The organism is Exiguobacterium sp. SL-10, from assembly GCF_004337025.1.
GTDB lineage: Bacteria > Bacillota > Bacilli > Exiguobacteriales > Exiguobacteriaceae > Exiguobacterium.
This window is the reverse complement of the sequence record NZ_SJUP01000011.1, coordinates 57672-99246: the sequence shown is the minus strand read 5'-3', so window position 1 is coordinate 99246 and position 41575 is coordinate 57672. Positions and strand designations below refer to the sequence as shown.

The 41575-nt window shown below is 52.3% G+C and carries 40 protein-coding genes (1 of these 40 running past the window's edge); 3 read left to right on the top strand and 37 right to left on the bottom strand.

What is annotated here, in order from left to right:
* Positions 1 to 206: 206 nt before the first annotated feature.
* The 5 genes from EVJ33_RS12195 to EVJ33_RS12175 form a co-directional block, all read right to left on the bottom strand.
* Entirely contained in the window at positions 207 to 800 is a 594-nt protein-coding gene (locus tag EVJ33_RS12195) for a hypothetical protein (protein ID WP_236634614.1), read from the bottom strand.
* On the bottom strand, positions 772 to 1674 hold the full coding sequence (locus EVJ33_RS12190) for a deoxyribonuclease IV (RefSeq protein ID WP_131437489.1): 903 nt from the start codon (positions 1672 to 1674) through the stop codon (positions 772 to 774). Before EVJ33_RS12190 ends, EVJ33_RS12195 begins: the two co-directional genes overlap by 29 nt.
* Positions 1675 to 1755: 81 nt before the next feature.
* The gene (locus EVJ33_RS12185; protein ID WP_330857571.1) at positions 1756 to 3108 is read right to left on the bottom strand and encodes a DEAD/DEAH box helicase; all 1353 of its coding nucleotides are present in this window, start codon (positions 3106 to 3108) and stop codon (positions 1756 to 1758) included.
* Between the two features lie 52 nt (positions 3109 to 3160).
* Positions 3161 to 4099 (bottom strand): sugar ABC transporter substrate-binding protein, encoded by a 939-nt coding sequence (locus EVJ33_RS12180; protein ID WP_131437485.1) that lies wholly within the window; start codon positions 4097 to 4099, stop codon positions 3161 to 3163.
* Positions 4096 to 5859: a sensor histidine kinase gene (locus EVJ33_RS12175; RefSeq protein ID WP_131437483.1), complete on the bottom strand. Its 1764-nt coding sequence runs from the start codon at positions 5857 to 5859 to the stop codon at positions 4096 to 4098. The genes EVJ33_RS12180 and EVJ33_RS12175 overlap by 4 nt, the downstream gene beginning before the upstream one ends.
* A gap of 120 nt (positions 5860 to 5979) precedes the next feature.
* Between EVJ33_RS12175 and EVJ33_RS12170 the strand changes: the two genes are divergently transcribed.
* The gene (locus EVJ33_RS12170) at positions 5980 to 6933 is read left to right on the top strand and encodes a 4-hydroxy-3-methylbut-2-enyl diphosphate reductase (RefSeq protein WP_131437481.1); all 954 of its coding nucleotides are present in this window, start codon (positions 5980 to 5982) and stop codon (positions 6931 to 6933) included.
* A gap of 45 nt (positions 6934 to 6978) precedes the next feature.
* Here the strand turns inward: EVJ33_RS12170 and EVJ33_RS12165 are convergent, their stop codons facing one another.
* The 26 genes from EVJ33_RS12165 to EVJ33_RS12040 form a co-directional block, all read right to left on the bottom strand.
* Positions 6979 to 8091, bottom strand: a complete 1113-nt coding sequence (locus EVJ33_RS12165; protein ID WP_131437479.1) for a Nif3-like dinuclear metal center hexameric protein — start codon at positions 8089 to 8091, stop codon at positions 6979 to 6981.
* A complete protein-coding gene (locus EVJ33_RS12160) occupies positions 8091 to 8807 on the bottom strand; it encodes a tRNA (adenine(22)-N(1))-methyltransferase (RefSeq protein WP_131437477.1) in 717 nt (238 codons plus the stop codon). The genes EVJ33_RS12165 and EVJ33_RS12160 overlap by 1 nt, the downstream gene beginning before the upstream one ends.
* A 96-nt stretch (positions 8808 to 8903) precedes the next feature.
* Complete coding sequence (gene cccA / locus EVJ33_RS12155; protein WP_131437476.1) at positions 8904 to 9242, bottom strand: cytochrome c550; 339 nt, start codon at positions 9240 to 9242, stop codon at positions 8904 to 8906.
* A 132-nt stretch (positions 9243 to 9374) separates the two neighbouring features.
* Entirely contained in the window at positions 9375 to 10469 is a 1095-nt protein-coding gene (rpoD, locus tag EVJ33_RS12150; RefSeq protein ID WP_114166127.1) for an RNA polymerase sigma factor RpoD, read from the bottom strand.
* 35 nt (positions 10470 to 10504) lie between these two features.
* Positions 10505 to 12325 carry a DNA primase gene (gene dnaG / locus EVJ33_RS12145; protein ID WP_236634613.1) on the bottom strand — a complete coding sequence of 607 codons (1821 nt, stop codon included), beginning with the start codon at positions 12323 to 12325 and terminating at the stop codon, positions 10505 to 10507.
* Between the two features lie 107 nt (positions 12326 to 12432).
* A complete protein-coding gene (locus EVJ33_RS12140) occupies positions 12433 to 13281 on the bottom strand; it encodes a pyruvate, water dikinase regulatory protein (RefSeq protein WP_131437473.1) in 849 nt (282 codons plus the stop codon).
* Positions 13268 to 13897, bottom strand: coding sequence for a transcriptional regulator CcpN (gene ccpN, locus EVJ33_RS12135; RefSeq protein ID WP_034778102.1), 630 nt, complete (start codon positions 13895 to 13897; stop codon positions 13268 to 13270). The genes EVJ33_RS12140 and ccpN overlap by 14 nt, the downstream gene beginning before the upstream one ends.
* A gap of 21 nt (positions 13898 to 13918) precedes the next feature.
* Positions 13919 to 15973 carry a glycine--tRNA ligase subunit beta gene (gene glyS, locus EVJ33_RS12130; RefSeq protein ID WP_131437471.1) on the bottom strand — a complete coding sequence of 685 codons (2055 nt, stop codon included), beginning with the start codon at positions 15971 to 15973 and terminating at the stop codon, positions 13919 to 13921.
* Positions 15966 to 16859, bottom strand: a complete 894-nt coding sequence (gene glyQ / locus EVJ33_RS12125) for a glycine--tRNA ligase subunit alpha (protein ID WP_370447070.1) — start codon at positions 16857 to 16859, stop codon at positions 15966 to 15968. Before glyQ ends, glyS begins: the two co-directional genes overlap by 8 nt.
* 287 nt (positions 16860 to 17146) lie before the next feature.
* Positions 17147 to 17896 (bottom strand): DNA repair protein RecO, encoded by a 750-nt coding sequence (gene recO / locus EVJ33_RS12120; protein WP_131437469.1) that lies wholly within the window; start codon positions 17894 to 17896, stop codon positions 17147 to 17149.
* 3 nt (positions 17897 to 17899) lie between these two features.
* The gene (gene era / locus EVJ33_RS12115) at positions 17900 to 18808 is read right to left on the bottom strand and encodes a GTPase Era (protein ID WP_131437467.1); all 909 of its coding nucleotides are present in this window, start codon (positions 18806 to 18808) and stop codon (positions 17900 to 17902) included.
* Between the two features lie 35 nt (positions 18809 to 18843).
* Positions 18844 to 19194 (bottom strand): diacylglycerol kinase family protein, encoded by a 351-nt coding sequence (locus EVJ33_RS12110; RefSeq protein WP_131437465.1) that lies wholly within the window; start codon positions 19192 to 19194, stop codon positions 18844 to 18846.
* Positions 19191 to 19667 (bottom strand): rRNA maturation RNase YbeY, encoded by a 477-nt coding sequence (ybeY, locus tag EVJ33_RS12105; RefSeq protein WP_131437463.1) that lies wholly within the window; start codon positions 19665 to 19667, stop codon positions 19191 to 19193. The genes EVJ33_RS12110 and ybeY overlap by 4 nt, the downstream gene beginning before the upstream one ends.
* Entirely contained in the window at positions 19645 to 21726 is a 2082-nt protein-coding gene (locus tag EVJ33_RS12100; protein WP_131437461.1) for an HD family phosphohydrolase, read from the bottom strand. Before EVJ33_RS12100 ends, ybeY begins: the two co-directional genes overlap by 23 nt.
* Before the next feature lie 18 nt (positions 21727 to 21744).
* A complete protein-coding gene (locus tag EVJ33_RS12095) occupies positions 21745 to 22701 on the bottom strand; it encodes a PhoH family protein (protein WP_131437498.1) in 957 nt (318 codons plus the stop codon).
* Between the two features lie 134 nt (positions 22702 to 22835).
* Positions 22836 to 23276 (bottom strand): hypothetical protein, encoded by a 441-nt coding sequence (locus EVJ33_RS12090; protein ID WP_131437459.1) that lies wholly within the window; start codon positions 23274 to 23276, stop codon positions 22836 to 22838.
* A 5-nt stretch (positions 23277 to 23281) separates the two neighbouring features.
* Positions 23282 to 24262, bottom strand: coding sequence for a flotillin-like protein FloA (gene floA, locus EVJ33_RS12085; RefSeq protein ID WP_131437457.1), 981 nt, complete (start codon positions 24260 to 24262; stop codon positions 23282 to 23284).
* Positions 24259 to 24771, bottom strand: coding sequence for an NfeD family protein (locus EVJ33_RS12080; RefSeq protein WP_131437454.1), 513 nt, complete (start codon positions 24769 to 24771; stop codon positions 24259 to 24261). Before EVJ33_RS12080 ends, floA begins: the two co-directional genes overlap by 4 nt.
* A 136-nt stretch (positions 24772 to 24907) precedes the next feature.
* Positions 24908 to 25357, bottom strand: coding sequence for a GatB/YqeY domain-containing protein (locus tag EVJ33_RS12075; protein WP_021065683.1), 450 nt, complete (start codon positions 25355 to 25357; stop codon positions 24908 to 24910).
* A 33-nt stretch (positions 25358 to 25390) separates the two neighbouring features.
* Positions 25391 to 25585 (bottom strand): 30S ribosomal protein S21, encoded by a 195-nt coding sequence (gene rpsU / locus EVJ33_RS12070; RefSeq protein ID WP_029334745.1) that lies wholly within the window; start codon positions 25583 to 25585, stop codon positions 25391 to 25393.
* Positions 25586 to 25662: 77 nt separating this feature from the next.
* Complete coding sequence (gene deoC, locus EVJ33_RS12065; RefSeq protein ID WP_021065682.1) at positions 25663 to 26328, bottom strand: deoxyribose-phosphate aldolase; 666 nt, start codon at positions 26326 to 26328, stop codon at positions 25663 to 25665.
* 91 nt (positions 26329 to 26419) lie between these two features.
* Entirely contained in the window at positions 26420 to 27298 is an 879-nt protein-coding gene (gene rarD, locus EVJ33_RS12060; RefSeq protein WP_131437452.1) for an EamA family transporter RarD, read from the bottom strand.
* Between the two features lie 133 nt (positions 27299 to 27431).
* Positions 27432 to 28589: a bifunctional cystathionine gamma-lyase/homocysteine desulfhydrase gene (locus tag EVJ33_RS12055; protein ID WP_131437450.1), complete on the bottom strand. Its 1158-nt coding sequence runs from the start codon at positions 28587 to 28589 to the stop codon at positions 27432 to 27434.
* Positions 28555 to 29493 carry a PLP-dependent cysteine synthase family protein gene (locus EVJ33_RS12050; protein ID WP_131437448.1) on the bottom strand — a complete coding sequence of 313 codons (939 nt, stop codon included), beginning with the start codon at positions 29491 to 29493 and terminating at the stop codon, positions 28555 to 28557. Before EVJ33_RS12050 ends, EVJ33_RS12055 begins: the two co-directional genes overlap by 35 nt.
* Positions 29494 to 29961: an S-ribosylhomocysteine lyase gene (locus tag EVJ33_RS12045; RefSeq protein ID WP_021065678.1), complete on the bottom strand. Its 468-nt coding sequence runs from the start codon at positions 29959 to 29961 to the stop codon at positions 29494 to 29496. It abuts the gene before it with no gap.
* Positions 29958 to 30602: a class I SAM-dependent methyltransferase gene (locus tag EVJ33_RS12040; protein WP_131437446.1), complete on the bottom strand. Its 645-nt coding sequence runs from the start codon at positions 30600 to 30602 to the stop codon at positions 29958 to 29960. Before EVJ33_RS12040 ends, EVJ33_RS12045 begins: the two co-directional genes overlap by 4 nt.
* 328 nt (positions 30603 to 30930) lie before the next feature.
* Here EVJ33_RS12040 and EVJ33_RS12035 point away from each other — a divergent pair, with 328 nt between their 5' ends.
* Entirely contained in the window at positions 30931 to 34590 is a 3660-nt protein-coding gene (locus EVJ33_RS12035; protein ID WP_131437444.1) for a S8 family serine peptidase, read from the top strand.
* Between the two features lie 88 nt (positions 34591 to 34678).
* On the opposite strand, the gene EVJ33_RS12030 is transcribed toward EVJ33_RS12035, so the two are convergent.
* From EVJ33_RS12030 to hrcA, 6 genes are all read right to left on the bottom strand, one after another.
* On the bottom strand, positions 34679 to 35425 hold the full coding sequence (locus EVJ33_RS12030) for a 16S rRNA (uracil(1498)-N(3))-methyltransferase (RefSeq protein ID WP_131437442.1): 747 nt from the start codon (positions 35423 to 35425) through the stop codon (positions 34679 to 34681).
* A 3-nt stretch (positions 35426 to 35428) separates the two neighbouring features.
* Entirely contained in the window at positions 35429 to 36367 is a 939-nt protein-coding gene (gene prmA / locus EVJ33_RS12025) for a 50S ribosomal protein L11 methyltransferase (RefSeq protein ID WP_131437440.1), read from the bottom strand.
* Positions 36368 to 36385: 18 nt separating this feature from the next.
* A complete protein-coding gene (gene dnaJ / locus EVJ33_RS12020; RefSeq protein ID WP_131437438.1) occupies positions 36386 to 37492 on the bottom strand; it encodes a molecular chaperone DnaJ in 1107 nt (368 codons plus the stop codon).
* A gap of 109 nt (positions 37493 to 37601) precedes the next feature.
* Entirely contained in the window at positions 37602 to 39425 is a 1824-nt protein-coding gene (gene dnaK / locus EVJ33_RS12015; RefSeq protein WP_131437436.1) for a molecular chaperone DnaK, read from the bottom strand.
* Positions 39426 to 39454: 29 nt separating this feature from the next.
* The gene (grpE, locus tag EVJ33_RS12010; protein WP_131437434.1) at positions 39455 to 40027 is read right to left on the bottom strand and encodes a nucleotide exchange factor GrpE; all 573 of its coding nucleotides are present in this window, start codon (positions 40025 to 40027) and stop codon (positions 39455 to 39457) included.
* A gap of 17 nt (positions 40028 to 40044) precedes the next feature.
* Positions 40045 to 41067, bottom strand: coding sequence for a heat-inducible transcriptional repressor HrcA (gene hrcA, locus EVJ33_RS12005; protein ID WP_131437432.1), 1023 nt, complete (start codon positions 41065 to 41067; stop codon positions 40045 to 40047).
* Positions 41068 to 41258: 191 nt separating this feature from the next.
* On the opposite strand from hrcA, the gene EVJ33_RS12000 reads away from it, so the two are divergent.
* Positions 41259 to 41575, top strand: partial view of a DUF1054 domain-containing protein gene (locus EVJ33_RS12000; protein WP_131437430.1) — the 5' portion only. It continues 289 nt past the right edge of the window; only the first 317 of its 606 coding nucleotides appear in the window; it begins with the start codon at positions 41259 to 41261; its stop codon lies off the right edge, out of view.

Genomic DNA, 41575 nt, shown 5'->3' with positions numbered 1-41575 from the left:
CGAGAGGCCACCCAGGGGCGGCCTCTCACGGCGCTCATCCGACGGCGCCGGAGACTCCTGAGGGATCAGCGAGCGGAGGGAGACCCAGCAGCGACAACGTCGCGATGCGGCTCCCTGCTCGCCCCTAGGAAAGCGGAGGCGCCAAGAGGATGAGCGAAAACATTCTGTTAGTCAACAATCTGAGAAGCCCTCGGGCTTCTTTTTTTCTATAGATTGTAATGTCTCGCTTTATGACACGTCGGGCAGAGCCACGTACCGCTCCCTGCCTCGAGATGATACTCCATCAGACGAACCCCGATTTGACCGTAGCGGCTTAAATCATCTCGACAATCCATACAGACGGTCGTCGGGGCAAGCCGATTCGTCGCTTGCTCTTCGGCGAGATGGGTCGCAAACGTTTCTCTCGTCCATTTACGCGAGGGCACCCGGTAACCTTGCTCCCATTTGGTACGGATGACGGCGTCCGTATCTTCCTCATACATACCTGATTGAAGCAACGGATGATGGAAATCAAGGCCGATCACATCGACGAGGCTATACGCCTTCACCACTGGTCCCGCTTCCGTTCGCCAATAACGGTCAGCCGGGCGCTCGGTCATCTCAACGAGCATCACTTCGACTTCGGCCACGATCCCGTATCCAGTGATTTCTATCCAAGCTGTCCCCTCATCGTGCCGACCTTCCACGTAAAAAGGGCTCATTTCTTGATAATATGTCGGAAGCGCGGACCAGACGTCGTAGTCGTTCGGATTGATTCGGATGATGCTCATGTCACTGGTGCGCGAGCATGAACTGTTCACGCCATTCGGCATCGAATCGGTTCGCCCGGAACATCTCGATCTCTTGCTTGTACGGTGCGACTTTCGTCTTCTCACTGATCGGGATATATGGCGTCTCTAAAATCTTCGGCAAGTGGGTGAACGCCTCATGGTGGATGATCCGGTTCAACGTGTCGAAGCCGATTTCCCCGTAGCCGATATTCTCGTGACGGTCTTTCTTCGCACCGCGCACGTTCTTCGAGTCGTTGACGTGGATGACACCGAGACGGTCCAGTCCGACGATTTGGTCGAACTGCTCGATGACACCATCCAAATCGCCGACGAGGTCGTAGCCTGCGTCATGGACGTGACACGTGTCGAAGCAGACCGACAACCTGTCATTATGTGTCACCCCGTCGATAATGGTTGCGAGTTCTTCGAACGTCTTTCCGAGCTCGCTGCCTTTTCCGGCCATCGTCTCGAGTGCGATTTTGACGGTTTCGTCACCCGTGAGCACTTCATTTAAGCCTTCGATGATGCGAGCGAGTCCAACGTCTTCACCTGCTCCGACATGCGCGCCGGGATGAAGGACGACGTGACGTGCGACTTGCAGCGCCTCGGCCCGTTTAATCTCGGCAGCCAAAAACGAGACGGCGAGTTCGAACGTCTCCAGTTTCGTCGTGTTTCCTAAGTTGATGATATACGGGGCATGGACGACGATCTCGTCGATGTCGTGCGCTGCCATGTGGACAAGCGCCGCCTCAATGTTCAAATCCTCGATCGGTTTGCGCCGCGTGTTTTGAGGCGCACCCGTATACACCATCATCGTGTTGGCGCCGTATGAGACAGCTTCTTCACTGCCTGCGAGCAACATCTTCTTACCGGATACAGAAACGTGGGAACCAATTTTTAACATAGTCATTTCTCCTTCATTCTCATCTGTCCTTAGTGTACACAAAAAGAAGAATCGACTCCACGAAGTCGATTCTTCTTTTATTTAGCGTCGGTTCTTTTTACGAACTTCGCGACGTTCCTTACGTTGGCTCTGCATATGCTCACGTGAGGCCGTCTCTTTCAATTTATACTTGAACTTCTTCTTGTAACCAGGTTTGACCTTTTTCTTCGCCTTCTTGATTTCGCCCGCCATCCGGCTGTGCGCCGTTTGCGAAACTTTCATCTTCCGGTCGGTTGTGCGGCGTTTGCGTGTCTTGATCTCTTGAAGCGATCCGTTTTTCAAATCGACATGTTTGAACGTGAAGCCACGCTCTTCGAGTCGATTGATTGGACCGTTCTCGTGATCTTCATACAACGTGTACGCTTCACCAGTCTCCCCAGCGCGGCCAGTACGGCCGACACGGTGCGTATAGAAGTCGAGGTCTTTCGGAATCCCGAAGTTGATGATGTGCGACACACCTTTAATATCGATGCCGCGCGCCGCCAAGTCGGTGGCAATCACGAACTGATATTTCGCGTCGTTGATGTCTTTAATCGCTTGCTTCCGACGACGGGCCTGCATGTCGCCATGAAGCGTGCCGACGTTAAGTCCAGCCTCGCGGAACGACGTCTCCAACTCATCCGCATCTTGTTTCGTGTTCGTGAACACGAGACAGACGAACGGGTTGATCGCTTTTGCGATGTCGACCGTCAATGCTTTACGGTCACGGTGACGGACCGGGATGACGTGGTGTTTGATTTTTGGTACGACACGGTGCTCTTCACTCGCTTCCGCGTAGCGCGGGTCATGCAAATATTTCTTCAAGAACGGCTGTAACTTCTCAGGGATTGTCGCTGAAAAGACCATTGTTTGAAGTTTCTCTGGCAATGCCTGTGCGATGCGGTCGACTTCAGGCAAGAAACCCATGTCGAGCATTTGGTCGGCTTCGTCGACGACGAAGTGTGTGACTTTGTGCGGGAATAACGCTTGGACTTTCATCAAGTCGAGTAGACGACCCGGTGTCCCGATGATCAGTTGTGGTGGGTTTTTCATCTTGTCGATTTGTCGTTCCCGGTCAGTTCCTCCGACAATCAGACTTGTTTTAATGTAGTCCGGCTGTTTGACGAGGAGTGTTTTCAACTCTTCGTGAATCTGCCAAGCGAGTTCGCGCGTCGGTGCGACGACGATGGCTTGGACCGATTCTTCTTTCGGATCGATCGCTTCTAAAATAGGTAAGAGGAACGCAAGCGTCTTCCCCGTCCCGGTTTGTGATTTCCCAATGATATCGCGGCCATTCATCGCAGCCGGAATAATCCGGGCCTGAATGTCCGTCGGTACTGTGATGCGCTTTTCTGTCAAGGCATCGACGATAAACGGTAACAATTTGAACTGTTGGAAGCTGTTCAATCGATACACCTCCTGTTTCTTTCCACTTTTCCTAGCATAGCGGAATCTAATCATTTGTCAATTAATCTTTTGTGAGCCCTTCGTACAAATAGCTCGAAGAATAGTAGTGTGACGCAATTTTCTTGCCGTTCAAATGATGTTCGAGCGCCTTGAATCCGACCTCGATCATCTCGTTTGGTGATTGGACAACGGTCGCATCCACTTTCCCACTATCGATGAGCGGATAAATGCCTGTCACACCATCGACCGATACGAGCGTTTTGTCGCTAAGACCATGGCTTTCAAGGGCGCGTACGACACCGAACGTATTGTCATCATTGTGGGAAAAGACGGCATCGAACGGAATCTCCGCATCGAGCCAACGTGACATCTCGATTTCGGCTTGGAACGTATCGTAATTACCGGTAATCGAAGCGACGACTTGCAGGTTGTCATGGGCTTTATCATATTCCGTCAACCCGAGACTCCGGTCAATCGTCGAGCGAACTTTGGCGGTCCCTCTCACTTCGACGACACGAATCGGCCGTTCGAGGCCGGCGTGTTGGGCTGCGATATGGTTCGCTGCCATCCGACCGATCTCGACGTTATCGGACATGACCGATGTCACGACGCTCTCATGGTCGATCATCCGGTCGATGGCGATGATCGGGATCCCTTCCCGTTCGGCCCGTTCGAGTGATGAGCGGATAAACGATTCATCAAGCGTCGTCACGAAAATTGCTTCGACCCCGCGGTCAATCAACGCATCTAATTTTTCTTTCTCGAGGACACGGGAATCCTCACTCGACGTCGGGACAGGGATGAACCCTTTTTGATTCGCTGTCCGAACGAACGCGGCCAACAGTTTATTGGCATGCTCATGTTTTTCACTGACGAACACGAAACCGACCTCATTGTTATCTCTCGTCCGTTCCGGTAATTGAATGGATGTGATCAATAGAATCGACAGCGCCCAGACGATTGGCAGCCAAAGCCAGTAATGTTTGAACCCTTTCGTCATGGATGCGACCGCCTTGGGATTTTAATCATCATGGCCGTACCTTCTCCTTCAACACTTTCAATTTCCATGTGGCCGTTCACGGCTTTCAAATATTCCCGAATCATATAGAGCCCTAAGCCATTGCCGTTCTCTTTCGTTGTATAAAACGCGGATCCGACCGACTTGACTTGGGCGTCTGTCATTCCAACCCCATTGTCTTCAATCAAGAAGCGATAGTCTCGCTCCGTAAATTGAATCGTGACGGTTACACTCCCGTCGACACCTTTCGCATCGACGGCCTCGACCGCGTTTTTAAACAAGTTATAGATGATTTGGACGAGCATGTCGTTCGAACAATAAAACGGCGGCATGTCGTTCGGTACATTCAATTCCCAGTTCGTGACCCGCTTATAACATTCGGCATCGAGCAGGAATTCGAGGCGTTTCGCAAACTCGGACATGTCGAGCCACTCTTCTTGTAACTTCGCCTGGTCGGGCTTCGCGAGCGTGAGCATCGTCGTGATCAAATGATTGGCCCGGTCGAGCTCTGAGAGCGCGAGATCGAGCATGTCACTGCTGCTATGGCCTTCTTTCACCATCTGCAGCGTGATTTGAACCGGGGTGAGCGGATTTCGAATCTCATGGGCAATCCCGGCAGCGAGCTGTCCGAGCGAAGCGAGTTTCTCGTGTTGGAGCAACAGTTGCTGCTGACTGAGCTGTTCGCGTCGGACCGTCTCCATACGGCGCGAGTAATCGTTGTACGTATCGAGCAACGTCTCGACTTCTTTTGAACCGGTCCGTTCGAGTTGAATCGGTTCAAGCGACTGTTGTTGCTTAATGCTATGAACGAGTTCAAGTAGCGGGCTCGTCAGCGTCTTCGACAACAGCAGGCCGACTAGTATACTCAAAAAGAATGTGACGAGCGTGATCATCAAATATTGCCAACGCGTCGCATACACGGCTTCGTAGACGGAATCGGTACTATGCTTCGCGAGGACGCTCCATCCGTTGACACGAGCATCCGGCTCATACATGAGGACATCGTCTTTCGTACTGAACACTGTACGTACATCGTAGTTGTCCGTCGCTTCGATAATAGACCGTGACAAGCGTCGTTCTGCGTCCGTGACGAGATTGAACGATGTCGACAATACATCGCCCCGTTCATTCAACAAGTAAAGAATCATATCATCATTCGCCGATTCGAGCATTCGACGATATACATCTGAGTTGAGCACGCTGATACTGCCGCCGAACATCCCGATCATCCGGTTTTCTTCTAGCACCGGCACGTATAAATACGTCCCGATATCACCTGAGATTGAGATTGGATGACTCATAAACAAGTCGCTCCTGCCACCGGTTAGCACTTCTTTAAATTTTGGATCGCTCTTGAGTGTCGCTGCTGGTACTTGGCGCTGTGAGTACCATGTGAATCCATCATCTTCTAAATCATAGTAAAAAATCGATGTGAAGCTCGTCCGCTGGTTCAAATACCCGCTGCGAATCCGCTCTTCGATATATGGCTCATTCCCGACGTAAGCACCGAGGTAGACCAAGTCTTCGTATAATTTACCGAGCCGCGTCTCCAGGTTTTCAATACTCCCGTCAATCGCGTAGTCGAATTGTTCTTTCGCCAAATCTTCCGCACGGGACACCGTCACGCGGTCGGCAGAAAAGGCTAATGAAGAGATGACAAGTCCTAATATAATGAAGATAATGAAAGTAATCTGAAAGAAGTACGATTTACGAACTTCAAGCAATGTTCTGAGGCGATCCACGATGTCCCTCCTTTCTAACCTTAAAATTATAGCATGAATACACGCAATTCTTTTCGTATTTTCGAAACAATGTTAGACTAATACGTATGAAAGCATCGCGAAAGGGGCGTTTCTTACAAAATGAAAGTTAAAAAAATTAGTCCGCGCGGATATTGCTACGGCGTCGTCGATGCCATGAAGCTCGCCAATGAAGCCGTGGCCAACCCAGATTTACCGCGTCCTATCCATATACTCGGCATGATCGTTCATAACCGTCATGTCACGCAAGCGTTTGAAGATCTCGGCGTCAAGACAGTCGACGGCGAGGATCGAATGAAAGCTCTTGAGACAATCGATCGTGGAACGGTCGTCTTTACCGCCCACGGCATCTCACCGCTCGTGCGTAAACGCGCCATCGAGAAAGGCTTGACGATTGTCGACGCCTCGTGCCCAGATGTTTTGGTCACACACGACTTGATTCGCGAAAAGACGGCTGACGGTTATGAAGTCATTTATATCGGGAAACACGGTCACCCAGAACCGGAAGGTGCGATGGGTGTCTCTCCTGGAAAAGTCCATCTCGTCCAATATGAGCGTGATTTTGAAGCGCTCCCAGCCCATCTGTATGAGACAAAAATTCTCGTCACGAACCAGACGACGATGAGCCAATGGGACGTCTCTGCCTTGATTGAAATGATTCAAGAGCGTTATCCTCACGTCGAAGTGCATAATGAAATCTGTAACGCGACCCAAGTTCGGCAAGAAGCTGTCGCTGAACAAGCTGGTGACTGTGAACTATTGATCGTTGTAGGTGACCCAAAGTCAAACAACTCGAACCGTTTGGCCCAAGTCTCTAAAGAGATTGCCGGGACGAACGCCTATCGCATCGGTGACTTGAGTGAGCTCGATCTCGCTTGGCTTAAAGACGTTGAAACGGTCGCCGTCACGTCCGGTGCGTCAACGCCAACGCCAATCACAAAGAAAGTCATCGACTTCTTGACACAATATGACCCGCTCGATTTGAGCACGCACGATAAGACGCCATATCTTGAGCTTCGCAGCATTCTGCCGAAAGTGAAGGCGCTCCGTAAATGACATGAACCCCCGTCCTCTCTCATGAAGGCGGGGGTTTTCGTTTAATCAATAGAAACGGAATGGGTTCGTGTCAGCTTCCGACACGAACAATTCGACATCAAGCTTCGCCCGGTCACACTTCTCACGCATCACATCGACGACGCCTTGCTTCATCACGCTCTCCACGTGGTGACCTGGGTCGATGACAGAAAGTCCGAGCGCCATCGCGTCGTGGGCCACATGGAAATACAAGTCGCCCGTCACATAGACATCGGCGCCCTTGAAGTGGACAGCTGATACATATTTATTCCCGTCCCCGCCGAGGACGGCCACTTTCTCAATCATTTGGTTCGGATCGCCGACGACCCGGACGGCCTCGACGGCAAAGCTTGCCTTGACGTGTTCTGAGAACGCCGCGAGTGTGAGTGGCACCTCGAGACGGCCGATGCGACCGAGACCGAACACTCGTCCCTCGATGTCGTCATGAATCAAATCGTAGGCGACTTCTTCGTATGGATGGGCGTCCGTCATCGCCTTGAGCACGCGTTTCTTTTGGCTCTCCATGACGATCGTCTCGATTTTCACTTCCTCGACCCGTTCCGTCTTACCGTGCTGACCGAGGTATGGGTCAGACCCGGCAAGCGGCGTGAATTGCCCTTCTCCTGAGACGGTGAACTGACAATCCCCATAATCCCCGAGCCGTCCGGCGCCGGCCCGGCCGAGTGCTTCCGAGACGACGGTCCGATGGGTCCTCGGGACGAAGACAGACAGTTTATACACCGGCTCTTCATACGTCGGGATGAGCACTGTCGGGTCGACTAACCCAAGCGCCTGACTCATCCAATCGTTGACCCCGCCCTGACAGACGTCAAGGTTCGTATGGGCGACATAGACGGCGATGTCATGCCGGATACATTTCATGACGATTCGGCCAGCGGCACTGCGGTCGTTCACTTGCGCGAGCGCGTTAAAGATGGGAGGGTGGTGGGCGATGATCAAATCGACGTCCCGCTCGATCGCCTCGTCGACGACCGATTCGAGCACGTCGAGCGTCACCATGACCCGATGTACCGGTTTGTTCAACGTCCCGATCTGAAGACCGATCTTATCGCCTTCGACCGCAAGATGTTTCGGGGCAAACTCTTCAAACAATTGAATGACATGGTTTCCGTTCGCCATTAGTTGCTCACCTCTCTCATTTTGTCGCGCAACGTCTTGAACTCCTCCTGTTTGCGGATGAGCGCCTCGGTTTGGGCACCGGCGGCCATCTGACCGAGCACGTAATCGAGCTTGTCCGCCTCTCGGCCCCATTTCAACTTGAACGCCTCTGGACGCGTCTTGAGCAAATACGGTCCGAACATGAGCTGCCATACTCGTTCTGGCTCATCCATGCTGTAGCAGGTTTCCGTACCACGCTCTCCGACGAGAATCTCATATACTTTATCGTTCTCCTCGACAATCGATTCAGCGACTAGGACGAACCCTGCGTCGAGCAACCATTCGCGGACATGCTGACCATCCACGTTCGGCTGGAGCACGAGTCGCTCGACTGCCCCTAATTTGTTACGTCCGCTCTCTAAGATGGAACGAATCAAACTTCCGCCCATCCCACAGATTGAAATGCACGTCGCCTCATCTTCTTCGAGAACGGCGAGCCCATCACCAAGACGGACGTCGATATTTTCGGTCGCCCCAATCAGCTCGACTTGAGCCTTGGCCGCTTCCATCGGTCCGCGGTTCACTTCGCCGGCGATGGCGCGATCGACGATTCCTTGTTGTACGAGATAGCACGGCACATAAGCGTGATCGGATCCGATGTCTGCCACTACGCTACCTTTCGGGATGAAATCGACGACTTGTTTCAGTCGGCGGTCTAACGTCACTTGTTCTTGCATAGGGACAACTCCTTTTCTACTTCTTCACTATTAGGGTAACGAATATTTATAGCCAGGACAATAAAAAACGTACCCCAGAAGGAGTACGTTTCACCCTTATTGTTCGAGCAACCAAGTCGCGAGTACGTCTGCTTCTTCAGCAGTCGCGAGACCGGCTGGCATTGAACCTTTACCGTTGACGATGATGTTTGTGATTTCTTCCGCTGATAAACGTTCGCCGACGCCTGTCAATGCAGGACCAACACCGCCTTCAAGATTTCCACCGTGGCAACCTGTGCAGCCTTTCGCCGCGTACAAGTCTTCCGGGTTCATCTCGGTGACCGCCGGACCTTCAGCAGCCTGTTGCGCTTGGTTCACGCCAAAATACGATAATGAGACCATGGCAATGATTGCGACGATTGCGATCGCTGCAAACGGTAACAATGGATTACGCATTGTATTTCCCCCTCATGTTCATTCCAAATTTCTACCCATCACTATTTTACTCAAAAAATAATAAAGAAGGAAGGAAAATCACTCATTTTCCTTCCTTTCTTCTAAAACTTCACATTTTATTCAAAAACACAATCAATCAAGGAAGTCTTTCAAGCGTTTCGAACGGCTCGGGTGACGGAGTTTCCGAAGCGCTTTCGCCTCGATTTGACGAATCCGTTCACGGGTAACACCGAATACTTTCCCAACCTCTTCGAGTGTGCGCGTCCGTCCGTCATCGAGACCGAAACGAAGACGGAGCACGTTCTCTTCACGATCAGTGAGTGTGTCGAGTACGTCTTCGAGCTGTTCTTTGAGAAGCTCGTAAGCGGCAGCATCTTGTGGTGCCATCGCATCTTGATCTTCGATGAAATCGCCGAGGTGTGAATCATCCTCTTCCCCGATTGGTGTCTCAAGCGACACCGGTTCTTGGGCGATTTTCAAGATTTCACGTACTTTCTCAGGCGTGAGTTCCATCTCTTTGGCAATCTCTTCGGGCGACGGTTCGCGCCCGAGGTCTTGCAACAATTGACGTTGGACACGAATCAACTTGTTGATGGTCTCGACCATATGGACCGGAATCCGAATCGTCCGGGCTTGGTCGGCGATGGCACGGGTGATTGCTTGACGAATCCACCACGTGGCGTACGTCGAGAACTTGAACCCTTTCATGTAGTCGAACTTCTCGACTGCTTTGATCAGTCCCATGTTTCCTTCCTGAATCAAGTCAAGGAAAAGCATACCACGGCCGACATAACGTTTCGCGATCGAGACGACGAGACGGAGGTTGGCTTCAGCAAGACGTTTTTTCGCCTCTTCGTCCCCTTGCTCAATCCGTTTCGCGAGCTCGGTCTCGTCTTTTGCACTGAGAAGATCGACACGGCCGATCTCTTTCAAGTACATCCGGACCGGGTCGTTGATTTTAATACCTGGTGGGACGGACAAGTCGTTCAAATCGACTTCTTCGTCCTCTTTTTTAGTTGGTGTCTCTTCGGCATCGGCCGCATCCTCTGTGACACGGATATCTTTACCTTCTAAATCCTCAATAAAGTTATCAATAAAGTCTGAGTCTACCTCGAAATGGCTGAGGCGGTCTTGAATCGCTTGCATGGATACGACGCCTTTTTTCTTACCTAATTTCTCAAGTTCGTCTATGGCGTTAAATAAATCCTCTTTTTTCTTCTCTGCCATCTAGCAGTTCAACTCCTTCCAAACTTCCTTCACGTTCATCGTTCACGAAGACGACGACTCCGGGTAATCAATTCTTGTAACTTGGATGCCTGGTCTATTATACTTTCGGCATCTTGTCCGATTTCCCTTTTCGCCCGTTCGATTTGACGCTGTTCCTCATAACTGTTTATGACCTTAATATACTCATCTAAAACCTCTTCGGTCAGTTCGTCCGGTGCGGACATGAGTCGAATCTCGGCATACCGATTCGCATAGTCCGGACGTTGGTCACAGTAACGTTCCATGAACGGTGGGGCGACTTGTTCGAACTCCTCTTGCGTCATGTCCTCGGAGACAATCTCATAGAGCGCCGTCGCTAACATACGATGCACTTCGTCCTGATAGGCCAAACCGAGCCGATCCCGGACGAACCGCACCCGCTCCGGACCGCTCAGCATAGCTCTTAACAATAGTTTTTCGGCCTTGACGTAACGCGGTTCATTGGCCTTCGAAGAACGCCGCCGAACCGGTTCAGCTTCCGGCACTCGTTGAGCTGTGACTACTTTCGGTCCTGTCGAGGGCATCCGTGACAACAACGTCTCGACAGGGATTTCAAATTCATCGGCCAGCTTCTTCACATATAAATCACGGCGAATCGAATTGTCCGTTTTACTGATTTCCACAAGCATAGATTCAATAAATCGAATCCGTTCTCCTTCTCGATTCATGTTTTTCCCGCGCCGTAGCGTCCGGTTCATGAAATCAAGGACGGATAAACGTTCCGATTCGACGAGTTTCTGCCACTGTTCCGCCCCGTTCGTCCGAATATAATCGTCCGGGTCGGTTTTCTCAGGTAACATCAGCACTTGGACATCGAGCGGGTAGCCTTCGAGCAAGCGGACGACTTTCATCGTCGCTTCCTGCCCGGCCGTATCCCCGTCATAACAGATGATGACTTCTTCGACCATGCGTGCCAATGCACGGGCATGTTGCGTCGAAAACGCCGTCCCTAGCGAGGCGACAACTTCCTTCGTCCCGGCCTGGGCGACTTGTAGAACATCGACGTTCCCTTCCACGAGCACGACCCGTTTCTGCTTTCGCATCGTGGCCCGTGCCTGTGAAAAACCGAATAAGAGCTCGCTCTTATTAAACAAGGGTGTATCCGCTGTGTTGACGTACTTTGGCTGTCGCTCATCAATCGCCCGTCCGCTAAATCCGACGATGGTGCCGTCTCGATCCGCAATCGGAAAGACGACTCTGCCTTCAAACCGGTCATAATATTCACCGGCTCTTGACTTAGAAATCAATCCCGCCTCCACCATGACTTCGAGGTCGAACCCTCTTCGTTCCAAGGAATCAACGGTAAACCGACGATGATCGGGCGCATAACCGATCTTATAGTGACCGATTGTCGTCTCCTGTAAACCGCGCGCTTGCAAATACGTCAATCCGACTTCGCCCGCTTCGGTCTTCATCAATACTTCATGGTACAAGTCCGCCACGACACGGTGGGCGTCGCGCATCTGTTTACGAATGACTTGGTCCCGTGACAACTCCTCGTCGCCAGACACACCACCCTCGATGGCGATGTTCGCCCGTGTGGCGAGACGCTCAATCGTCTCAGGGAACGACAAACCTTCCGTCTCCATGACGAACGTAAATACGTTCCCGCCGGCTCCGCATCCAAAACAATGGTACATCCCTTTTTCTGGGGACACGGAGAACGATGGGCTGTTCTCCGAGTGGAACGGACAGAGACCGACGAGGCGATGGCCTTGCTTCTTCAATTCAACTCGTTCACTGATTAAATCAACGATATCTGTGGCTTGTTTCACTTCCGCAATGACTTCATCCGGTATCCGCGGCAACTCGACCACTCCCTATCCAAACTCGCAACGAAACGGAACGCTCACCACGTTCCGTTTCACTGTAATGTCAGTACTCTATTATACCGTTAACGCAAGGCGATTACTAATCCGAGTACTCAGTCGTCTTTTGATTGCTCGAGCATCCGTAAAATGATACCCGCCGTCTCTTCGACAGCCTTGTTCGTGACGTCGATGACCTCGCAACCGATTCGTTCGTAGATCCCACGGGCATATTCGAGTTCGCGGTTGATGCGTTCGAGTTGAGCGTAGTCGGCCTCAGGCTTCAATCCGAGTGACTTTAACCGCTCCATCCGAATCGAAATCAACTTATCCGGCGAGATAATCAATCCGACGCACTTGTCAGGCGGCAAATCGAACAGTTCTTCCGGTGGGCGTGATTCCGGCACGAGCGGGACGTTGGCGACTTTGTAACGCTTCAACGCCAAATATTGAGAGAGTGGTGTCTTCGACGTCCGTGATACACCGACGAGGACGATGTCAGCTTTTTTCAAACCACGCGGGTCACGTCCGTCATCATACTTGACCGCGAACTCCATCGCTTCGATTTTTCGGAAATAATCTTCATCCAGACGATAGATGAGTCCCGGTTTCTCGCGCGGACTTTCTCCGAGTTGACCGGCGAGGACATCGAGTAAATCTCCGAGTAAATCGACCGTCTTCACACCTTGCTCCCGTCCAAGCTGGACGAGGAGGGCCCGATGCTCTTCGTTGACCAACGTAAAGGCGATGACGGCACCTTGAGCACGGGCTTGCGTCACGACATCGTGAATCGTCTGCTCATCTTCCACGAACGGGATTCTAAGCGTATCGATCGCATTTTCGTGGAATTGGATGCTCGCAGCCCGGACGACGAGCTCACACGTCTCACCGACCGAATCGCTCACGACAAATACGAGTTGTTTTTGTGTCAGTGTCAAACCAGATTCCTCCTCAGAACGACTCATCGTTGGCGAGTGCGATCAATACTTTTGTCATGTTCGTCTTCGTCATGCGACCGAGTACAATCAGCTTGCCGTCTTTCTCTTCGACGACCGGCATGGCATCGATTTGTTTCTCAATCAACTTCATACCAGCTCGAATCAACGTCTCACTCTTTTCGCACACCGTGATGTTCGGCATTCGCGTCATGATGACGTTGACCGGCAATTGATCAAGGTCTTGATTGCCGATGGCGGCGCGAAGTAAATCCTTACGGGACAAGACACCGACGAGTTCGTTATCCTTGCCGACGACGAAAAGCGAACCGACATCTTCTAAAAACAAGGTCACGACGGCATCATACACCGTCATCTCATCACTGACGACTTTCGCGGATGACATGAAGTCACCGACCGTCAATGAATCCAGTTTTTCCCGAAGTAAGGATGAGTTTCGTTTGCCGACGAACGTATAGCCGACACGTGGCCGGGCTTCTAGTATTCCAGTCATTGTCAAGATGGCAAGATCCGGGCGGAGCGTGGCACGAGTGAGCGACAGTTCTTGCGCAATCTGCTCACCCGTAATCGGTCCGTTGACCCTGACGATCTCAACGATTTTCTGTTGGCGTTCATTCAGCTGCATAGCCAACCCCCTCAAGTTTGGTCAGAGTACGAGCGCGCTAAAGTCAGCGACGCTCTCGATTGTCGTGGCAAGTCGTTTCATCTCGCGCAGACGGTTCTCGCGAATCGCTTCAACGTCGCTCATGACCATTGTATTTTCAAAATAGGCGCTAATCGGTTGTTCAAGTACACGTAATGACGCGATCGCTTGATGGTAATCCCCTGACTCAACCGCTCGCTCCGTCTCCGGCAACGTCGTTTCGATGGCGGCATGGAGCTCTTTCTCTTCTGTGTTTTCGAACAAAGTCGAATCAACAGCTCCGGCCTCGCCTTTCTTGGCGATATTGACGACACGCGTCAACTGCTCGATGAGTAGTTTCGCATCATTCGTGAGCATCGCTTGAACCGCATCCGCCCGAGCATCGAGCCGATCGATGGCGAGTTCCGTCGTCAACACGGCGTCGATGACGTCATAACGGACTTGTCGCTCTTGAAGACGATACTTCAGGCGAAGCATGAAGAAGTCTTTCAGTTGCGCTTTGACTTGTTCTTTATCGGCATCATAAAGTCCTGCCTGAAGTTGCGAATCGACAACTTGTGACAGTAAGTTGTCGAGCGGGAGCACAATCTTCCAGTCTGCAAGAATTTGGACGACACCTTGGGCTTGACGACGAAGCGCAAACGGGTCTTGTGAACCGCTCGGAATCATGCCGATTCCGAAGAACGCAGCAATCGAATCCAACTTATCAGCGAGTGCGAGCACCGCACCCGTCGGCGTCGCCGGCGAGGCGTCACCAGCAAAGCGCGGCATATAGTGCTCACGGATCGCCGCAGCGACTTCCTTGTCTTCACCTTGTTGGAGCGCATACTTCTCACCCATTACGCCTTGAAGTTCTGTGAACTCGTACACCATTTGACTGACGAGGTCGAACTTATGGATGGCACCGGCACGCGCCACTTTGGCTGCATCCGCATTGAACAATGGCGCAAGCGTACCCGCGAGCTGTTCGACGCGACGGACCTTATCCCCGGTTGTTCCTAACTTCTCGTGGAACACGATGCGATCGAGCCGGACGAGCTGGTCGTCAATCTTCGTCTTTTGATCTTCCTCATAAAAGAAGACAGCGTCTGCCAAGCGGGCCCGGATGACCTTTTCGTTCCCTTTAGCCACGTTTTGAAGGTGTTCGGCATTCCCGTTACGTACCGTCACGAAATAGTTTTTAAGCGTTTCACCGATATAGACCGGGAAATAACGCTGATGCTCTTTCATCGTCGTGATCAACACTTCTTCTGGAAGGTCGAGATAGCTCGCCTCGAATTCCCCGAACAGTGCTGTCGGCCATTCGACGAGGTTCGTCACTTCTTCGAGCAACGAGGCGTCGAGCGGGACCGTCCAGCCTTGTTCCGAAACCAATTCCGCGATTTGATGTTCGATGCGCCCTTTCCGGTCTTCGTACGAGGCGACGACAAATTCGCGTTCGAGCGTCTCGGCGTAGGCGGTTGCTTCTGTGATGACGACGTCACCCTTACTCAAGAAACGGTGACCACGTGTCACATTCCCCGTCTTCACGCCTTCGATCTCGAAGTCGACTTGCTCTGAACCGAACAACGCGACGAGCCAGCGAATCGGACGCATGTAACGCAGGCTGCTCGTGCCCCACTTCATGTTTTTGGGGAATGTCATCCCGCGGACAACATCTTCAAGTGCCGGGAGCAACGTACTCGTCGGTTGACCTGATTCATGACGGTCTGCGAACACGTACTCGACACCTTTTTCTTCCGCGAAGTACAAGTCGTCGACCGAGAGGCCGCGGCCACGGGCAAAGCCGGCGGCTGCTTTCGACCAGTTTCCTTCAGCGTCTTGAGCGATTTTTTTCGCCGGTCCGCGAAGCGTCTCCGTCAAGTCTTGTTGCTTCTCTTCGACATCTTTGACAAGAACGGCGAGACGGCGCGGTGTTGAGTAGACGGTCACTGTCCCGAACTGGACACGGGCGTCCGTCAAGAAGGCGGTCACACGCTCTGCCAATTGTTTCTCTGAACGAAGGACGTATTGCGCTGGTAATTCTTCAAGTCCGATTTCTAGTAAAAGATCACGCATCAAGGGCACCTGCTTTCTGTTGATTCAAAAGTGGGAAACCGAGACGTTCCCGCTCTTCGATAAATTTGGCAGCACACGCACGGGACATGTTGCGAACGCGTTGAATGAAACCAGTCCGTTCCGTCACCGAGATGGCGCCTTTCGCATCGAGAAGGTTGAACGTATGCGAACATTTAAGGATATAGTCATACGCCGGGAAGACGAGGTTTTCGTCGAGGGCACGCTTCGCTTCTTTTTCATACGTATCGAACAACGTGAACAGCATGTCGACGTCCGAGAGCTCGAACGTATATTTAGAATGTTCGAATTCCGGCTGATAGAAGATATCGCCATACTTGAATCCGTCAGTCCAGACGAGGTCGAACACGCTCTCGACTTCTTGGATGTATGAGGCGAGACGTTCGAGACCGTACGTGATCTCGACGGCGATCGGGTCACACTCGATCCCGCCGACTTGTTGGAAATACGTGAACTGGGTGATTTCCATCCCGTTCAACCATACTTCCCAGCCAAGACCGGCCGCACCGAACGTCGGGTTTTCCCAGTTGTCTTCGACGAAACGGATGTCGTGTTCGAGCGGGTTGATCCCGATCAACTCTAAACTTTCTAAGTAAAGCTCTTGGATATTGCTCGGTGATGGCTTCATGATGACTTGGAACTGATGATGCTGATAGAGACGGTTCGGGTTTTCACCGTACCGGCCATCCGCCGGACGACGTGACGGCTCTGTGTAACAGACGTTCCATGGCTCTGGTCCGAGACTCCGTAAGAACGTCATCGGGTTCATCGTACCGGCCCCTTTCTCCACGTCATACGCTTGCATCGTCAAGCAGCCTTTCGACGCCCAAAAGTTTTGCAACGTCAAAATAATTTCTTGCACGGTCATGTGCTTCATATGTGACACCTCCAAAAGTATTGAAACGACAAAAAACGCCCCTATGTGCCATGCACATAGGGACGGGATTACCCGCGGTTCCACCCTACTTGCCTCGAGATGAGGCCACTCTTTGGATTGTGGGCGCTCCGGAATTGCCATTCACTTTCACCTGGCGTTCGGCTTCCACCTTCCCGAACTCGCTGTACCCATGGCGTAAAAGTTACTCGTTTCCTTCATTGCGCACGCTATTTCATTTGTCTAATCGTAGATTATGGTATCGAATCTTGTCGAAAAAGTCAATCCTCGTTCAAGTAAAGTCGCTGCATTTGGTCGAGGACACGTTTCGTCTTCAGCCGCAAGCCGCTGTACGATTCCATATAAGCATCGAACACCTGTCTGAGCAATATGCGCGTCTCTTTCGTGAGCGGGACGTTACTAAATTCGGACAGTTCGTGCCGGCTCATCAAATAGAGCAGTTTCGCCAGACGTTCGCTCATACGGGCCGACCCTTCTTCATGGTGACGCGAGCACAGGAAGCCGCCGGCCGACACCGAAAAGTACATCGGGTCGGTCACGTCGTTGCAACGGATGCACCCCGTCAAGACGGGAGCGACACCGAGCAGGTGTAAAATCCGCAGTTCAAAGTAGTGTGTGATCACATCGGGGTCCATTCCTGCGTTGAGCGCCTGTAAGGCATCATTTAAAATCCGATAGAGCGGCCGGTTCGGCATGCGATCCTCGACGGTGCGGTCAACGAGTTCGAGCCAATACATGGCATACGCCATGCGTTCGACGTCTTTCCGAATTTCAGGATAGGACGTAATCACATCCGACGACTTCAGTTGACCGAGGCCACGGCTCGCCGGGAAAATATAGACCGCCTCGACGAACGGCTGGCTCGAAGCATGTAGGCGGCTGCCCGGCTTTTTCGCCCCACGCGCCATGACGGCGACTTTTCCGAGTTCTTCGGTGAACAACGTGACGACTTTGTTCGACTCCCCGTAATTGACCGTCCGAATGACGATTCCCGTGACCTTCTGCAACATGGCTTAATACTCGTCGTCGCGGAAACCGAGGTCACGAAGTTGACCCATCTTGTTCCGCCAGTCTTTTTGCACTTTCACCCATAGGTTCAAATACACTTTCGTCCCGAGGAGCGCCTCGATATCATGACGTGCCTCGGTCCCAATCTCGCGGAGCATCGCACCTTTCTTGCCGATCACAATCCCTTTTTGTGAATCACGTTCGACCATGATCACAGCCTCGACATCAATCATTTCCGAGTTCTCTCGTTTCTTGATTGACTCGATGGCGACGGCGATCGAGTGTGGCACTTCATCGCGCGTCTTATGGAGCACTTTCTCCCGAATCAATTCAGAGATGATGAAACGTTCCGGGTGATCGGTCACTTGATCGGCCGGATAGTACATCGGTCCTTCCGGAAGCAATTGTTTAATTTCTTTAAGGAGTGGCTCGACATTATTGCCTTGAAGTGCCGAAATCGGGACGTATGCCGCGAAATCGAGTTGTTTCGTGTACTGTTCGATCACAGCCGGAATCTCGTCCGGATGAATCAAGTCGATTTTGTTCATGACGAGAATGATTGGCGTATCGAGCCCTTTCAACTTCTCAATGATGAACTCATCGCCGGCGCCGCGGGGTTCCGTAACGTTAACCATGAAGAGGATCGCGTCAACTTCACGGAGTGCGTTCGTCGCGACTTTCATCATGAAATCGCCGAGACGGTGTTTCGGCTTATGAATCCCCGGCGTGTCGATAAAGATGATTTGTGAATCATCAGTCGTATACACACCTTGGACCTTGTTGCGCGTCGTCTGCGGCTTGTCTGACATGATGGCAATCTTTTGTCCGATGACACGATTCAAGAACGTCGATTTCCCGACGTTCGGACGACCGATGATGGACACAAAACCTGATTTAAAATCTTCTTGATACATAGTGCACCTGCTTTCTAAATTTCCAATACGTTCAATCATATAACGAATTTGTCGATTATATAAGGGCCAAAAATGAATAGTGCCGTGATGGCGGCCCCGATCGCTGCGACAAGGACCGATCCGGCCGCGACGTCTTTCGCTTGCTTCGCGAGCGGGTGAGTGTCTGTCGTGACGAGGTCGACCGTGCGTTCGACAGCCGTGTTCATCAACTCGAGCGCGATGACGAGCACGACCCAGCCGAACAGAATCAAGTTCTCGAGTTTCGTCGTCGGGAGCCACCAAGCAAACACGACGACCAGTAACGTCGACATGAGATGAATCAGCATGTTGCGTTCGGTTCGGACGGCGTGCACGATGCCGTGCACGGCGAACCAGAACGGTTTCACACTTCGCCTCGTTTCAGCTCGAAATGAGCGAGCACTTGCTCTTGGCGTGCCGTCATTTCCGCCTCTTCCTCAGGCGTCATATGGTCGTAGCCGAGGAGGTGCAAAAAGCCATGGATGGCCAAAAAGCCAAGTTCCCGTTCGAACGAGTGACCGTAGTCTGCCGCCTGTTCACGGCAACGTTCGACGGAAATCAGCAAATCGCCGAGGAGACGCGGCTCATCTTCATCGAGCATAAAGTCCATCTCTTCTTCGCCCATCTCATCGAAGGCAAAACTGATCACATCGGTCGGGGCGTCTTTTCCGCGCCATTCTCGGTTGATTTCTTGAATCTCATCGTTTGTCAAAAATGTGACCGATAGCTCGCTCGGTTCTTCAACGTCTTCTTCGAGCGCCGCATGCACTAAAATAGATTCGACGAGTTCGACTTGAGCATCTGTCAACAATCCTTGCTCATCGTTCGAAATGATTTGCATGTAATTCGCCTTCTTTCTTCAATTCTGGGTACTCAATCCGTTCATGGAACAGTCCGGTCAACGTCTCACACGCACTCTCCCCGACGCGCCATACTTCTTTCGTCGTCAAATCACAATCTTCGAATTGTCCATCTTGCAACTTGTCGCGGATGATCGCACTGACGAGCTGACGGATTCGTTCCGGCGTCGGCTGTTTCTGCGACCGCACCGCCGCTTCGATTGAATCGACAATCATGACGACTGCAGCCTCGCGCGTCTGCGGTTTCGGTCCCGGGTAGCGGAAACGCGACTCGGTGACGTCCCGCGACTCCTTCGCTTTCACGTAAAAGAACTTCAGGAGCGATGTTCCGTGATGTTGTTCAGCGATATCAATAATCTCTTTCGGTAACTTGTAGCGACGCAACAAGTCGGCGCCGTCATACGGGTGCGCCATGATGATGTCGGCCGATTCTTCCGGTGTGAGCCGGTCGTGCGGGTTGATCCCGGTCTGTTGGTTCTCGATGAAATGGAGCGGGCGCTCGGTCTTGCCGAGGTCGTGATAATAACTCGCGACCCGAGCGAGCAGTCCATCGGCCCCGATCGCCTCACACGCCGACTCGGCCAGGTTGGCGACCATCATGCTGTGATGATACGTCCCAGGCGCCTCCATCAACAACTTGCGCAGAAGTGGATGCGTCGGGCTCATCAGTTCAATCAGACGACCCGAAGACAAGACGCCGAACCAAGGCTCAAGAAACGGCAGGAAGCCGAACGTGAGCACGATCGAGAGCAGGGCGCTCGTGATCGCGAAACCTGACAAATACGCGACCATCTCCCACGTCACTAGCGTGTTGCGCAAGAACAAGAGCGCGAGCACCATGATGATATTAATGATTCCAAGCAGGATCCCCGATAAGAACAGCCGTTTTCGCTGAATCTTCGGTTCGACGAGGAAGACGGCCAAGAAACTACCCGTCGCAAAATAAACGACCGTCATAAAGCTTGTGTTTTGGCCAAAGCTCGCCACGATCGATCCGGCGACCATCGTGATGAGGGCTGAGGCGAGCGCGACCCGTTCATCGACGAGGATGCGGAGCAACAGGACGACGAACGCTGTCGGTGCGAGGACGTAGGCGTACGTCGTGAACTCGATGCCGATATAACCGACACCGAAAAAGATGCCTAGCTGAAGCAATAACAACCCGTACACGGTAATCAATATTTTGGGACGAAGCAATATCTGTTGAATTTTTGACCGGATGAGCATGAAGAGGAATCCGACCGTCAACAGTCCACTCAGTAAGTAGGCCCCGAACAACGGCGCGAACGAACGGTTCGGGTCAATCGCACCGGTCAACTCGAGCTTACGATAAATTTCACGCGTCACGACTTCCCCTTGATTAACGAGCAATTGCCCTTCTTGGATGATGACCGGTTCGACTGCGTCGAGCGCTTCCTGTTCTTTTTCACGCGTCGCCTCTGAGTCGAACACGTAGTTCGGGACGATCAATTGATCGCTCAGACTATTGGCGATAGCACGAAACTCAAGCGAGAGTGGTGATTGATCAACGAGCGTCTCGGCCCGGTCTCTCGCTTCCGAGATCGACTGTGAGCTCGTCTCGATTCGATTGCCCATCACTTCTTGGAGAGCCGTCACGGTGACATCTTCGACCGTCCGACGCGTGTTCTCAGACGCCTCGAGAAGCAAGTTCAACTCATCGTCACCAAGAAATCCGTTCACCTCGGTCGAGTTCAATCGGTTCTTTATATCCGCGAGCTCAGTATCCTCTTCTGTCACTTCGAACGCCGCGAACAGTTGCTCGACTTTGGCGATCTGTTGATCGGCGAACTCGCGCCGGAGTGAAAATTGACTTCCGACGCCATTGACGGCATCTTGCTGCAATCGTTCCGTCGCCGTCCGGTCCTCGATCGTGATGGGCGAGCGAATATCCTGTTCGGCAATCCCGAGCGGTTCGACGCTAATAATCGATGGGCGCACTGTAAAATAGAGAATCGCGCCTAGAATGAGAAAAAAGAGGACGGAGATCGTCGCGACCGTCCAATGACGTGCTTGCTGCATCAGTGCCCCCCCTTTTTGTTATGTGAGTTCAGTACTATAGGCGTTGATGATTTTCTTAACGAGCGGATGTCGAACGACATCCGACGACGTGAAGTGTTCGAAATGAATCCCATCGACTCGTTCGAGTAAATGTAACGCCTCTTGAAGCCCTGACGCCTTTCCTTTCGGTAAATCGACTTGGGTCAAATCGCCGGTGACGACCATTTTCGAGCCGAAGCCGAGTCGCGTCAGAAACATCTTCATCTGCTCTTTCGTCGTGTTTTGCGCCTCGTCTAAGATGACGAACGCATCTTCGAGCGTGCGTCCTCGCATGTAGGCAAGCGGGGCCACTTCGATTGTGCCTCGTTCGAGCAAGCGATTCGTCTGTTCAACGCCATAGACGTCGAACAAGGCGTCGTAGAGCGGACGTAAGTACGGGTCGACTTTCTCTTTCAAGTCCCCTGGCAAGAAACCCAGGTTCTCCCCAGCTTCAACGGCCGGACGTGTCAAGATGATGCGTTTGACTTGTCCTTCCTTCAACGCTCGCGCCGCCAAGACGACGGCCAAATATGTCTTCCCGGTCCCGGCCGGTCCGATTCCGAAGACGAGATCGCGTTTTTCGATGGCACGGACATAGCGGCTCTGTCCGACCGTTTTCGCCCGAATCGGTTTCCCTTTGTTCGTCGTGAAGACGACTCGTTCATAGTGTTCAAGCAATTCATCGCCTTTGCCGACCTTGATATGTTGAATCACGCTGATGGCATCGCTCTCGTTCAAGCGTGCCCCTTTCTTGACGAGCTGCTGTAACGTCTTGATGACGGTCTTTGTCAGTTCGAGTGTGTCGGCGGTATCGGCCTGAATGATCAATTCTTCTCCACGAGGAGTGAGTGCGACCGCGAGTTCTGCTTCGATGGCGTGAAACACTTCGTCCTTCGGTCCGAGGAGCGCCTGCGCTTCGTTCGCATGTTCCATGACGAACGGAATCTTATCAGTCATTATCAATGGTAGTTTCTCCTCCCCATCAGTAGATTGTTCCTTCTTTACTTTAGCACTATCAAGCCGTTCGTGAAAGAAAGACCGTCCGTTTCGACCACAAAAAGAAGCAGTGACTCGATGTCACTGCTTCAAACTTAGCGTCGGCGTTTCGATACCGGCGGTTGTAAAATTTCACTCCACACGACCGCTTGTCGAACTTGCTTCATCGACATGCGTGGTTGTGATTGCGGCCGCGACTCGGCCGCCTCCGAAATCGGTGGGATTTTAACCGTCTGTTCGAACTGCGCGCTCACATGCGGCAACTCTTCACGTCGGCGCGACGGCTGGGATTCCCTTGATTCAGCCGGGGCGGCGACCCGGCGACGCAGTTTTTGCGGTGCCGGTTTTTCCTTGCCGTCTCGCGGCTCATCAAACGTCGCTTCGACTTCTTTCATCATGTCACCGACCGTATCGAGATAGCGCTTCAAATCTGTGCTCGGCGGCCGTTCTCCAGTAGATGATGATTTCTCCATCCGCTTCATGACCGCCGAAGCGATCCCGAAAGCGGCAAGGAGTAGTACCCAAAGTCCATCCATCCCGGTCACTCTTTGTCAGATTCGACTGGGTGACCGATCGCTTTGCGCATTTCTGTATCGGCTTGGACGTTCAAGTAGTTGACGTAGTCCATGACCCCGAGCTTACCGTGTCGAAGGGCATCGGCCATCGCGAGCGGGACTTCCGCCTCGGCCGCGACAACTTTCGCGCGCATCTCTTCGACCGATGATTTCATCTCTTGCTCACGGGCAATCGCCATCGCGCGGCGTTCTTCCGCTTTCGCTTGTGCGATTTTCTTATCAGCCTCGGCTTGGTCGGTCTGAAGGACCGCCCCGATGTTTTTACCGATATCGATGTCTGCGATATCGATCGAGAGAATCTCGAACGCCGTTCCTGAATCGAGACCTTTCGTCAATACGGTACGTGAAATCATATCCGGGTTCTCCAAGACGTGCTTATGGTTGTGCTGCGAACCGATCGTCGAGACGACCCCTTCACCGACACGGGCGATAATCGTCTCTTCCCCAGCACCCCCGACGAGGCGGTCGATGTTGGCACGGACCGTGATCCGGGCTTTCGCTTTCACTTCAATCCCGTCCATGGCCACACCTGCGATGAACGGTGTTTCGATAACTTTCGGGTTGACGGACATTTGCACAGCCTCTAACACGTTACGGCCCGCGAGATCAATCGCTGCAGCCCGTTCGAATGACAACTCGATATCTGCACGATGCGCCGCAATCAAGGCGTTGACGACACGGTCGACATTACCGCCGGCCAAAAAGTGACTTTCGAGTTGGTTCGTGTTCAAGCCGATGCCGGCTTTGACCGCTTTGATGAGCGGGTTCACGATTTTAGACGGGACGACGCGACGGAGTCGCATCCCGACCAATGTGAAAATCGAGACGTGGACGCCAGCTGCGAACGAGCTGATCCACAGCCCGACCGGTACGAATGTGAAGAATACGGCGAGTGCAATCAATCCTCCACCCGAGATGAGTAACGTGGTCAATAGTTCTGGTGTCATTCTGTTACATCCTCCTTCGGCTCTATAAAGCTACGGACGACAACGCGTCCCGAATCGACTTTATACACCTGAATTTTCGTTTGTGAATCGAGATAGCTACCTTCTGTCACGACATCAATCCGTTCTCCATCAATCTCAGCGGTACCCGCTGGGCGAAGCGGCGTCAACGTGACCCCGACTTTCCCGAGTAACTGTTTGCGGTCATCGTGAGACAAATACCCTTTGTCTGTGGACGTCGAATCGGTCAAAATCAACCCTTTATACATGAGCGAACGATTGGACTGTAGGCGACGATATGCCCAAAATCCGAGTCCAGCGACGATGGCCGTAGCTAAGCCGAGTGACAACCATAGTTGCCCGATCGTGGCACCCGCCATGATTAAGCTGGCGACGACCGCCCCAATCCCTAGCACGCCGAACAATCCGAAACCGGCAACGAACACTTCAATTCCTAGAAGGACGATCCCGACAAAAAATACTGTCAGAATCACTCCGAGACCAAATGTCATCGTATTGCAACCCCCTTCCGAGTTCACAAGCTACCTCTTATCTCTAGTGTATACGAAACAAGTTTGCTTGTGGTTTCAGAATACGCAAAAAAAGACAGAAACTTTTGGTTTGACCCAAAAGCTCCTGTCTCTTTCATTAATTCGTCAATTGTTGTTTGACAATGCGGTTCACAAGACCACCGTCTGCCTTGCCTTTAACTTGAGGCATGACGACGCCCATCACCTTACCCATATCTGACGGGCCTGTGGCATTCGTTTGAGCAATAGCTGCTTTCACGATCGCCGTGACTTCATCTTCAGAAAGTTGTTCAGGCATATAGGCCTCTAGTACGACAATCTCGTCAGCTACTTTAGATGCAAGGTCTTCACGACCAGCGCTTTCGAATTCTCGGAGGGAGTCTCTGCGCTGTTTCATCTCTCGGTTGAGCACCGTGAGTTCCTCTTCCTCAGTAAGATCTTGTCGACCAAATTTGATGGCCTCATTTTGGAGCGACGCTTTGACCATTCGGATCGTCGTGAGACGATCTTTCTGTTTTGCGCGCATGGCTTGCTTCATGTCGTCCGTCAAGCGTTCTTGAAGACTCATGAGCTAACACCCTCTCTACAAATGAAACTGAAATTAGAATTTCTTACGCTTACGCGCAGCTTCTGATTTCAATTTGCGTTTTACGCTTGGCTTTTCGTAGTGACGACGTTTGCGAACTTCGGCAAGAGTGCCATCTTTCGAAACACCGCGTTTGAAACGACGAAGAGCGTCTTCAAGCGATTCGTTTTTACGGACACGAGTTTCCACTAGTTTTCCCTCCCTCCGAATTACACGACTAAGGAAACGTGTTTCACACGTCATAACATATTATAGTGAAAGTAAGTCGTGCGGTCAACTACTAGTTATTAATAGTCGCTATCTGAGCGTCCGCCAGTGACGATGGCGATTCCAGCTGATGCGCCGATGCGCGTCGCGCCGGCATCGATCATCGCTTGTGCGCCTTCGAAATCACGTACGCCACCTGAAGCTTTGACGCCAAGATCTGGTCCGACCGTCTCACGCATGAGGCGGATATCTTCTACTGTCGCGCCGCCTGTTGAGAAGCCCGTCGACGTTTTCACGAAGTCTGCGCCTGCTTTGACTGAAAGCTCAGCCGCTTTTTTGATTTCTTCTTTTGTGAGCAGGCATGTCTCAAAGATGACTTTGACGAGTGTCCCGTTTGCCGCTTCGACGACAGCGCGGATGTCGCGTTCGACGAGGTCGAAGTCGCCGTCTTTCATGGCGCCGATATTGATCACCATATCGATTTCGCCTGCACCGTTCGCAATCGCGTCTTTTGTTTCAAACGCCTTTACTTCTGGCGTGTTGGCTCCGAGCGGGAAGCCGATGACCGTACATACTTTGACGTCGTCATCTGATTTGAGTTGTTCCGCCGCGTATTTCACCCAAGTCGGGTTGACACAGACGCTTGCGAATTTATACTCGAGCGCCTCGGCACAAAGTTTTGTAACTTGGTCTTTTGTTGTTTCTGCTTTTAAAGCTGTGTGGTCGATATAGCGTGCTAATTCCATCTTAAAATTCCTCCTTTGATGTATCGGTCTGACATATAGGTCTGACATCTAACATATTATCATGTTTTTTTGAAATGTAACAGCTTTCACTTTAGGCGAGTTGACGCCGTTTTCGTGTCTGGATCCAACTATTCCAACTAAAGAAGAAAATGGCAACCCATATACACGTGAACGCAAAGATGTGATAGCCCGTGAACGGTTCGTTATACAAAACGACCCCGATTGCGAGACTGAGTGTCGGTGCAATGAACTGAAGAAACCCGACGAGCGTGAACGGGATGTGTTGTGCCCCGTATCCAAATAGGAGAAGCGGTAACGCTGTCATCACACCCGTCCCGACCAACGCGACCCAGATGACCGGCTCGGTCGTCATCGTCAATCCGCCTTGCGCCGTCTGCCAGCCCAAGAATAGGATAGCGACCGGCACGACCGCGAGCGTCTCGATGCCGAGGCTGACCGTCGAGGCGAGCGGACGGCGCTTTTTGACCATCCCATAAAATCCAAACGTACTAGCCAAGATGAACGCGATCCACGGGAACGATCCGTACCCGAACGTCAAAACGAGCACGCCAATCGCCGCCACGGTCACCGCGAGCCATTGTACTCGATTTAATGATTCCCGAAAAACAAGCACACCTAACACCATGCTCACGAGTGGGTTGATGTAATAACCGAGTGACGCTTCGATGATATAGCCGTGATTGACCGCCCATATGTACACGAACCAGTTGGCACTGACGATGAAGCCGTTCAACATAAAAGCGTTCCGTGTCGCCCGGTGCCGAAGCGCATAGTTGAACTCGGTCCACTGTTTCGTCCATTTCAAGACAAGTAAGATGAAGAGGAACGACCAGACGATCCGATGGGCCAAGATTTGCCCGCTCGGTATTTCCTGCAAAAACTTCCAATAAATCGGTAGGACGCCCCACATGACGTAGGCTCCGACCGTGGGCATGACACCTTTGTTCACTCCGTTCACCCGCTCTCGTAATCAATTATCGTCAGTGTAGTCGATGCGATTCGCACATTCAAGCGAATTCTCTCACCTCAAACACGACAAAAAGAGGTGCGCTCACGGAGCACACCTCTAAAGAATAGAAATCTTAGTTCGGAATCGCCGCAACAGTAGCGAGCGCATGTTCCAAATCTTCAATCAAATCCTGTACATCTTCGAGGCCGACCGAGATACGGACGAGCCCGTCCGTGATGCCGAGCTCAAGACGACGTTCAGCCGGGATTGACGCATGGGTCATTCGAGCTGGGACACTAATCAAGCTCTCCACCGCACCGAGACTTTCGGCGAGCGTGAAGAACTTCGTCTTCGCGACGACGAGTTCGGCCGCCTCTGCTGAACCGACATCGAAGGCGATCATTCCGCCGAAACCGCGCGCCTGCGACAAGTGGACCCGCTTTGCTTCTTCGCTGCCGACACTCGGATGCAGGACACGGCTGACGGCTTCGTGCTTCGTCAAGTAGTCGACGAGCGCGAGCGCATTTGACTCGATCTCTTCCATACGGACCGCGAGCGTCTTGATCCCACGGACGACAAGGAAACTGTCTTGTGGTCCAAGGACCGCGCCGATAGAGTTTTGAAGGAACGCCAAACGCTCCCCAAGCTCTTCCGTGCGCGCGACGACGAGACCGGCGACGACATCGCTATGACCGCCAAGATATTTCGTGGCGCTATGCAGTACATAATCCGCTCCCAATTCAATCGGGTTTTGGAAATAAGGTGTCATAAACGTGTTGTCGACGACGAACAGGACGTTCGCTTCATCGGCGATAGCGCGGATGAGACGCATGTCTGTGACGTTCAAGAGCGGGTTCGTCGGTGTCTCGACGTAAATCATTTTTGTGTTCGGTTGGAACGCTTCACGGACCGCTTGCGCATCGGCCGTATCGACAAAAGATGCCTCCAAGCCAAGTGATTGAAATACTCGATTGAATACACGGTACGTTCCTCCATATACATCAGAACCGACGATGACGTGGTCCCCTGATTTCATTAACATCAAGATCGTTGAGATGGCTGCCATTCCAGAGCCGAACGCAAATCCGCGAGCACCGCCCTCGATATCGGCGATCAGTGTTTCGAGTGCCGTACGCGTAGGGTTCGCCGTCCGCGAATATTCATACCCTTCCCGGAGATTACCGATTCCGTCTTGCTTGTACGTGCTCGTCTGATAAATCGGTGGCGTGACGGCTCCCGTTAACGGATCCGTCGTTTTACCGCCATGAATGAGTGCTGTTTTTGTACGCATATTCTGCCTCCTTGACTATTCCTTGACTTAAATACCGTTCGACGCTGTCCGGTAAAATCGTGACGATGACACCTTCCGTCATCTTCGCCGCTTCTTGAACACATGCCGCGATGGCCGCTCCGGATGAACTTCCGACGAGCAAGCCTTCTTGTTTAGCGAGATGGGCGACATAATAGAACGCTTCTTCGTCCGTAATCGTATAGATTCCGTCGACGAGGTCGTGCGGCAAGAATGCCGGCCACGCCTCGACCCCAATTCCTTCTGTCTTATGGGGACCAGGAGCTCCCCCGTTTAAAATCGACCCTTCCGGCTCGACGACGATCGTCTTCGTCCCGTTCGGCCGCAATTTGCTCGCGACACCCGTGAACGTGCCGCCTGATCCAGCCCCGGCGACGAACACATCGATGTGGGGAAGGTCGGCTTGAAGCTCAAGAGCGAGCGTGTCGACGTACGCGTCCGGGTTGTCCGGGTTCGAGAACTGTTCTGGCACATAGGCGTCATGTTCGATGGCGAGTTCTTTCGCCCGCGCGATGGCGCCTTTCATCCCGAGTTCGGTCGGCGTGTTGACGACGGTCGCCCCGAGAAGCGCCATAAGTGCTTGCTTCTCTTGACTGAACTTCTCCGGGGTGACGGTCATCAAGTTGATGCCATGACGTTGACAGGCGAGCGCGAGCCCGATTCCCGTATTCCCGGCCGTCGGTTCGACGACTGTTCCGCCTGGTTCGAGTTGTCCGCGTTCAAGCGCCCGTTCAATCAACTGCAAACCGAGACGATCTTTGACGCTACCGCCCGGATTCATCATCTCGAGCTTGCCGTATACTTTGACGCCAGCAGGTACAGGCAACGTCCGTAACTCAAGCAGAGGCGTCTCACCAATCAATTCATAGACGCTTTGGACAATCATTTACGCTTCATCCTTGAAGATGATGTGCCATTCGTCGCGCTTGGCAAGCATATCGGCCGCAAGCTTCTTCGCGCCCTCGAAATCATGATGGTTCGCGCTTCCGCACTGAATCGGGTTTTGCGCCGGCAATTCCGTCGCGTTTGCTGCGTCACGGAGTGTCGCTTCGACGAGGTCGAGCATCGCTTCGTAATCCCCATCGTTCAACATCGTCCAATAGAAGCCTGTCTGGCAACCCATCGGCGATACATCGATGATTTGATTCGAGTGGCTGCGGCTGTTTTCCGCAATCAAATGTTCGAGCGAATGGACGGCCCGCATCGGCATGAGACCTTCGTTCGGTTGAATGAAGCGAATGTCATATTTATAAATCGTATCGGCTGTCCCTTTCTTCACTCCGGCTAAACGGACGTAAGGCGCTTGTACTTTTGTATGGTCTAAATTAAAGCTTTCGACTTTATAGCTTTTCATGATTGAGTTCCTCCTGATTGTTTTGTGGCCACGACGAGCCAGACGAATTTATTCTTTTGTGTAAGGGTAACGGTATAGCCGTTTGCTTCGAGCATCGCTTGAATCGTTTGAGTATATGGATAAAACTCTCGATTCAAATCCTCTAGTAAGTCGGTATAGCCGTTCGTTTCGGCCCAGTCCAAGATGTCCCGTTTCGCCGATTGCGAGGCGAACATCGTATCAAGCAAGACGAACCGCGGTGCGTCGAGACGTTCGACGTAACTTCGAATCGCCGTTCGTTTCTCATCATCCGTTAAATGGTGGAATGCATAGGACGACACAATCGTATCAATCGATTGATTCGTCGGATAGTTGAGGAAATCACCATCGACGATATCGAGTTGTAATTTCTCGGCTGCGATGGCCCGCATCTCTGGAGACGGTTCGACTGGAATCAATTCGTGACGCTCCAAAATTTTCGCACTCAAGTTTCCCGTTCCACTCCCGAACTCCATGACCCGGCCTTCTAACTGGTCGACGACCTCGCTGAGCATCGTCTCATATCCGGCGAACACTTCGCGATACTGTTCATCGTGTCCGGTCACAGTCGCGTCATAATCCGACGCCCATTCTTTAAATATGTCCATGAATTGTAATCCCATGCTGTCACCTCATCATTTTATTCCGACTATATCGATAAGTTTTATATGATTTATCTACTACAGACTGTATCAACTTCTAGCAAAAATCTCAAGTATATTGTTCGCTTCAATTACCTGATTTCTTTTTTCGCCCTGCAAGATCGTAAAGATGAAAAAAGACCTATCCACCAATCTAGGCATATAGGTCCAAAGTAATTGTCAGAATCTTTTAATTTGTGCAAATTCATTACCCTTACGTTTAAAAAATAAAAGGTATTTCCATCGTTTATCCGCTATCATTTTCCACAAATGGATTTATTTTTTCAAAAAACGATTGGAGGATACTAAATTGCCACAACCAAAATTTTATTTGAACGTCTCCCTCGCGACTTGCCTCGCATTGACCCCTGGCTTGCTCGGCCTCAGTGCAGAACCGGTCTTGGCCAAGCCATCCGTCAAACAGAGCGTGAGCTCGACCGACAAGCATGAGAAATTACGTGTCGTCGTTGAACTCGTGGGTGCCCCGGCAATCGAGCAAGCGAAAAAGAAAGGTAAGAAGTTCAATGAGTTGACGAAGACCGAAAAAGACGGTGCTCAAAAACTCGTCAAGGCCGAACAGAAGAAAGCAAAAGCTGCCATCTCGAAAAAGGGAGTCAAGGCCGTGACGCTCGAAGAATTCACGACCGTCTTCAACGGTTTCAGTACGATGCTCACAGCGAACGATGTCAAAAAAGTCGAGGCGTTGCCTGAAGTCGCAAGTGTTCATGTCGTCAACGAATACGAACGTCCAGAAGTAAAACCCGACATGGTGACAAGTAATGGCATGGTCCAATCACAACAGACGTGGGGCGATTACGGTTTCACAGGTGAAGGAACAATCGTCGCTGTCATCGATACAGGTGTCGATGCCGATCACCGCGACTTCCGTCTCACAGATGACTCAAAAGCCGAATTATCTCAAACAGAAGTCGAGACGGCGGTCAGTACGTTCGGCATGCCTGGAGCTTACATAAATGAAAAAGTCCCATACGCGTATAACTATTATGATGAGAACGATGATATCCGTGACGATTCACCTGGTGCCTCGATGCACGGCATGCACGTATCGGGTACGGTCGCTGCCAACGGTGATGAAGCGGCCGGCGGTTTGAAAGGTGTCGCCCCTGAGGCGCAAGTGCTCGGCCTCAAAGTATTCAGTAACGATCCAAACTATGCTTCGACATATGGGGATATCTACATCAAAGCGATTGATGACGCCATTAAGCTCGGTGCGGACGTCATCAACATGAGTCTCGGCTCGACGGCCGGATTCGTCGATGCCGACTCACCGGAACAACAAGCCGTCCAACGTGCCGTCGATAACGGTGTCTTCATGTCAATCTCGGCTGGAAACTCGGCTTACTTCGGGAACGGATATGACCTCCCATACGCCGATAACCCGGATACAGGCGTCGTCGGTGCCCCAAGTGTCAGCTCGGCGTCGACATCAGTCGCTTCGCTCGAGAACGATCAAATCCAATTGGACGCGTTCTCGGTCAAGTCGGGTGACGCCACGGACAAAATCGGTTGGAAAAAACAAGACGGTCCTGCCTTCACACAAGGTAACTATGACCTCGTTTACGTTGGCGACGGCCAACCGAGCCAATACGTCGGAAAAGATGTCAAAGGAAAAATCGTCCTCGCGGTCCGCGACGGTAGTTACTTCTATTCAAACATTCAACAAACAGCCGAAGCGAACGGCGCGGCCGGCGTCATCGTCCGCGGAGCCGTCGGTCATGGCGACTATGTAAGCATGGCACTGTCCAATCCGAAAATTCCGATGGCCTCGCTCAGCATTAAAGACGGGAACGCCTTGCAACAGCGTCTCCTTGCTGGTGAACAGATGACGATCGGCTTTGCCGGTGATCGACTCAGCGTCGTCAACGGCGCGGCCGGTCAACTCTCGAACTTCACATCGTGGGGCATGACGCCAAACCTTGACTTCAAGCCAGAAATTTCAGCACCGGGCGGACAAATCTTCTCGACGTTGAACGATAACCAATACGGCTTGATGAGCGGTACATCGATGGCCGCACCACACGTTGCCGGTGGAGCCGCCCTCGTCCTCGAGCGCGTCGACCGCGACTTCAATTTGACGGGCACAGCACGTGTCACAATGGCGAAGAACTTGCTCATCAACACGTCGAAAGCTGTCACGGATATCGGACCGCTCAACAAACAGTTGCAACAAAACCTTCCGTACACGCCTCGTCGTGGTGGAGCCGGTCTCATGCAATTGCACGCCGCCGTCTCGACACCGGCGATCGCATATGAGAAGAAGACGAAAGAAGCGAAAGTCGCACTCAAGGAATTGAATCGCAGTAAGGCGACGTTCACGCTCATCGTCGAGAACTTGTCCGATAAGGCCGTATCGTATAACGTGTCTTCGTCACTCCAGACCGATCTCGCCATCGAGCAGACGGCCGGACTCGTCCAAAATGCGATGGAAGCGCAAGCGCTCGAAAACGCCAAAGTGACGGTGAATGGCAAGAAAGTTCGTACGGTCAAAGTAAAACCGAACGCAAAAGTAGAGCTTAAAGTCGCCCTCGACGTCTCAAAAGCAAAAGTGCTCAATCCAAAAACGCTCGACGGCCTTGTGCCGGCGAAAGACGTCTTTGAGAACGGATACTTCGTCGACGGATTCGTCCGTTTGACGGACGTCAACGGTCCTGAGGGCAACCCGTCACTCGTCGTGCCGTTCGTCGGTTTCGAAGGAGACTGGGGCAAGGCGCCAATCTTCGATGCGTCCATCTATGAAGATGGCTCATTCTACGAAGTGGCAGGTATGGTCGATCAGACAGGGAATTATCTCGGTTCGAACCTCGACCAATCAGTCTCTGCCGATGCCATTGCCTTCTCACCTGACAAAGATGGCTCAAAAGATGTCGCCGTACCGGTGTTCTCGTTGCTCCGTAACGCCAAAGACGTCAAATACCGCATCGTCGACGAGTCGGGCAATGTCGTCCGGACGCTGTTCCAAGACGAAGAGCTCCGTAAAAACTACTTTGACGGCGGTGCCAACACCCCTTACTACTACTCGGCTGCTTACACATGGGATGGCCAGTTGAACGGCAAACCGGCCCCGGCCGGCAAGTACTTCTATGAGATTGAAGGAAGTATCGACTACATGAAGAAACAAGCCCAGACGCTACGTTTCCCGGTCAAAGTCGATTACACGGACCCGACGTTCACGACGAAATGGCAAGGGGACAGCTTGGCGGTCCAAGCGAAAGATGACTTCTCAGGCATCCATTCGGTCGAATACTTCTTGAACGGGAAATCCGTCGCCAAACAGGCTGACGGCAAAGCTTACACGTTCTCAGGCGTCAGTGACGCTGATCAAGTCAGCGTTCGCGTCGTCGATCACGCCGGCAACAGCACGACGAAGACGGTCGCCTACTCGACAGACGCCGATAAGCCGGGCGTGTTCGTGAACGCACCGCTCGCCTTGACGCCATACGCGACATCGGATATCCCGGTATCTGGAACGATTCAAGACGCCTCGGCGATCCAATCGTTCCAAGTCGACGGCGTTGACGTGCCACTCACATGGGACGATGCGAAGAAAGAACACGTCTTCAACACGCCGCGGACGTTCGCGGACGGTGTCCATAAGTTACGGTTTGTCGCCGAGGATGCGGCCGGAAACGTCTCCAACTTCCAACGTGCGATTTTCGTAGATACGACACCAGCCGTGATTGAACTCGGAAAACTACCGAAGAAGATCGGTAAAAAACAAACGTCGGTCGACGTCGCTGTGACGGTGAAAGACAACTTCGACGAAGTGAAGCTCGTCGTCAACGGTGATTTGAAATTCAGCCAAGCGCTGAAAGCACCGTATGAGATGCGTTCATTCGCAAAAACACAGACGGTCACGCTTCCTGTGACGTCAGGTGAGAACACGTTCACGTTCGAGGTGACTGACCTCGCCGGCAACGTGACGACGAAGACGATCACACTCGTCAAATAATCAACCTGACAGGCTCGCGCCCAAATCGCGAGCCTGTTTTTGCTAGATAAAAAAACGGCTCCCGCATTCGCGAGAGACGTTTGACGTGTTAATTCAATTCGAGTGCATAAGAGACAGCTGCGAGCGCATAGAGCGGCGCCGTCTCCGAACGCAAGATGCGTGGTCCGAACGCACAGGCCTGTGCCCCGCGTACCGTCCACTCGTTCACTTCATCTTCGTCAAAGCCACCTTCGGGCCCGACGATGAGCAGTAGTTTCGCCCCAGGTTGAAGTGCTTGCAACACGGTCGCAAACGCTGCTTGCTCCCCTTGCTTCGCTTCTTCCTCATAGGCGATGACGACGGCATCGAACGCATCGATCCGGTCCGCCAGTTCCCGAGGTGTGATATGTTGACACATCGGAACGACGGCACGGTAAGACTGTTCAGCCGCTTCCTGCATGATTTTCTGGAGTCGTTCAATTTTTTTCGGTGCTTTTTTGGTGTCCCATTTTGCAACCGAACGCTTCGACTCGAACAACCAAAAGTGATGCATGCCGAGCTCGGTCCCTTTTTGGGCGACGAGTTCGACTTTATCCCCTTTCGGGAGCGCATAGGCGAGCGTCACCTCGATCGGCAGTTCGGTCGATGCTTGACGGCGTTCGAGCACACGGGCCGTGCCCATCTTCTTCTCGAGCATCATGACCTCGGCCTCATATTCAAGACCGGTCCCGTCTAAGAGCACCATGCGATAACCTGGAGTCTCCCGGAGCACTGTCCCGATATGATGGACGACGTCGGCCGGTAACGTTACCGTGTCATTGACAAAAGATTCACGCGGTAAAAAGTAACGTTGCATGGCTTACCCTTTCTTCGCGATGATCGCGACCCAGTCTTCCATGACCCTTGTCTCTTCAATCGCGAACCCGGACGCCTTGAGCGCTTCCGTCACTTCGGCCCGCTTCTGTCCGATGATGCCCGACGTGATGAAGTACCCGCCTGGCTTGACGCGTGCGTAAGCGTCATCGATGAAGAGCATGATGACGTCGGCCAAAATGTTGGCGACGACGAGATCGTACTCACCCGTCATCCCTTTCAACAAATCTCCCGTCTTCACATCGACGACGTCCTGGACATCGTTCGTCTCGACGTTTTGACGTGCTGATTCGACGGCGACCGCATCTAAATCAAGCGCTTCGATGCGTTTTGCCCCAAGTTTCGCCGCAGCGATAGCGAGCACACCTGACCCGGTACCGACATCAATCAACCGGTCACCCGGCTGAATATAGTTCTCGATTGCTTGGATGCAGAGCATCGTCGTCGGATGCGTCCCTGTGCCGAACGCCATGCCCGGATCGAGCAAGATGACGTTCTCCTCAGGTTGCGGCTCATAATCTTCCCAGAGCGGGACAATCGTGAGATGTTGTGAGATTTTGACGGGCTTGTAGTACTGTTTCCACGAATGGGCCCAGTCCTCTTCATCCATCTCGACGACAGTCACGTCACCGGTGCCGATATCGAGCATATGACGCAACCCTTCCACTTCTTTTTTGAACGCGGCAAGGGTGTCTTGGAAATCACCAGACGCCGGGACGTACGCTTTCACGTAGACGCCTGACGTCGGATACGATTCACGTCCGGAAACGTCCCAAATCTCTCCGAAATGGTCTTCGGCCATCATCTGGTCGTAATCCTCAACGTCCTCGATGACGACCCCTTGTGCCCCCACTTCATGTAATAAATTCGATACGGCTTCGACTGCCTGCTGTGTCGTGTGGACACAAATTTCAGACCATTTCATCGCTTGAACACGCTCCTTTTACTGGCTAAAAAACTTCTTCATCTTTTGGAACAGGCCGTGCTGTTCTTCGACGCCTGCTTCTCCGCTGATCTCCTCGAACTCACGGAGCAACTCTTTTTGACGGTCGGTCATGTTCGTCGGTGTCATGACGACGATATTGACGTACTGGTCGCCATTGCCGCCGCCGCGTACGCTCGGCATCCCTTTGCCGCGCAATCGGAATTTCGATCCGGTCTGTGTGCCGGCCGGTACTTTCAAGCTCACCTTGCCATGGACGGTCGGAACCTCTAGCTCGGCACCAAGTGCGGCTTGTGCGTACGTGACCGGCATCTCCATCGTGATGTGTTGGTCGACCCGCTCAAAGATCTCGTGGGCCCGGACGCGGACGACGATATATAGGTCTCCAGCTGGCCCGCCGTTATAACCTGGGCCGCCTTTGCCGGAGAGACGAATCTGTTGGCCGTTGTCAATCCCGGCTGGAATCTTGACTTCGACTTGCTTCTGTTTCTTGACGTGGCCAGAACCATGGCACGTCTCACATTTTTCTTTAATCGTCTTGCCGCTACCGTGACATTGGCTACATGTCCGTTGATTGACCATCCGCCCGAGAATCGTGTTCTGTTCGACCGTCTCGACACCACTGCCACCACAACGGCCGCACGTCTCTGGTTTCGTGCCTGGTTTGGCGCCGTTGCCCATGCACGTGTCACATTCGACTTCGATCTCGAGATCGATCGTTTCCGTCTTACCGGTCACGCTCTCCATGAAATCGAGATCGACGACGTATTGATAATCTTCACCGCGACGTGGGGCGTTCGGGTCTTGACGACGTCCGCCGCCACCGAAGAACATGTCAAAGATGTCACCGAAGCCTCCTTGGAAGTCGCCACCGCCACCGAACTGGCTGGCTCCTTCAAAACCGAAACGGTCATACTGGGCCCGTTTCTGCTCGTCTGACAGCACTTCATACGCTTCTCCGAGCTCTTTGAATTTATCGGCCGCATCCGGCTCTTGGTTAATGTCTGGGTGATATTGTCGTGCGAGCTTCCGATATGCCCGCTTGATATCTTGTGCCGAGGCCGATTTATCTAGGCCAAGCACTTCATAATAATCTCGTTTCGCCACGTTACTCTCTCCTCTACACTGTCTAAACTAAGATTCTACCGAATCTACCTTAACATGGAAAGAGCCAAAGCAGAAACCTGCTTTGGCGCTCTCCCATCTATCGGTTGCCTTATTTACGATCGTCGAGGTCTTCAAACTCCGCGTCGACGACATTGTCGTCTTTCGCTTCCGTCTGTGTCTCGGCACCTTCAGCACCTTGCTCTTCAGCCATGTTCGCATATACTTTTTGCGTCAATTCTTGAACGACGTTTGACAATTCGTCTTTCGCCGTACGGATTGCTTCGAGGTCTGTGCCTTCGAGTGCTGATTTGGCTTTTTCTTTCGCCGCTTCAGCACGCTCTTTGTCCGCCGCGTCGACTTTGTCGCCCAGGTCTTTGATCGCTTTATCTGTCGCGAAGACGAGCTGGTCCGTCTCGTTGCGGAGCTCGGCTTCTTCTTTACGCTGTTTGTCCGCTTCTGCGTTCGCTTCCGCTTCTTTTACCATGCGCTCGATTTCAGACTCATCGATACCTGAAGACGATTGGATCGTGATCGACTGCTCTTTGTTCGTGCCGAGGTCTTTCGCCGATACGTGAACGATACCGTTCGCATCGATATCGAACTTGACTTCGATTTGCGGCACACCGCGTGGTGCCGGCGGGATGTCCGTCAATTGGAAGCGGCCAAGCGTCTTGTTGTCCGGTGCCATTGGACGCTCCCCTTGGAGGACGTGAATGTCTACGGCTGGCTGGTTGTCAGCTGCTGTCGAGAAGACTTGTGATTTCGATGTCGGGATCGTCGTGTTGCGGTCGATCAACTTCGTCATCACACCGCCCATCGTCTCGATACCGAGTGAAAGCGGAGTCACGTCGAGGAGGACGACGTCTTTGACGTCACCAGCAAGGACGCCACCTTGGATGGCTGCACCGAGGGCAACAACTTCATCCGGGTTGACACCTTTAAACGGCTCTTTTTTCGTGAAGTCGTGAATCGCTTTTTGGACCGCAGGGATACGTGTCGAACCACCGACGAGAATGATTTTATCGAGGTCAGATGGTGTAAGACCAGAATCTTTCAAGGCGCGGCGTGTCGGCTCCATCGTGCGCTCGACAAGGTCGGCTGTCAATTCATCAAATTTTGCACGCGTGAGTGTCGTTTCAAGGTGAAGCGGACCAGCAGCTCCGGCCGTGATGAACGGAAGGCTGATGTGTGCGCTTGTCACGCCCGAAAGGTCTTTCTTCGCTTTTTCAGCTGCATCTTTTAGACGTTGGAGCGCCATCTTGTCTTGTCCGAGGTCGATGCCGTTCTCTTTTTTGAATTCAGATACGAGGTAGTCGATGACTTTTTGGTCAAAGTCGTCACCACCGAGACGGTTGTCCCCTGCAGTTGCCACAACTTCGAAGACACCATCGCCAAGTTCGAGGATCGACACGTCGAACGTACCGCCACCAAGGTCATAGATCAAGATGGTGTGGTCTTCACCTTTGTCAAGACCGTAAGCGAGTGCTGCCGCTGTCGGCTCGTTGATGATTCGTTTGACATCAAGTCCAGCGATTTTCCCTGCGTCTTTCGTCGCTTGACGCTCTGCGTCGTTAAAGTAAGCAGGAACGGTGATGACCGCTTCTGTCACTGACTCGCCGAGGTAGTCTTCCGCATCTTTTTTCAATTTCTGTAAGATGATCGCTGAAATCTCTTGTGGTGTGAATTTCTTGTCATCGACTTCTACAGTATGAGCCGTACCCATGTGACGTTTGATCGATTGGATTGTGTTCGGGTTTGTGATCGCTTGACGTTTCGCGACTTCACCAACTTGACGTTCTTCCCCTTTGAAGGCGACGACAGATGGTGTCGTACGGTTCCCTTCCGCGTTCGAGATGACGACCGCTTCGCCACCTTCCATCACTGCCACACATGAGTTCGTTGTACCTAAGTCAATTCCGATAATTTTACCCATTGTCTATTCCTCCATCTAATTAAGTAATGTTATTCTGAGACTTTTACCATGCTCGGACGAATGACACGTCCGTGCATCGTGTACCCTTTTTGAAGCTCCATCGTCACGATTCCCGATTCGAACTCATCACTCGGCTCTTGCATGACCGCTTGATGATAGTTCGGGTCGAACGGCTGTCCGACCGCTTCAATCACTTCGACGTTCTCACCGTTCAAGACGTCGAGCAACTGACGGTGAATCATGTCGACGCCGGCTTGAATCTGTTTGGCGTCGTCCGAAGTCGCTTCGACTTGGAGCGCACGCTCAAAGTTATCGATGAGTGGAATCAATTTCTCGACGACCGTCTGTGAAGCGAATTTCACGCGTTTCGCGTTCTCTTCGTTCGTCCGGCGTCGGAAGTTGTCAAAATCCGCACGGATGCGGAGCTCGCTCGCTTTGAGCGCGTCGATTTCTTTTTGTAAATCCGTCCCCTCAGAAGTTTCTTCCACAAACTCAACATTTGAAACCTCTTCAGCTTCGACAGTCTCCGTCTGTTTCGGATCAAAATCTTTTTCTTCGAGCACTTCTTCTGGCTCTGGCCCATTTTGTTTGTCAGTTGTCATAATGAGGCTCCTTTCCATCACTCTTCTAATTTCGTTCGCCTGAGCGCCTCAATGATTTGTCCCATCATCTGAACCCCGTGTCGATAATCCATCCGGGTCGGTCCGATCATCGCGATCGTCCCGAACGTCTGACCGTCGAGCGTATAATCGGACGTGATGACGCTACAATTTTGAAGCGCGACGATGCCATTCTCGCTTCCAATGCTCACATAAATCTCGCGGTTTGGCAACGATTCGAGCCAGTCGGTCAACCGCTCCTGTTCATCAATCCATTCAAGGAACGGACGCAGCGTATCAAGCGTCTGAAACTCAGGTTGGTTGAAGATATTCTTCTTCCCGCCTAGGTAAAGCGAAGCAGGATGTTGGACGCCGACGGTCGATTGAATGAGTTGCATCATGAACTCAAATTGTTCCTGATGCGCGAGTCGAAGGTTGGATACTTCTTCTCCGATCCGGAACTTCAGCTGACCGAGTGGAGTTCCTTTCAGACGGTCATTCAAGAAGCGGATCGTCTGTTCGACCAGGTCCGGCGCCATCGGGGATTCGAACACGACCGTCCGATGTTCGACATGGCCTTGATCGGTCACGATCAAGACGACACCTCGCCGTTCGTCAAGCGGCATCAAATCGATCCGGGCCAGTCGATTCATTTGACTGTTCGGACCGAGTGCCACCGTCGTATAATTGGTCAAATCAGAGAGTAGGTCAGCGGCTTGACGGATGAGCACTTCCGACTCTTGAGCCGAGGCACGCAGTCGTTCGCCGAGGTGATACGTCTCCCGCTCGTCGATGATTTTCGTCTCGACGAGGTGGTCGACATAATAACGATAGCCGATTTCAGACGGGATTCGTCCGGCCGACGTATGCGGCTTCTCAATCAAACCCAAATCTTCTAAATCGGCCATATCGTTTCGAATCGTCGCCGAACTGAATGACAAGTCATCCCGTTTCGATAACGTTCGAGAACCGACGGGTTGGGCCGTTTGGATATAATCATCAATGATCGCTCGTAAAATGAGCAATTGTCTCTCTGTCAGCACAACATCACTCCTCTCTGAAGGATTGGCCTCGCTTTATTAGCACTCATATTTACTGAGTGCTAATCACACTTCAAATATTATCATGTTCTCCATATTTGTCAATTCATTCGCATCATTTTTTCCAGTCACATAGAGCCTTCCAGTATGCATGTTTCTTCAAGTTTCGGTATGATACGAATTGAGGTGATTAGATGTTTACAACACAACAATTTAACGTATTCACGCAAGACGGACTCGATGCCCGCATGACAGGGATTCGCTCTGAGATCCAGCCGCTATTCCATCGCATCTACGACGAGGTCGGTCCTCAGCTTGAAGCCGATGTCGGCGTCCCGCTCTATCTGCACGTCGCCAAGCATGCACGTCGGACGGTCAATCCACCGAAAGATACGTGGATGGCCATCTGCCATGATAAGCGCGGCTATAAAAAACATCCCCATTTTCAAGTCGGCCTGTTCGATGATCGCGTCTTTATCTGGCTCGCCTTCATCTATGAGATGCCGAACAA

Bases quoted from the DNA above. Each gene is read 5' to 3' on its own strand.
- EVJ33_RS12190 (WP_131437489.1), bottom strand. From the start codon at position 1,674: ATGTTAAAAATTGGTTCCCACGTTTCTGTATCCGGTAAGAAGATGTTG.
- EVJ33_RS12180 (WP_131437485.1), bottom strand. From the start codon at position 4,099: ATGACGAAAGGGTTCAAACATTACTGGCTTTGGCTGCCAATCGTCTGG.
- EVJ33_RS12170 (WP_131437481.1), top strand. From the start codon at position 5,980: ATGAAAGTTAAAAAAATTAGTCCGCGCGGATATTGCTACGGCGTCGTC.
- EVJ33_RS12165 (WP_131437479.1), bottom strand. From the start codon at position 8,091: ATGGCGAACGGAAACCATGTCATTCAATTGTTTGAAGAGTTTGCCCCG.
- EVJ33_RS12160 (WP_131437477.1), bottom strand. From the start codon at position 8,807: ATGCAAGAACAAGTGACGTTAGACCGCCGACTGAAACAAGTCGTCGAT.
- cccA (WP_131437476.1), bottom strand. From the start codon at position 9,242: ATGCGTAATCCATTGTTACCGTTTGCAGCGATCGCAATCGTCGCAATC.
- rpoD (WP_114166127.1), bottom strand. From the start codon at position 10,469: ATGGCAGAGAAGAAAAAAGAGGATTTATTTAACGCCATAGACGAACTT.
- EVJ33_RS12140 (WP_131437473.1), bottom strand. From the start codon at position 13,281: ATGAGTCGTTCTGAGGAGGAATCTGGTTTGACACTGACACAAAAACAA.
- ccpN (WP_034778102.1), bottom strand. From the start codon at position 13,897: ATGCAGCTGAATGAACGCCAACAGAAAATCGTTGAGATCGTCAGGGTC.
- glyS (WP_131437471.1), bottom strand. From the start codon at position 15,973: ATGCGTGATCTTTTACTAGAAATCGGACTTGAAGAATTACCAGCGCAA.
- glyQ (WP_370447070.1), bottom strand. From the start codon at position 16,859: ATGACCGTGCAAGAAATTATTTTGACGTTGCAAAACTTTTGGGCGTCG.
- recO (WP_131437469.1), bottom strand. From the start codon at position 17,896: ATGTTGCAGAAGGTCACGGGAATCGTCATTCGGACGGTCAATTACGGG.
- era (WP_131437467.1), bottom strand. From the start codon at position 18,808: ATGTATCAAGAAGATTTTAAATCAGGTTTTGTGTCCATCATCGGTCGT.
- ybeY (WP_131437463.1), bottom strand. From the start codon at position 19,667: ATGCAAATCATTTCGAACGATGAGCAAGGATTGTTGACAGATGCTCAA.
- EVJ33_RS12100 (WP_131437461.1), bottom strand. From the start codon at position 21,726: ATGCAGCAAGCACGTCATTGGACGGTCGCGACGATCTCCGTCCTCTTT.
- EVJ33_RS12095 (WP_131437498.1), bottom strand. From the start codon at position 22,701: ATGACTGATAAGATTCCGTTCGTCATGGAACATGCGAACGAAGCGCAG.
- EVJ33_RS12090 (WP_131437459.1), bottom strand. From the start codon at position 23,276: ATGGATGGACTTTGGGTACTACTCCTTGCCGCTTTCGGGATCGCTTCG.
- floA (WP_131437457.1), bottom strand. From the start codon at position 24,262: ATGACACCAGAACTATTGACCACGTTACTCATCTCGGGTGGAGGATTG.
- EVJ33_RS12080 (WP_131437454.1), bottom strand. From the start codon at position 24,771: ATGACATTTGGTCTCGGAGTGATTCTGACAGTATTTTTTGTCGGGATC.
- EVJ33_RS12075 (WP_021065683.1), bottom strand. From the start codon at position 25,357: ATGAGTCTTCAAGAACGCTTGACGGACGACATGAAGCAAGCCATGCGC.
- deoC (WP_021065682.1), bottom strand. From the start codon at position 26,328: ATGGAATTAGCACGCTATATCGACCACACAGCTTTAAAAGCAGAAACA.
- EVJ33_RS12055 (WP_131437450.1), bottom strand. From the start codon at position 28,589: ATGCGTACAAAAACAGCACTCATTCATGGCGGTAAAACGACGGATCCG.
- EVJ33_RS12050 (WP_131437448.1), bottom strand. From the start codon at position 29,493: ATGATTGTCCAAAGCGTCTATGAATTGATTGGTGAGACGCCTCTGCTT.
- EVJ33_RS12045 (WP_021065678.1), bottom strand. From the start codon at position 29,961: ATGAAAAGCTATAAAGTCGAAAGCTTTAATTTAGACCATACAAAAGTA.
- EVJ33_RS12040 (WP_131437446.1), bottom strand. From the start codon at position 30,602: ATGGGATTACAATTCATGGACATATTTAAAGAATGGGCGTCGGATTAT.
- EVJ33_RS12030 (WP_131437442.1), bottom strand. From the start codon at position 35,425: ATGCAACGTTACTTTTTACCGCGTGAATCTTTTGTCAATGACACGGTA.
- prmA (WP_131437440.1), bottom strand. From the start codon at position 36,367: ATGAAATGGTCTGAAATTTGTGTCCACACGACACAGCAGGCAGTCGAA.
- dnaK (WP_131437436.1), bottom strand. From the start codon at position 39,425: ATGGGTAAAATTATCGGAATTGACTTAGGTACAACGAACTCATGTGTG.
- grpE (WP_131437434.1), bottom strand. From the start codon at position 40,027: ATGACAACTGACAAACAAAATGGGCCAGAGCCAGAAGAAGTGCTCGAA.